At 27.9% G+C, this 49,705-nt stretch carries 59 protein-coding genes; 43 read left to right on the top strand and 16 right to left on the bottom strand.

What is annotated here, in order from left to right; translation table 11 throughout:
* Positions 1-935: 935 nt before the first annotated feature.
* Both HNQ06_RS04565 and HNQ06_RS04560 read left to right on the top strand, forming a co-directional pair.
* A complete protein-coding gene (locus HNQ06_RS04565; RefSeq protein WP_184107765.1) occupies positions 936-1,439 on the top strand; it encodes a P13 family porin in 504 nt (167 codons plus the stop codon).
* Positions 1,440-1,751: 312 nt separating this feature from the next.
* Positions 1,752-2,270: a BBA03 family outer surface lipoprotein gene (locus HNQ06_RS04560; RefSeq protein ID WP_184107764.1), complete on the top strand. Its 519-nt coding sequence runs from the start codon at positions 1,752-1,754 to the stop codon at positions 2,268-2,270.
* Positions 2,271-2,344: 74 nt separating this feature from the next.
* On the opposite strand, the gene HNQ06_RS04555 is transcribed toward HNQ06_RS04560, so the two are convergent.
* The 3 genes from HNQ06_RS04555 to HNQ06_RS04545 all read right to left on the bottom strand — a co-directional run bounded on the left by HNQ06_RS04555 (position 2,345) and on the right by HNQ06_RS04545 (position 5,430).
* Positions 2,345-3,193: a S2/P23 family protein gene (locus HNQ06_RS04555; protein WP_184107763.1), complete on the bottom strand. Its 849-nt coding sequence runs from the start codon at positions 3,191-3,193 to the stop codon at positions 2,345-2,347.
* A 115-nt stretch (positions 3,194-3,308) separates the two neighbouring features.
* On the bottom strand, positions 3,309-4,559 hold the full coding sequence (locus tag HNQ06_RS04550) for a hypothetical protein (RefSeq protein ID WP_184107762.1): 1,251 nt from the start codon (positions 4,557-4,559) through the stop codon (positions 3,309-3,311).
* Between the two features lie 403 nt (positions 4,560-4,962).
* On the bottom strand, positions 4,963-5,430 hold the full coding sequence (locus HNQ06_RS04545; RefSeq protein ID WP_184107761.1) for a BBA07 family lipoprotein: 468 nt from the start codon (positions 5,428-5,430) through the stop codon (positions 4,963-4,965).
* 170 nt (positions 5,431-5,600) lie between these two features.
* Here HNQ06_RS04545 and HNQ06_RS04540 point away from each other — a divergent pair, with 170 nt between their 5' ends.
* The 15 genes from HNQ06_RS04540 (at position 5,601) to HNQ06_RS04470 (ending at position 16,091) form a co-directional block, all read left to right on the top strand.
* The gene (locus HNQ06_RS04540) at positions 5,601-5,936 is read left to right on the top strand and encodes a contractile injection system sheath initiator (protein WP_184107760.1); all 336 of its coding nucleotides are present in this window, start codon (positions 5,601-5,603) and stop codon (positions 5,934-5,936) included.
* Entirely contained in the window at positions 5,933-6,805 is an 873-nt protein-coding gene (locus HNQ06_RS04535; RefSeq protein ID WP_184107759.1) for a DUF276 domain-containing protein, read from the top strand. The genes HNQ06_RS04540 and HNQ06_RS04535 overlap by 4 nt, the downstream gene beginning before the upstream one ends.
* Before the next feature lie 2 nt (positions 6,806-6,807).
* A complete protein-coding gene (locus tag HNQ06_RS04530) occupies positions 6,808-7,434 on the top strand; it encodes a DUF735 family protein (protein ID WP_184107758.1) in 627 nt (208 codons plus the stop codon).
* Between the two features lie 62 nt (positions 7,435-7,496).
* Positions 7,497-8,531: a DUF685 domain-containing protein gene (locus tag HNQ06_RS04525; RefSeq protein ID WP_184107757.1), complete on the top strand. Its 1,035-nt coding sequence runs from the start codon at positions 7,497-7,499 to the stop codon at positions 8,529-8,531.
* 23 nt (positions 8,532-8,554) lie between these two features.
* A complete protein-coding gene (locus tag HNQ06_RS04520; RefSeq protein ID WP_184107756.1) occupies positions 8,555-8,734 on the top strand; it encodes a BlyA family holin in 180 nt (59 codons plus the stop codon).
* On the top strand, positions 8,731-9,156 hold the full coding sequence (locus HNQ06_RS04515; protein ID WP_184107755.1) for a BlyB family putative holin accessory protein: 426 nt from the start codon (positions 8,731-8,733) through the stop codon (positions 9,154-9,156). The genes HNQ06_RS04520 and HNQ06_RS04515 overlap by 4 nt, the downstream gene beginning before the upstream one ends.
* Positions 9,146-9,511 carry a BBA14 family lipoprotein gene (locus HNQ06_RS04510; protein WP_184107754.1) on the top strand — a complete coding sequence of 122 codons (366 nt, stop codon included), beginning with the start codon at positions 9,146-9,148 and terminating at the stop codon, positions 9,509-9,511. The genes HNQ06_RS04515 and HNQ06_RS04510 overlap by 11 nt, the downstream gene beginning before the upstream one ends.
* 237 nt (positions 9,512-9,748) lie before the next feature.
* A complete protein-coding gene (ospA, locus tag HNQ06_RS04505) occupies positions 9,749-10,570 on the top strand; it encodes an outer surface lipoprotein OspA (RefSeq protein ID WP_184107753.1) in 822 nt (273 codons plus the stop codon).
* Positions 10,571-10,579: 9 nt separating this feature from the next.
* Entirely contained in the window at positions 10,580-11,473 is an 894-nt protein-coding gene (ospB, locus tag HNQ06_RS04500) for an outer surface lipoprotein OspB (protein WP_184107752.1), read from the top strand.
* 562 nt (positions 11,474-12,035) lie between these two features.
* Positions 12,036-13,232 carry a plasmid maintenance protein gene (locus HNQ06_RS04495; protein WP_184107751.1) on the top strand — a complete coding sequence of 399 codons (1,197 nt, stop codon included), beginning with the start codon at positions 12,036-12,038 and terminating at the stop codon, positions 13,230-13,232.
* 47 nt (positions 13,233-13,279) lie between these two features.
* On the top strand, positions 13,280-13,864 hold the full coding sequence (locus HNQ06_RS04490) for a DUF226 domain-containing protein (protein ID WP_184107750.1): 585 nt from the start codon (positions 13,280-13,282) through the stop codon (positions 13,862-13,864).
* Positions 13,840-14,592: a ParA family protein gene (locus tag HNQ06_RS04485; RefSeq protein ID WP_184107749.1), complete on the top strand. Its 753-nt coding sequence runs from the start codon at positions 13,840-13,842 to the stop codon at positions 14,590-14,592. The genes HNQ06_RS04490 and HNQ06_RS04485 overlap by 25 nt, the downstream gene beginning before the upstream one ends.
* A 30-nt stretch (positions 14,593-14,622) precedes the next feature.
* On the top strand, positions 14,623-15,168 hold the full coding sequence (locus HNQ06_RS04480; protein WP_184107748.1) for a chromosome replication/partitioning protein: 546 nt from the start codon (positions 14,623-14,625) through the stop codon (positions 15,166-15,168).
* Between the two features lie 266 nt (positions 15,169-15,434).
* The gene (locus HNQ06_RS04475) at positions 15,435-15,596 is read left to right on the top strand and encodes a hypothetical protein (protein WP_184107747.1); all 162 of its coding nucleotides are present in this window, start codon (positions 15,435-15,437) and stop codon (positions 15,594-15,596) included.
* A gap of 63 nt (positions 15,597-15,659) precedes the next feature.
* Positions 15,660-16,091 (top strand): DUF261 domain-containing protein, encoded by a 432-nt coding sequence (locus HNQ06_RS04470; RefSeq protein ID WP_184107746.1) that lies wholly within the window; start codon positions 15,660-15,662, stop codon positions 16,089-16,091.
* A gap of 228 nt (positions 16,092-16,319) precedes the next feature.
* Here HNQ06_RS04470 and dbpA read toward each other — a convergent pair whose 3' ends face one another.
* Both dbpA and dbpB read right to left on the bottom strand, forming a co-directional pair.
* Positions 16,320-16,877, bottom strand: a complete 558-nt coding sequence (gene dbpA / locus HNQ06_RS04465) for a decorin-binding protein DbpA (RefSeq protein WP_184107745.1) — start codon at positions 16,875-16,877, stop codon at positions 16,320-16,322.
* Between the two features lie 121 nt (positions 16,878-16,998).
* Complete coding sequence (gene dbpB, locus HNQ06_RS04460) at positions 16,999-17,562, bottom strand: decorin-binding protein DbpB (RefSeq protein ID WP_184107744.1); 564 nt, start codon at positions 17,560-17,562, stop codon at positions 16,999-17,001.
* 879 nt (positions 17,563-18,441) lie between these two features.
* Here dbpB and HNQ06_RS04455 point away from each other — a divergent pair.
* The 4 genes from HNQ06_RS04455 to HNQ06_RS04440 all read left to right on the top strand — a co-directional run bounded on the left by HNQ06_RS04455 (position 18,442) and on the right by HNQ06_RS04440 (position 21,877).
* Positions 18,442-19,035: a helix-turn-helix domain-containing protein gene (locus tag HNQ06_RS04455; protein WP_184107743.1), complete on the top strand. Its 594-nt coding sequence runs from the start codon at positions 18,442-18,444 to the stop codon at positions 19,033-19,035.
* A gap of 3 nt (positions 19,036-19,038) precedes the next feature.
* Entirely contained in the window at positions 19,039-20,391 is a 1,353-nt protein-coding gene (locus HNQ06_RS04450; protein WP_184107742.1) for a PBSX family phage terminase large subunit, read from the top strand.
* Positions 20,392-20,971: 580 nt separating this feature from the next.
* Positions 20,972-21,163, top strand: a complete 192-nt coding sequence (locus tag HNQ06_RS04445; RefSeq protein ID WP_184107741.1) for a hypothetical protein — start codon at positions 20,972-20,974, stop codon at positions 21,161-21,163.
* A gap of 246 nt (positions 21,164-21,409) precedes the next feature.
* Entirely contained in the window at positions 21,410-21,877 is a 468-nt protein-coding gene (locus HNQ06_RS04440) for a hypothetical protein (protein WP_184107740.1), read from the top strand.
* A gap of 51 nt (positions 21,878-21,928) precedes the next feature.
* On the opposite strand, the gene HNQ06_RS04435 is transcribed toward HNQ06_RS04440, so the two are convergent.
* Positions 21,929-23,515 carry a peptide ABC transporter substrate-binding protein gene (locus HNQ06_RS04435; protein WP_184107739.1) on the bottom strand — a complete coding sequence of 529 codons (1,587 nt, stop codon included), beginning with the start codon at positions 23,513-23,515 and terminating at the stop codon, positions 21,929-21,931.
* A gap of 496 nt (positions 23,516-24,011) precedes the next feature.
* Between HNQ06_RS04435 and HNQ06_RS04430 the strand changes: the two genes are divergently transcribed.
* The 21 genes from HNQ06_RS04430 to HNQ06_RS04330 all read left to right on the top strand — a co-directional run bounded on the left by HNQ06_RS04430 (position 24,012) and on the right by HNQ06_RS04330 (position 38,383).
* Positions 24,012-24,653 carry a hypothetical protein gene (locus tag HNQ06_RS04430; RefSeq protein ID WP_184107738.1) on the top strand — a complete coding sequence of 214 codons (642 nt, stop codon included), beginning with the start codon at positions 24,012-24,014 and terminating at the stop codon, positions 24,651-24,653.
* A gap of 112 nt (positions 24,654-24,765) precedes the next feature.
* On the top strand, positions 24,766-25,380 hold the full coding sequence (locus HNQ06_RS04425) for a hypothetical protein (RefSeq protein WP_184107737.1): 615 nt from the start codon (positions 24,766-24,768) through the stop codon (positions 25,378-25,380).
* 349 nt (positions 25,381-25,729) lie between these two features.
* A complete protein-coding gene (locus HNQ06_RS04420) occupies positions 25,730-26,956 on the top strand; it encodes an anti-CBASS protein Acb1 family protein (RefSeq protein ID WP_184107768.1) in 1,227 nt (408 codons plus the stop codon).
* Positions 26,957-26,967: 11 nt separating this feature from the next.
* Positions 26,968-27,564 carry a DUF1357 family protein gene (locus tag HNQ06_RS04415; protein ID WP_184107736.1) on the top strand — a complete coding sequence of 199 codons (597 nt, stop codon included), beginning with the start codon at positions 26,968-26,970 and terminating at the stop codon, positions 27,562-27,564.
* Between the two features lie 77 nt (positions 27,565-27,641).
* Positions 27,642-28,253 (top strand): DUF228 domain-containing protein, encoded by a 612-nt coding sequence (locus HNQ06_RS04410; protein ID WP_184107735.1) that lies wholly within the window; start codon positions 27,642-27,644, stop codon positions 28,251-28,253.
* A 16-nt stretch (positions 28,254-28,269) separates the two neighbouring features.
* On the top strand, positions 28,270-29,187 hold the full coding sequence (locus tag HNQ06_RS04405) for a hypothetical protein (RefSeq protein ID WP_184107767.1): 918 nt from the start codon (positions 28,270-28,272) through the stop codon (positions 29,185-29,187).
* 3 nt (positions 29,188-29,190) lie between these two features.
* Positions 29,191-29,643 (top strand): DUF3890 domain-containing protein, encoded by a 453-nt coding sequence (locus tag HNQ06_RS04400; protein ID WP_184107734.1) that lies wholly within the window; start codon positions 29,191-29,193, stop codon positions 29,641-29,643.
* Positions 29,640-30,014: a DUF1506 family protein gene (locus HNQ06_RS04395; protein ID WP_184107733.1), complete on the top strand. Its 375-nt coding sequence runs from the start codon at positions 29,640-29,642 to the stop codon at positions 30,012-30,014. Before HNQ06_RS04400 ends, HNQ06_RS04395 begins: the two co-directional genes overlap by 4 nt.
* Positions 30,011-30,400: a hypothetical protein gene (locus tag HNQ06_RS04390; RefSeq protein ID WP_184107732.1), complete on the top strand. Its 390-nt coding sequence runs from the start codon at positions 30,011-30,013 to the stop codon at positions 30,398-30,400. The genes HNQ06_RS04395 and HNQ06_RS04390 overlap by 4 nt, the downstream gene beginning before the upstream one ends.
* Entirely contained in the window at positions 30,381-30,920 is a 540-nt protein-coding gene (locus tag HNQ06_RS04385) for a DUF764 family protein (protein ID WP_184107731.1), read from the top strand. Before HNQ06_RS04390 ends, HNQ06_RS04385 begins: the two co-directional genes overlap by 20 nt.
* A gap of 53 nt (positions 30,921-30,973) precedes the next feature.
* Positions 30,974-32,044, top strand: a complete 1,071-nt coding sequence (locus HNQ06_RS04380) for a DUF787 family protein (protein ID WP_184107730.1) — start codon at positions 30,974-30,976, stop codon at positions 32,042-32,044.
* A complete protein-coding gene (locus tag HNQ06_RS04375; protein ID WP_184107729.1) occupies positions 32,044-32,466 on the top strand; it encodes a DUF1463 family protein in 423 nt (140 codons plus the stop codon). Before HNQ06_RS04380 ends, HNQ06_RS04375 begins: the two co-directional genes overlap by 1 nt.
* 64 nt (positions 32,467-32,530) lie before the next feature.
* Positions 32,531-33,019, top strand: coding sequence for a DUF1473 family protein (locus HNQ06_RS04370; protein ID WP_184107728.1), 489 nt, complete (start codon positions 32,531-32,533; stop codon positions 33,017-33,019).
* Complete coding sequence (locus HNQ06_RS04365) at positions 33,012-33,230, top strand: DUF1322 family protein (protein ID WP_184107727.1); 219 nt, start codon at positions 33,012-33,014, stop codon at positions 33,228-33,230. The genes HNQ06_RS04370 and HNQ06_RS04365 overlap by 8 nt, the downstream gene beginning before the upstream one ends.
* A gap of 8 nt (positions 33,231-33,238) precedes the next feature.
* A complete protein-coding gene (locus HNQ06_RS04360) occupies positions 33,239-34,630 on the top strand; it encodes a hypothetical protein (protein ID WP_184107726.1) in 1,392 nt (463 codons plus the stop codon).
* Between the two features lie 18 nt (positions 34,631-34,648).
* Entirely contained in the window at positions 34,649-35,212 is a 564-nt protein-coding gene (locus tag HNQ06_RS04355; RefSeq protein WP_184107725.1) for a DUF792 family protein, read from the top strand.
* A gap of 39 nt (positions 35,213-35,251) precedes the next feature.
* A complete protein-coding gene (locus HNQ06_RS04350) occupies positions 35,252-36,112 on the top strand; it encodes a hypothetical protein (RefSeq protein WP_184107724.1) in 861 nt (286 codons plus the stop codon).
* Positions 36,113-36,203: 91 nt separating this feature from the next.
* On the top strand, positions 36,204-36,479 hold the full coding sequence (locus HNQ06_RS04345) for a hypothetical protein (RefSeq protein ID WP_184107723.1): 276 nt from the start codon (positions 36,204-36,206) through the stop codon (positions 36,477-36,479).
* 34 nt (positions 36,480-36,513) lie between these two features.
* A complete protein-coding gene (locus HNQ06_RS04340) occupies positions 36,514-36,801 on the top strand; it encodes a hypothetical protein (protein ID WP_184107722.1) in 288 nt (95 codons plus the stop codon).
* A gap of 87 nt (positions 36,802-36,888) precedes the next feature.
* The gene (locus tag HNQ06_RS04335) at positions 36,889-37,824 is read left to right on the top strand and encodes a DUF693 family protein (RefSeq protein WP_184107721.1); all 936 of its coding nucleotides are present in this window, start codon (positions 36,889-36,891) and stop codon (positions 37,822-37,824) included.
* Positions 37,814-38,383: a DUF777 family protein gene (locus HNQ06_RS04330; RefSeq protein WP_184107720.1), complete on the top strand. Its 570-nt coding sequence runs from the start codon at positions 37,814-37,816 to the stop codon at positions 38,381-38,383. Before HNQ06_RS04335 ends, HNQ06_RS04330 begins: the two co-directional genes overlap by 11 nt.
* 48 nt (positions 38,384-38,431) lie before the next feature.
* Here HNQ06_RS04330 and HNQ06_RS04325 read toward each other — a convergent pair whose 3' ends face one another.
* The 4 genes from HNQ06_RS04325 to HNQ06_RS04310 form a co-directional block, all read right to left on the bottom strand.
* A complete protein-coding gene (locus tag HNQ06_RS04325) occupies positions 38,432-39,676 on the bottom strand; it encodes a hypothetical protein (protein ID WP_184107766.1) in 1,245 nt (414 codons plus the stop codon).
* Between the two features lie 482 nt (positions 39,677-40,158).
* Complete coding sequence (locus HNQ06_RS04320) at positions 40,159-40,392, bottom strand: hypothetical protein (protein ID WP_184107719.1); 234 nt, start codon at positions 40,390-40,392, stop codon at positions 40,159-40,161.
* Between the two features lie 99 nt (positions 40,393-40,491).
* Entirely contained in the window at positions 40,492-41,286 is a 795-nt protein-coding gene (locus HNQ06_RS04315; RefSeq protein ID WP_184107718.1) for a hypothetical protein, read from the bottom strand.
* 355 nt (positions 41,287-41,641) lie between these two features.
* Entirely contained in the window at positions 41,642-42,265 is a 624-nt protein-coding gene (locus tag HNQ06_RS04310) for a hypothetical protein (RefSeq protein WP_184107717.1), read from the bottom strand.
* Positions 42,266-42,511: 246 nt separating this feature from the next.
* On the opposite strand from HNQ06_RS04310, the gene HNQ06_RS04305 reads away from it, so the two are divergent.
* Positions 42,512-42,682, top strand: a complete 171-nt coding sequence (locus tag HNQ06_RS04305) for an Lp6.6 family lipoprotein (protein WP_184107716.1) — start codon at positions 42,512-42,514, stop codon at positions 42,680-42,682.
* A 190-nt stretch (positions 42,683-42,872) separates the two neighbouring features.
* Here the strand turns inward: HNQ06_RS04305 and HNQ06_RS04300 are convergent, their stop codons facing one another.
* The 6 genes from HNQ06_RS04300 to HNQ06_RS04275 all read right to left on the bottom strand — a co-directional run bounded on the left by HNQ06_RS04300 (position 42,873) and on the right by HNQ06_RS04275 (position 49,412).
* A complete protein-coding gene (locus HNQ06_RS04300) occupies positions 42,873-43,913 on the bottom strand; it encodes a complement regulator-acquiring protein (protein ID WP_184107715.1) in 1,041 nt (346 codons plus the stop codon).
* A 163-nt stretch (positions 43,914-44,076) separates the two neighbouring features.
* Positions 44,077-44,931 (bottom strand): complement regulator-acquiring protein, encoded by an 855-nt coding sequence (locus HNQ06_RS04295; RefSeq protein ID WP_184107714.1) that lies wholly within the window; start codon positions 44,929-44,931, stop codon positions 44,077-44,079.
* Between the two features lie 169 nt (positions 44,932-45,100).
* A complete protein-coding gene (locus HNQ06_RS04290; RefSeq protein WP_184107713.1) occupies positions 45,101-46,315 on the bottom strand; it encodes a complement regulator-acquiring protein in 1,215 nt (404 codons plus the stop codon).
* A gap of 189 nt (positions 46,316-46,504) precedes the next feature.
* Positions 46,505-47,257 carry a complement regulator-acquiring protein gene (locus tag HNQ06_RS04285; protein WP_184107712.1) on the bottom strand — a complete coding sequence of 251 codons (753 nt, stop codon included), beginning with the start codon at positions 47,255-47,257 and terminating at the stop codon, positions 46,505-46,507.
* Positions 47,258-47,507: 250 nt separating this feature from the next.
* Positions 47,508-48,290, bottom strand: a complete 783-nt coding sequence (locus tag HNQ06_RS04280; RefSeq protein ID WP_184107711.1) for a complement regulator-acquiring protein — start codon at positions 48,288-48,290, stop codon at positions 47,508-47,510.
* A gap of 198 nt (positions 48,291-48,488) precedes the next feature.
* Positions 48,489-49,412, bottom strand: coding sequence for a complement regulator-acquiring protein (locus HNQ06_RS04275; protein ID WP_184107710.1), 924 nt, complete (start codon positions 49,410-49,412; stop codon positions 48,489-48,491).
* Between the last annotated feature and the right edge of the window lie 293 nt (positions 49,413-49,705).

Here is a 49,705-nt window from a genome sequence, read left to right as displayed (position 1 = left end):
TTAAATTCTAGAAGATAATTTATTAGTATACTAATAAATTATCTTTATAAAGATAATTTATTAGTATACTAATAAATTATCTTCTAGAATTTAAAGAATTTTATTTCAATACACATACTATTAATATATGAATTTAAAGTTTTAACCAGAACTTCTTAATAAGATCTCGGGCTTCTTTTTATTAATAAAAAAGAAATGGTAATATTGTTTTGTAATCTTGATATATAAAATGCGGCACTCCGGGCCAATCATAATACAATTTTGCTTTTTAATACGAATATGTCTATCAAAAACTTTTTTAAAAAAAATTTAATTGTAAACATAAAAACAAATTATAAAGTTAAAGTATAAAAAAATATTATAAAAACTTACTTAATGCCATTAATAAGTGGTATTAAAAGATTTTGAGAAGAAATAATTGAAGCTTAATCTAAGCTCAAAAAAAATAAATATAATAAAAATTCAAAGTTTTAAGACAATAAGAACCCCATTAAACCTAAAATCATGCGACCTTTCTATAATAATTTAACATTCTGCACCATCCCCACTTGTTAATGCATCATTATACATGATAAGCTTTTCAGCTTTATTAAAATAGAAAGATTTGCTCTTTTATGCTTCACCTTATTAATCAAAAGAATCTCAAATAAAGTGGATAACTATCAGATAGTATTATTCTCACAAAAGAGTTTTGAATTAATATGTGGACCACTTTAAAAACTTGCTTTTCAAGCTTAGATTAAACTTTTCAAAAGTCTTATTTTACTTTTAATTTATCTTCCTTAATCTTAGAGATTTTTTAAAAAAAACTATTACTACAGAAGTAAACAAAATCAACCCAAACTTTATTTGCTTACAATAAATTGATTTCAATTTATTGTAAATTGCGCTAATATTTTACTTGTCAAAACTTACTATTAGGAGATAATAAAAACATGAAAAAAATTTTGACATTAATATTAATTTTTGGGCTGACAATGCAAATCTTTGCCACAAAAGAAAAACAAGACGGAATTAAAAAACAAGATAGAATTGAAAAAGGTATTGAAAGTTTCAATAAATATGATAAAGAGAAAAAAAATCCAATAGGGCCATTCCTTTTAAATTTATTTTTGCCCTTTGGAATAGGATCCTTTGTCCAAGGAGATTATATTGGTGGAGGCTCAGTACTTGGATTTAATTTATTAGGAGCAATCCTTTGTGTAAATGGAATTATTCTTAACCTTGGTGAAAAACAATTAACCGGATACATACTAATAGGAGTAGGAGCAAGCATGGTTTTAACATCCTACACGGTCTCACTTATTATTCCGTTTACATTTGCAAATCGGCACAATGAAAATCTTAAAAAAAGACTCAGCGCTGAGCTTGCAGGTTTTGAGCCCAATTTTGATCTTGGAATAAACGGATTCCAATTATCGTTTAAAAAAAATTATTAAACAAATATTAGATAATAAAATTATTTTATTATCTAATATTTGAATTAAAAATCAATTTGCTAACAAAGAAGGCATTCACACTAATGCTCTTCTTGACTTATAAATTGTACTTAAAATATCCTTAATCTTTGAATACTCTTGCAATCTTACCATACCCTCAACCTAATTTAAAAAATTATTCTTAATAATAAATTGGTACAATATTTTTAACAATTAATAATAATAATTATTAATTAAAATATTCTAAACATATTATTAAAATGCTATAATTACTAATTATTAATAATTAAAATACTTTTTAAGGAGACTATTTTGAAAAAAACGATTATTGTATTTATAATATTAGCATTAATGCTTAATTGCAAAAACAAAAGTAATGATACCGAGCCAAACAACGATCTAGATGAAAAATCCCAAGAATCTCAAGCTAAATCAAATCTAGTTGATGAAGATAGAATTGAATTTAGCAAGGCAACAACTTTAGAAAAATTAGTAGGCAAATTAAACTTAAACAACACTGAAAAAGAAACATTAACATTTTTAACAAACTTATTAAAAGAAAAATTAGTAGACCCAAATATTGGCTTGCATTTTAAAAATACTGGTGGAGATGAAAGCAAAATAGAAGAGTCTGTACAAAAATTTCTATCAGATCTAAAAGAAGATGAAATAAAAGAGCTGCTTGCGAAAATTAAAGAAAATAAAGATAAAAAAGAAAAAGATCCAGAAGAGTTAAACACTTATAAAAGCATACTTGCTAGCGGATTTGATGGAATTTTTAATCAAGCAGATTCCAAATCTATACTTAATACCCTGAAAGACACTATATAGCAAACCCAAATTCAAAATTCATAATTAATTAAAAAAGCTAGTGGTTTTAAACTGCTAGCTTTTAAAATAACTTTTTAGTTAATCAACGAATTAAATGCAAAACTTGCACTTTTTATCTTAGGATATTTTTCAATTATTTTTTTCATAGCAACATTAAAAAGCTGAGAATCAAGCGAAATTCTGCAAACTTTTTCATTTTTTGGATGCTGCTTGGACTTAATTGTAATCTCGGCAATCATATCACTCCAAGTCCCATTATTATAAAGAGAAACAAAAGCCTCAATCACTTTTTTAGCATCACTAGAACCAAAAGGATATGCGGTTACAAGCCCAGGTTCAACTGATTTTTCAGACATTGGAAGTCCTCCAAAAAATCCACCCTTATTTTCATTAAAATTTATATCACTTCCCTTGCTTATCAATTTAAATCCAGAAATAGAATAAAGCGGATCACTCTCATTAGTAGTTTCAAAAATTATTAAAGGCATAGCATAAGAAATGTAGACACCATCAACAGGAGAAACAAGATAAGAATACTTAATACCCTTAAGCTCTTTAATAAAATCTCCGCACTCGCCAAACAAATCTCTGGCTTTAATTTTTATCCAGCGAACAGAAACCGGCCATAAAAGCATATTTATTGATTTTGTTCCTTCTAAAAACTCTATTTGGCTGTAATCAATAAATGTATTTTTATTCTCAAGCGCTTTTAAAGTCTCATAATTCTGAAAATCAGATGCTAAACCAGAATCTCCAGAAAAAAGCCCAAAATTCATCGCTCCCAAAGTTCTTTTTTCTTGATCCAACCTATTTGATCTACTTTCTTCTTTAACAAGCTTACTGGCCTCTCTCTCCATTTTTGAATTATCATCTAAATTACACCCTAGAATTAAAACCACAAAGGATACAATGACTCTTCTCAAAATGCTCCCCCTTTTAAACTTTTAAACTTTTAAACTTTTATCTAATATTTAAAATTTTTAAATTAGATTATTAGAAGCAAATGTAGATCAATTAACAAAAAAATCAAAATAAAACTTACCGCCTACTAATCTCTTTTATCAAGCTGTTTAACATGTGATTTATATAATCATAAAGTTTTTTATTCTTGCCAATATTGTTGTAATAAAGTTTAAAAATTTCTAAAAGAGAATTTCTAGCCTTAAAAATCAAGACTCTTTTGTTTTTATTCCTAATAGAGCCTAATGCTTGTTTAAAAGATTTACGTGATTTCTCCATTTCTTTTAAAAACCTATTAATATCGTAATTTAATGTTATTTCCTCTAGCTTTCTTAATATCAACCTAGAATATTCCTTTCCAAGCCTTTTAAACAAATCGTCAAGATTTTCAAAATCTAACTCTCCGTCTAACAAAACCCTACAACATTGCAAAGTCTCTTCTTCTTCGTCTGTTAAATTGCGCTTCCAATTTAAATGCCAATCAAGCTCTGACTTTGTAGTAAGAGAAAAATTTTTTAATTCAAGAAGTTCTTTGCTAACACTGCCAATTTGTTGATCGATTGTTTTTTCAAGAGCAACAAGAATATCTGCGCTTGAACCACCAGCATTAATCTTGGTTAGATAAAATTGTTGACACAAATTCATATCTAGAAGAGAAATTTCATCTTCTCTATCACTTTTATCGGAATAATTTCCAATCAATCGCACTAAAGTGCTCATTTTAGAAGACAAATCTCCCCACCGCTTTTTTCCTATATCAATCAAAAACTGATTAACATCTTTTTCGCTGTATTTATATTTCGCCAACACTTCATCATTGTTTAAAAGCCATCCACCAAGAGCATATCTATTCTCATCATTTTGCAAAGATTTCTTGAAAAACTCAAAATTTTTATCTTCTTCCAAGTTTAAATGGGGAATCCAAATCTCATCATGAGCATTTTTCAGCAAAGCTTTACTGTATCTTGACTTGCCAATATTGTGCTTTGAAGAAGTTTCTTGCAAAGACTCAGAATTATCTAAATTGTCAAAATCACTACTCAACTGATCCAGGTCTTTAGGCATTAAATTTTCAGAATTTCTTAAAGTTTGCAAATCCTTTTTAAAGCCTTTAGATTTTCTTAATGCTTGGCTATTTTTTTTGCTTTCAAAATTACTTAAATTAGAGTCTTTAAGTCTATTATTCTTAAAGTCTAAAGATTTTTTTTCATTGCTTAAATTTTGCTTATTGTTAGAAGTGGCACTTTTAAAATCTTCTTCCAAAGATTTGCCCTTACAATTAACAAACAATAGAAAGCTAATAATAAATGCAATTCCTATTTTATTCATAAATTAATTTTCCCCTATTTAATTATTGGTTTAAATAAAAATATAGCTCACTTTACATACACTAAATGCATACATCGCATTATTTCTTACTATAAAAGGAATTAGGCTTACAACTGTTTTAATAATTCGTTTTTTAAAATAAAAAACCCATTTAAAATAATTAAAATAAGGTCTTAAGCCTAAATTAATCCAATATGGCCTTTTAAAGCAAAAAGTATTAATAATCCATGTTATTTAACAGCCTAAAAATTACATAGATAAACTAAAATTATTAACATCAGCCCAAATCACAGAAATTTAAATTCTCAAATTTAGACATTTTTGCAACAAAATAAACAAACATAAATAGAAAGATTAACTCTTATGTTAAGAGTTAATCTAAGGATTAATTAAAATAAAAAAGTTAAAACGAAGCAGATGCATCATAGTTTTTCACAAGATTACAAGCCTCTTCAATGCTTTTGGTAGTCACAAAAGATTGTCGCAAATTCTCTATGTAAGTTTTTTCAACCTGTAACAACTGCTGCTTAGCATTGGCAACATTTGGATCATTTGAGCTCTCAAGATCCATTTTAGCCTTTCTTTTAGCCTGTAAACACTTAACAACAGTAGCAAGCATTTCTTTTATTTTCACTTCATTTAAATTAAAAATTTGATTAAACTTATCAGGATTACTATCAAGAACTACCTGCTCAAGAAAAAACAAAGCTTCTTTTTGATCATCATTTAAAGAGTCTATAAAAGCCATTTTAGGTTCTTTATTTCTATTAGAAGAATTTAAAAGCTTTGAAGGCCTTCTTCTAATGTCAGAATAATTGAATTCTTTACAAGAAAAGAATAATAAAATAACAAATAACAAAATATTTTTCATACCGTCTCCCGCAATGCGATTACGCAAAATATTTAAATTTAAAAATTAAATAAACTTTTTTAAAAAAAATATAAATTATAATATATCTCAACATTTAAAATAATAAACATTTTGTAAAACTTTATAGCAATATCTAACAAAATATGTTAGAATGACTTTGGTAGTTAAAAATGGAAATTAAAATTGATGAAAAATTTAATATTGTATTTAACAACGATCTTAAATTAATAGAAAACATTGAAGAACAAAAACAGCGTTTATTTTTTTACCTTAAGACACCAAAAGGTAGCTTAAAAGAAAATCCAAGTTATGGATTTGACTACAGCTTTTACTTTAAACTTTGCAAAGCCAATAAACTAGAATCTATTAAAAATTTTTTTTTAAACCTTTCAAAAGAACTTAAAATAGACCTTATTAATGTCAAGCCAACCATTAAAAACAAAACAATAACAATAAATTTTTTCTTTTTAGGAAAAGACAATTTAAAAATGGATTTTAAAATATGAGTATAATTTTTGACAAAAACTTAGGAATATTGGAAAAAACAATAGAAGAAATTCAAAATGAAAAAAAACATATTTTGAGAACAAAATACGGCATAAATATTAAAGACAATTCAATTTACGACATAATAAACTTTCCAAGCTCAAGCATTGATAAACAAATATCAGAGGTCTTAAAAGAGCTTTTTTCAAAAATAAAAGAAAATGGAAGCTACTTTAATGCACTCAAAGAAGATTTAAGCACACCCAAAAGCTCAACTTATGAAGCAATAAGAAAAGCCCTGCTAAATGTTGAAGGGGTTAAACACATAAACATTTTAAGTGGGCCTGGAACAATCAACCTATACTTAATACTGCAAGAAGATTGCTTTAAAGAGAAAGAAAAAAATCAAATCAAAATTGAAACTAAACAAAATATTTGGCAAGCAATCTACTATACAGCACCAAGCGGAACAGTTTTTAAAGGTGATATTGAGATTGAGTTTTTAAACAAACACAATCAAAAAAAAACATACAAATTCAGCTTAGGCAAGAAAAAATATGCATATCTTAAAGCAGTCTACAAAACAGAAGCAAAAGACGCAATCTACAAAGAAATAGATGCTCAAATTAGAGATATTTATAACAAAATATTAACCGAAAAATACATTGAAATGGGATCATCTCTTAGATATCAAGACTTTCTTGCACCAGTTAGCATTATCAGGGGAATAAAAGAGATGAGAATCGGAGTTTGTATTAAAAGTGATGACACAAAAAAAATCACACAACTTAGCGACAGTGATTTTACATTTAATAAAGACGAAAACACCAGCGAGAATGAAATCATTATTTTTGATACAAACAAAAGACTGCTTATTAACAGAGAATAAAAATGAATAAAGAAATACCAAAATTTTTAGAAAATACCCAAATTGAAAAGTTTATTTACAATGAGCTTAATTACAAAAAAGAAATATTAAGAGAACTAAAAGAACTGCTTGAAAACTTTAACACAATTAATGTTAAAAAGAGCATTAACTCTAAATACATTGCATTGCTGATGCTTTCAATATTTAACGCATTTCACTTTAAAAAAGAGCTAGATAAAAATCTTGTTAACTCTTTAGATGCCATTATTTTTGCAATCAAATCCATTGGCACTGACGAGAGCTTCATTGTGCTCTTTAAAGCCTTTTTACACGCAAATGTAGAAGTCAGCTCAAATGAAGACGCTCCGGGTGAAATAATAATAAAATTGCTTGGAAACATTAAATCCCCTATTGAATTTAATATTGCAGCAAAAAATCAAAACAAACTAAAAAAAATAACCGTAAAGCACTCTGGATTTAAAAAGGCTCTAACTTCTAACTATATGCCCAAAGATTACAAAAACTCAGTATATGAATTTATTAAAATATTAATTCCTATAGGAAGAATAGTTAAAATCATAGACAAAAAACAAATAGAAATAAAAGGCACAAGAACAAAAAAATTTAGCACAGCAGAGCATTTTTTTTGATTTACCGCCTACTAGCGTGTAAATAACAATTAAAACTAAAAGAAATTTAAAAAGGAGAATTTATGAATACCAACGAACCACAAGAAAGTGTACAAATAAAAGACTTAAACAGAAAAACAAAAGTTAATCAAAGCGACCTTATTCCTATTGATGACATAATAGAAGATACTTGTGCAATCACATATAAACATCTCCTAGAACAAATACAAAACGATACATTTTACAACGGTGAATTTGGATGCTTTAAAAAAGCAATAAAAAACGTAATTAGCAAGGAACTTTTAGAAAACAAAGAATATATAAAAAACATTTACATTAAAGTAATCTCTAAGCTTTTAGGACTAAGTGAACCACTTGAAAACATAGATTTTGACACTGTTTTTAAAAAAATTAAATCTACGTTTATTGAGGGCTTAAAACATACAAACACAAAACCATCTTCAAACAAAATTTCAATCTACAACTCAGACACAAAAGATATTGAACTTATTCAATTTGAAATTTTGATTGAAAGTTTAAAAGAGGTTCTTGCAGAAAAATCTGAAATAAATCAACTCAAAAATGATTTAATCGGCTATTTAAAAATAAACGATTTTACAAATAAATTCCGAAACTCTTTCAAATCAATCCCCAAACAAACTTTTGATATAAAAAATGAACAGCTTGTAAGCTGCTACCAAAACGGAATCCCACAAGTTGTAGACGTTCCTATTTGGTGGCAAGGAAAACCACACGGCTTTGGAGGACTACACACAATAGTTGATGATGCTAGAATAATAGAATTCCAATACAAGAATAAAGCTACAACCGTTGTACTTAAAAACAGAAGTAGTACATCAATTGTAATAAACGAATCGCATAAAGACAATTACATTTACTTACAAATAGATGCAGAAATTAGGTATTCAAGCTCAACAGAAGATCACAATAAGCAATTTTACCTTCAATTTGAAAAAAGCTCTGCAAAAATTCTAATAGCTTCATTTTCTTCTCAAAACATGCCCACACTTAAAACACCAATTTACAATGGCTGGTACTACGTTGGATCAGGCAAACTAAGCATGGGAGAAGAAATGCCAATACTAAACAAAGCATAAAAAATAAATAAAAGGAGATATTTATGGATACAATACTTATTTTTTTGTCAACAATTGACAATACAAAACTAATTATACTAGGAGGATTTATTGTGCTGGCAATAATGCCAATGATTTTGGCAATAAAACCACAGTTTAGAGAAAATTTAAATTTTCTTATCAAGAAACTTTTAAAAAATACAAATAAAAAGGATACAAAATGAACAGTAAAATGAATATCAACTCTGGCATTGAGGCTTTAAATAATTTATATGATTTTCTAAAAAGCAGCGATTCTCCAACAGAAGTCAAAGTGGAAAAAGGAATATATTTAGGGCTTAATCTTTACAACCTAATAATGAGCATCTACAAAGACAAAATCACAACCCTTGAGAAGGAAGAATCAATAAAAATATTAAATGAAATTGAAAATGTTAATAATAAAATTACTCAACTTATATTAAGCATTAATGATGAGAGAGATGCAAGTATTATTGAACATTTAAGAGAAGAGAGAAATGAACTAATGGCAATCAAAACTCAAGCACTCCAAGAACAAATAAAAGAGTTCTCAGAAAATCCAAGCAATACTGATAACAAAACCCAAAACCTAAAAGAAAATAAAGGAGATAAAATTGAAAATTAAAAATTTCCCTTTTTTATTTTTATTAAATACTCTTATAATCTTTTCATGCTCTACAATAGCAAGCCTTCCAGAAGAGCCATCATCCCCAAAAGAATCAACATTAAAGGCTTTAAGCTTATATGAAGCACATCTTTCAAGCTATATTATGTACTTACAAACATTTCTTGTGAAGACCAAACAAAAAGTAAATAACAAAAATTATCCAGAGTTTAAGCTTTTTGACGCCAGCAAATTAGAAAAAGATCAGACTCTAAAAGCAATCAAAACAAATATTGCTGCTTTAAAAAATCACATTGACAAAATAAAGCCAATTGCAATGCAGATTTACAAAAAATACTCAAAAAATATACCTTAATGCCTTAAAAGACATTTAACTTTTCTTTTTCCTGAAAGTCCCGGTTGTGTGTGGGGCTTTTTTTAATAAAAAGTCTAAATTATATCTAAACTCAATTGAAGTTAAACTTAATTAGAACCAAACTCAATTGAAGCTGTTATCATTTTATTTTTTTTCAATTTTCTATTTGTTATTTGTTAATCTTATACTATAATTATACTTGTATTAAGTTATATTAATATAAAAGGAGAATATATTATGAAAAAATATTTATTGGGAATAGGTCTAATATTAGCTTTAATAGCATGTAAGCAAAATGTTAGCGGCCTTGACGAGAAAAACAGCGTTTCAGTAGATTTACCTGGTGAAATGAAAGTTCTTGTAAGCAAAGAAAAAGACAAAGACGGCAAGTACAGTCTAATGGCAACAGTAGACAAGCTTGAGCTTAAAGGAACTTCCGATAAAAACAATGGATCTGGGGTACTTGAAGGTGTAAAAGCTGACAAAAGTAAAGTAAAATTAACAGTTTCTGACGATCTAAGTCAAACCACACTTGAAGTTTTAAAAGAAGATGGTAAAACATTAGTGTCAAGAAAAGTAACTTCTAAAGACAAGTCAAAAACAGAAGAAAAATTCAATGAAAAAGGTGAATTATCTGAAAAAATAATGACAAGAGCAAACGGAACAAGACTTGAATACACAGAAATTAAAAGCGATGGATCCGGAAAAGCTAAAGAAGTTTTAAAAGACTATACTCTTGAAGGAACTCTAGCTGCTGAAAAAACAACATTGGTGGTTAAAGAAGGAACTGTTACTTTAAGTAAAAACATTTCAAAATCTGGAGAAGTAACAGTTGAGCTTAACGATACTGACAGTACTCCTGCTACTAAAAAAACTGGAGCTTGGAATTCAGGTACTTCAACTTTAACAATTACTGTAAACAGCAAAAAAACTAAAGATCTTGTGTTTACAAAAGAAAACACAATTACAGTACAAAAATACGACGGAGCTGGCACTAAATTGGAAGGATCAGCAGTTGAAATTAAAACACTTAATGAACTTAAAAACGCTTTAAAATAAGGAGAATTTATGAGACTATATTTAATAGGATTTGCTTTAGTGTTAGCTTTAATAGGATGTGCACAAAAAGGTACTGAACCAAAAAATACTTCTGGAAAAAACAGTGATAAAGAACTTATAGACTCCAGCAAAGCAGAAAAAGACGCTAAACAAACCCTTCCTGCAGCGACAGAAGACTCAGTGTCTTTGTTTAATGGGAATGAAGTTTTCGTAAGCAAAGAAAAAAATGGCTCCGGTAAATATGATTTAAGAGCAATAGTTGATCAAGTTGAGCTTAAAGGAACTTCCGATAAAAATAATGGTTCTGGAAGCCTTGAAGGTGCAAAGCCTGACAAGAGTAAAGTAAAGTTAATAGTTTCTGAAGATCTAAATACAGTAACTGTAGAAACATATGATACCAGCGACAAAAAAGTTTCAAGCAAAGTTACTGTAAAACATGGGTCAATAACAGAGGAAACTCTCAAAGCTAATAAATTAGACTCAAAAAAATTAACAAGATCAAACGGAACTACACTTGAATACTCACAAATGACAGATGCCGAAAATGCTACAAAAGCAGTAGAAACTCTAAAAAATGGCATTAAGTTTGAAGGAAATCTTGTAGGTGGAAAAACAACAGTGGAAATTAAAGAAGGCACTGTTACTCTAAAAAGAGAAATTGAAAAAGATGGAAAACTAAAAGTCTTTTTGGATGACACTGCACACAGTGCTAAAAAAACAGGTAAATGGCAAGATAGTAACAACACCTTAACAATTAGTGCTGACAGCAAAAAAACTAAAGACTTGGTGTTCTTAACAGACGGTACAATTACAGTACAAAAATATGACACAGCGGGCACTTCCCTTGAAGGATCACCAAAAGAAATTACAGATCTTTCAGAACTTAAAAGTGCTTTAAAATAATATATAAGTAAACCCCCCTACAACGCATCAGCTGGTGTAGGAAGGGTTTATTACAACCTAAAAATTGAATTTATATATTTTTCAATTTGTTACTTCTAGAAAAAGTCTCCTAAGAGACTTTTTCTCTTTTTAAAAAGAGAAAACATAACAATATACAAGCCAAACTATTTAGGTCTTTAAGTCTTAAAAATCAAAATAAAAAGCTCTAATAAAATGAATGCCCAAAATTTAAGAAAATTAATGGGGCTAATTCCTTCACCCAAGTCTAACTCTTGAATGAAGGATAAATAAAATAATCTAAATTCTTAATAAAATTAAACCCATTGCTAATAAGCTCACTATTTTAAATAAAAATTAAAACGTAAAAATAATTTACTCCTAATATAAGTTTATTATTTATTACATTTTATTACAAAAACTTACTTTTGTAAAGTATATTTAACAAATATGTATTAAATATACTTTTTTTATATTTTTTATATAAAAATACTTTACTTTTTTAAGAAACTGTACTATTAATTAAGTTATAATTAAAGAAACTACTTATATTAGGAGTATAAAATTGAAAACATTAAACCAAAAATCACCAAACACTACAAAAAGAGTAAAAAAAACTACAATGAACTTCCAACATAATTTGATTGTATTAATCTCTACTCTTAACTTTGTCAACTTAAACTTTAAAAAATACACACAAAAAAACATACTTTATTTCCTAAATAAAAACCTTGAAAGAAATAAACAAAAACCCATAAAACTCAAAACACTACAAAACTATTTATACATACTAGAGAAAAAATTTAAAGTCACACTAAACTACTGTAAACATTTGGGAAAAAATTCTGGAAGTGAAACTTATTATAAACTTAAATACGAAAAAGAAAAATGCTATTTGATAATTAACACATACTTTAAAGAAAAAATAATAAATAAAATTAACGAATTTACGCAAAGAATAAAAAAATTTAACCAAATAAATAGTAGTGTTAAATGGGAGTGTATTAATAATAATAATAATATATATAAATATAAAGAATATAGAAATATACACAAAAATTCCAAAAAAACAAAAAATAATGAAATAATAAAAAAATATCTAAGCAAATGCAACTTTAAAACAGAAATTCCAGCCCTAATAATGAATCTAGAAGCAACAAAGAGCATAAAAATCTATCATTTAAGAAACCTAAAACACATTGAAAACGACCTTAAAGAAATAGATCCTAAAAGCATTGAAAAGCACATATCAAGAGCAATAAAAGAAAATGTAAACAATCCGGGATATCTATGCAAATTTTTCAAAAATAGCGGCTACAGAAGAATAATAAATAAAATAAAAAAAACAGAAAAAAAATGTAAAAATAAAAAAGAAATTCTAAAAAAAATACTTGAAGCAAAAATAAAAGAATTAGAAAATGAACAATATAAAAAAGAAGATCTTGAAAAATTTTTCAGCAAAACATACGAAATTTACAAAATAAAACCACATTTCATAATAGAGCACAAAAAGTACCCGGATTTAGAGAACCTAATAAAAAAAGCAAAAACAGAATTACCCAAAATCCAAGATAAAATGATAAAGTTAAAAAGTATAAAAAACAACATTTTTAGTATATTATTAGAACAGTTAAGGCATAAAGTAGATAATGATAAGCTAGTTCCTACTTTAAAAAAATTCATTGAGAATGAGCCTGACCTTAAATATAGTAAGGTATTTGACAATTCCTACTATAACAATTTGATTAAAATAGTGAGCTAAAGAAAAGATGTACAGTTTAGCTTTACTATTAAGGAAAAAGGAAAAGAATGACGGCTTTACTTGAACGATTAAAGCAAAAACAAAAAGAGTTAAAGTTAAACTCAGACAACAAACCAAAGTCTAAAAAAGAAAAAAAAGCTAACGTTTTTTCTAAGATTGAGGAGGTTAAAGGTAGAAAGATATATCATACTAAAATATTTAATGACTTTTATACATTTGGAATAAGCAAAAATGAGCCTACGAAATTTTTCATTTCTTTAAGGGGAATCTTTAACATAGAAGACATAAGCATGTTTCATTTATTTTCTTTAAGAGAAGATGATGAATTTATGGGAATTTATTATGGAATAAGAAAGCTTGATAAAGCGTTTATTGTAAAAAATTTCAACAAGAAGGAAACCTATACTCTTAGAAAATGTGAATACATTGAATTTAAGTTCAAAAAAGGTTCTGTTTTTTGCTATTTAAACGGTCTTCATATTTTACTTAAAAAAGATAGGGTAAATAGCCCCTATTACAACACGCTTTTAAATATTATTTTAGAATTAGAAACCGAACTTTACACTTTTTATAGCAAAAAATTGTCACAAGGGGGGATTATTCCTGAATGGATAAAAAAGAGACAAAAGTAATAACAGTTGCAAGTATAAAAGGTGGTGTTGGCAAGAGCACAACAAGTTTAATTTTTGCCACATTGCTTTCAATCAAATGCAAGGTTCTTTTAATAGATATTGACACGCAAGCCTCAACAACAAGCTATTTTTTTAGTAAAATTAAGGACAATAATGTAGATTTAATAAATAGAAATATATATGAGGTGTTAATATCAAATTTACATATAGATAATGCATTAATAACAATTAACGAAAATTTGGACTTAATTCCAAGCTATTTAACATTACATAAATTCAATTCAGAATCTATTCCATATAAAGAATTTAAATTAAAAGAACAGCTAAAGCTACTCAGCAATCATTACGATTATATAATACTTGATACAAATCCCAGCTTAGATTTTACCCTAACAAATGCTCTTGTGTGCAGCAATTACATAATAATACCAATAACAGCAGAGAAATGGGCTGTTGAAAGTTTAGATTTGTTTACTTTTTTTATGAATAAGCTATTATTAACTTTGCCAATGTATTTAATCAATACTAAATTTAAAAAAAACAACACACATAGGGAGCTTTTAAAGGTTTTAGAGAAAAATAGTAATTTTTTAGGCACAATATCTGAGAGAGAAGATTTAAATAAAAGAATAGCAAAAAATGATAGATTTGATTTGACGAAGGATTACATAATAGAGTACCAAAACACGCTTACTGCGTTTTTAGATAAATCAAATTACGTACACTAAGTGTACTCAGGTTGTAAAGGAGGAGTATAAGTGGACATAAAGATAAATAAAAGAAATTTATCTGAGAGTGTTAGAGAAGAAGAGCAAGCGCTTGTTCATTATAATAAACTTAAAGAAAAATTAAACATTAATTTTCAAAAAGAAATTTATTGCAAGATAGAAGCAATGAAGGTTTTAAAAGAAATTAAAGACAAAGAATATTATAAGCTTGACAATTATTCTAGTTTTGATGATTTTGCAAAAGACTATAGACTTGCTAGAACTCAAACGTATAAGTATCTTAAAATTGCAACAGCAATAGAAGAAGGGCTTATTGAAGAAAAGTATGTAGTTAAAAACGGAATCAATGATACAATTTGTCTTCTTAAAACAAAAGAAAGTCCAAGTTTAAAAAAATCTAACCAAAACCCAATAAAACCACTAAGATTTCAGCTTAAAAAGGAAGAATCTTATTCTTTTTATAAAAAAAACTCCAAGCTTACGAGCTTTCTTTTGGAAAAAATTTTTTTTGAGGAAAAAGATTTTTTATTAAAAATAATTAAAGAATTTGAAACTTCAAGAAATAAACGAAAATAAAATATTTATTTGCAAAACTTGAAAAGTTAGTGTATACTTTATAGGTACAGACTGACACGCAATGTGTCGCTCTTAATATAAGGACCTGTTACCTTAAAGGGTTTATTGGGGAGTCTTTTAAAAGAAATTCCAATAAACCCTTTAACTTTTAATTTAAATTTTTTATTTTTTTTAATAGTAATTTTGGAAAAATTTAGAAAAGTATTTACAAAACATAAATTTTTTTATACTATAATATTAGTAAAAAACTTATATTAGGGGTTGAGATGAAAAGGCTTAATAAGATCAAAAGGAAAGAATACTACAAACTTTTAATTGAAACTTTTGCCATTAAAACAATGGGTTTGATTGGTTTGGTTTTATCAATATTAAAGATTGTTCTTAAACCCGAATGTTTTCTTATTAGGCTTTTAGATTCTGAAGTTTAAATAAAAATTGGTCAGAAATGGTTGATTATTTAAAAATAATATTTAAAAATTGTTTATTTAAAAATGTTTATTGAGAAACTATTACAAAGAAATGCAGAACTTTTTAAAGACGTTCAAAAGTCCGGATGTTATTTTTTATCTTTGCACTATTGGATATTTGTTTTAACAGGGATTGATTTTACGGCAAAAGACGTTAATTTAAATTATCAGCGGTTTTTGGAATTGGGTTACATTAGAAATGACTGTTATATTTTAAATCCATGTAAAATTCTTAGTTGTTATAAAATATTTTCTAAAGTTAGATATGAGAACCCGTTTTATTTGCCTAAAGCCGGCAGAGAGTTTGAAATAACAGAGGTTAAGCTAAAAGATCAAGCTTTTATTCATTTTCTTGTAATGGATAACAATAAGGTGCTTTACGACAGCCTTGATTTAAAGTCTAAAGGAAAGAAATTTCAAATAATATCAAAAAGAATATTTAATTATTTTATTTGAAAATATTAATGTCATTTTATAACTTTTAATGTTTTCATAGTATTTTTAAATACTAAATCTTTTAGGTTAATTTTTTAACTTTTGCTTCTTTTATTTCTTGGCTGTCGTTGAAGAGCTTACTATTTATTAATATGCATTGCAAAACTAACATTTAAATTATAAGACCGAACAACCTAAACTAGCTAGGTTATTCGGTCTATTGTTTTAAGTTAAGTATAAAAATGGTGTTTATTTGGGTTTAGCAGGAGATTTACTGTTACTTTCTTGTTTTGTTTTAACCTTTTGCAATTTTTTTCTCATTGCTGCTGCAATTTCAAGTACTCCTTGAGCTGTAGTTGGAGGATTGGTTTCAGCTGCTATTGAGATTGTTCCTTTCATGTCTTGTATTCCAATTCTTTCTAATGGTTCTGAGACCTCGAACATTAAGTCATACATTGCTGAGAATTCACCACTACGTCCAGTCTCTTTAAGTTTAGTAGCTTCCTCTTCTATTGCTGTTACGAATTTTTCTGCTACTGCAATAGCTCGTAGTTTTGCTTCTTTTATGAAATCTCCTGATCCTGATCCTGCTACTATGCTACCTGTTGCACTGCTTGTGAAAGCATTAAAATTTACACCTTGTGCGGCAGCCTCTTTTTTAATTTTATCTATTTCATCTACAATGTCTTTTGCTGATGTTTCTAGTCTAATTTTTGTTTCTCCTGATAAGCCACATGATATAAGTAGGCTAACAAGTAAAGTTAGTTTAATTAAATAATTTTTAAAAGTTCTGTTATGTTTATTCATGATATTATCCTTTTTGAGTTTTAATAAAAGCAATAAATTAATATTATTAAATTGCAAATAATTAGGACGAGCTAAAAATTTTACTTTTAGTCCATTCTAATGACAATATTTTTAATATTTTTTATTTCTTTTTTTTGCCTTTATTATTTTTTTTCTCTCCATTTTTTTTAATATTTTGTTTTACTTTAACCGCTTCAAGTTGATTTTCTATTTTAACTTTAACCTCAAGCAATCTTTCGGCTGTGTTTATAGGATTACTTTCAGCTTCCTCTAAAATACGAGGCTTTATGTCTGTTATTCCAATCTCTTCTAGTGATTCTACAGCTTCAAGCATTAAGTCAAACATAGCCAAGAATTGACTACTGTTTCCAGTTTCTTTAAGCTTTAAGGCTTCTTTCTCTATTATCTTAAGGAACTTTCTTGTTTCGCCAATGACTTGTACTTTTGCTTCTCTTAAGGTAGGTCCTCCACTTGTCACTTTAGAACCAGCTTTACTGTTCGTAAAAGCTGCAAAGAGCACCCCTTTTTTAGCGGCTTCTTCTTTTATTTTTAAAATTTTATTTTTTAAATCTCTAGACGATGATTCAAGAGCCATTTTTGCTTTTTCTATTAATCCAATATTACACGCGACTAATAGATTAAAAAACAAGGCCATAACCATTGAATTCAATTTTTCAATTTTCATTATTACCTCCTTATATATTAGATTTATTTAAATTTAAATCTAAATTTTAGACCATTTTATTGAAAATAAAATAAAATAAATTAGTCATAAGGTTGACATAAAAAGTTAATATAATTTTTAGATTTGTACTGAATTTCAAAACTTTTATTTTAAAACCCCCATCAGTTTAAATTTTATTTTTTTTATTTTTATTAGGGGAGTATAAATTTGTTTTATGCAAATATAGTAGTAACATTGTTTGGAATTATAAGCATGGTTCATGCAATCTAGCTTGTAATTTTAAGACTTATTTCCAGTTTGCCAAAATGTTACAAATTGGTCATTTTGTAAATTAAATCAAAGATCTAAAAGAATTTAGGTCTTAAAAATAAAAGAGAGGCCATGCTCCCGCAATTTGATGGCTTCTCTTTTGAGTATTTTGACTATTTTGACACTGTTTTAATTAAGGAGCAGGAACGGGATTGGCATGCTTAGAAGGCATAACAACGTCTTTTAAGCCTTTAAAGAATTGTCCCATTTTGTTTGCTCCAGAGACTATTTTATTTTTTTCTTTTATTATTATATGTCTAGTAAACTTTCATTAGATGTATTGTTTTCAGCAGCTTCTATTAAGCGTTTTAATCTTGCATCTTGCTCGTTAACAACGATTTCTCTGATTTTTGTTTCTTACTCTCGAGCAAATATCCTGTCGTTCATATGCACAATAATATTACCGCTTGCAACGAAATATATTTTATTTTAAATGTTCCTTTTCCCTTTTACCAGTTATTTTTATTAATTTTATTCTATTTAAAAAATATATCTCGTTAATTAAAATATTCACAATAAAAAACATTAATTTTTCTTGAGTTTTTAAAAGAACTTAATTAAAATGAAATAATGATATTTAAAAATAGAAAAGAAGAATATATTTTTTTATTTAAAAAAGGTTTAAAAGATTTAGACATTGCTCAAATTTTAGGTGTTAGTGAATCTTTTGTAGCAAAAGCCCGAAACAAATATTTTAAATCTGGTGATTCTGTTTACAAAAAGGACTCTTTTTCTATCGACTCAGTAGGAGAAAATATTGCTAAAGTGTCTTTTAATGAGGACAATTTTAACAATTTAGTACTGCTTGCTACAAAAAAGGCCTGTGAGCTTGAAAATGCTAAAAATGAAACTGAAAGGTTGTTTTACGAGATAGTTTGTTCTTTTATTGATTCTTATCACAGATATAAAAATCTCAGTTTAGCGTCAATAAAAAAGGAAGCATTAATCTTGGATTTAAAGATTAGCAAGCTTCAAAGCGAGATTAGCACCAATAAAAAAAGGGGTCTTAAGGGCCAAGAAAGCCTTGAGAGAGAGCTTGCTGATAAGATTAAAGAAAGAGAAGAAATTGAAAAAAAGCTTATTACTATTTGTATGAGAGAGGATTTTGATGCTCTTGTTAAGCTTAAATCTGTTTTAAGTAGTAAGAATTTAAAATTGGAGTAAAATTTGAAATTTTTGGGATCCTTAACATTTCTCAATCTTCAGAAAAAGTTTAAAAATAAGTTTAATATTAACATTTTGGATTATATTAAACCAAAACCAACCAACATTTGTTTTAAAGATTTTGAAAACAAATATTTAACTGCTAAGCAAAAAGAAGTGCTTTTTGACATAGAAAGTCACAATTATTCAAAAGTAATATTTAGCGGCGGGATTGCAAGTGGTAAGACGTTTTTAGCCTCATATCTGCTTATTAAAAAACTTATTGAAAACAAATCTTTTTATGAGCAAGATACTAATAATTTTATTATAGGCAATTCTATTGGTTTGTTAATGACAAATACCATAAAGCAAATAGAGAAAATTTGCGGTTTGTTAGGAATTGATTATCAGAAAAAGAAAAGTGGTCAGTCTTTTTGTAAAATAGCAGGTCTTAAGCTTAATATTTATGGGGGTAAAAACAGAGATTCTTTTTCTAAGATTCGTGGGGGCAATAGTGCAATAATTTATGTAAATGAAGCAACAGTAATTCACAGAGAAACTTTGCTTGAGGTAATAAAAAGGCTTAGAAAGGGTAAAGAGATTATTATTTTTGATACAAATCCGGAAAGCCCAGCGCACTATTTTAAAACAGACTATATTGAAAATACAGATGTTTTTAAAACATATAATTTTACAACGTACGACAACCCTTTAAATTCAGCAGATTTTATTCAAACTCAAGAGAAACTTTACAAACATTTTCCTGCTTATAAGGCTCGTGTGCTTTACGGAGAGTGGATTTTAAATGAATCTACATTATTTAATGAAATGATTTTCAATCAAGATTATGAATTTAAAAGTCCAATAATGTATATTGATCCTGCATTCTCAGTAGGTGGGGACAATACAGCTGTTTGTGTTTTAGAGCGCACTTTTGAGAAATTTTATGCATATATTTATCAAGATCAAAAACCAGTAAGTGATAGTTTAATGCTTGCCTCTATTCAAGTTTTAATAGAAAATTTTAATGTAAATACTGTTTACATTGAGGAGAGAGATAGCATCAAAGGGGATGGAATTTTAACCAAAACAATTCTTTTCTTAAGAAGCAAAAGCATTAACTATTTTAAAGTTGCACCAATAAAACCCTTGAGCAATAAATTTAAAAGAATATGCGCTCTTATTCCTTTGTTTGAAAGCCGCAAAATAGAATTTTTAAAAATAATAAGTAAAAATGTAGTATCTGATATTTACAGCTACAAAGGAGACGGCAAAACAAAAGATGATGCACTTGATTCTCTTGCAAATGCTTATCTTCTTTTGACGCTAAATTATAAAGAAAAATTATTTCATTTCGGCAACTTTAAATATTTATAATTTGATCTAAACTTTATTTTATCAATTTGAGTTTATTGTGATTAATAATTATTTAAAAAGTTTTTGTCTTTTGTGCTGATTTTGCTAAAAATTTCTTTTTGCCTTAAATCTAAGCTAAAGCAATATTAAATAAATTTTTAAAACAATTAAAATATTTTTTTAAAAATGAGATAATTTGTAAAATATATAAAGTCAATATTCAATCTCTTAAAAGTTTTGAAAAATTATTTTTAAAGTTTAATTTTTTGGGAAATATTATTGATGTGATTTATAATTTTAATTTTATTATTTTTTATTTTAAAGGATTACCATGAAAAGTAGAATTTTTTTGCTCTCAAGTCTTAGTTTTTTTAATTGTAATACTTTTATAAGCATAATGGTGACTTAAAAAAATAGCTAAGCTTGAAATATTTAAGCAAATTGTTTTTCAAAAAGAGAGTTTATTTTGCATCAATTTTGATTAGATTAGCTAAAAAGTAGCATTAGAAGAATTTGCTAAGTTTGCCGAATTTGTCTAGTGCAATCATTTTTAAGATTTATTTATTCAATCTATTCAAATGTATTTCAAGGAGAGAGAAATATGAGAATGGCCTTTTTTCTTTTTTTTTTAATGTTTCTTTTGGGTTGTAGTTCTTTTAAGGTGGACAATAAAAATTTATTAGCCAAAAATAAGCAGAAAGCCTCAGATTATAACAGAGAGTATTATCAGAAAAACAGAGAAAAACTTAAATTAAGAGCCAGAGAGCGATATCGTAGAAACAGAAAAACTTAAAATTAACTAGAAAGAATTAAACTTATTAAAAATTTTAAAGCACTTTTTAATATTAAGCAATATATTTAAATTGAATGGTGGATTTATGTAAAAGATGTATGTTTTTAGTTATTTGAAATAATTTTGCACTTTTGAAATAAATTAAATTTTAATTAGGAGAATATACATGAAGAGATATATTTATGTATATATCATTTCATCATTTCAGTAGTGGTAATTTCTTGTTATTTAAATGATTTTTCTAATATGAAAAAAAGCAACTTTAATAAATATGATTTAAATTTTTCTAAGCTTTCTTTATCTGAAAGAGAAAATGCTATTTTAAAAATTCAAAGAAAATTTAAAAGCTTAACTGATAAAATAAGCTCTAGAATATCTAATTATAGTGAGATTAAAGTTAGCAATTTTTTTAGCGAATCTAGTGAACAAAAAATTAATCTTTTAAATAAAATTTTGGAGATTTTAAAAGTACAGCACGGGTTAATAGAAAAAAGTAGCAATAGCTTAAGTAAGCTTAGTATGTTAAGTGGAGGCAATTCTGCTGTTCTTGATCCACAGCCAGAATTGAAACTTTTAAATCAAAAATATTCAGATATAGATGAAAAATTAAGAGAAATATGTAATTACATTCTTAGCAACAGTGTTGACTTTAATAAGGTTTTAAAAGATTTGGTTTATTTAAAAGAAAGCTCTTTAACACTAATGCAAAAATAATTTTTTTATAAATAGAGTCAAAAAGTAATGACTCTATTTATGAAAAAGCATTTATTCTTCTAAAGGTTTTATTTCTGATAGGGCAAATCTTTCTGAATTATTTGTGTTCCACCCTGTCCATTTATCATTTTTAAAAAGATAGTTTCCCGCAACACTGTATATTGGAATTATTGGATAATCATTTTCAATAATTATTTCTTCTATCTTTTTTAATGTTTCTAATCTAAGTTTTTCATCTCCTTCAATGTCAGATTTTATTATAAGCTCATCAAGTTCAGGATTTGAGTATCCGTAAGATACAAAATGTGAGCTTTTAGTTTCAAATATATTAAAGAATGCCATGGGATCTAAATAATTTCCTTGCCAGGACCTTACTGAGATCTCATATTGACCTTTTAAAATATTTGATATGTGGTTGGTCCATGTTTCAGGCTCAATTTCTACATCAATATTTAAAACTTTTTTCCATTGGCTTTGAATAAAATTGGCAACTTCTTTTTCAAGATCATTTTTATTGTATTTTATTGTAATCGTTGGAAACTTTTTTCCATCCGGATATCCAGCTTCGGCTAAAAGTTTTTCTGCTTTTCGTGGGTTGTATGGCTTTAGCTTTTTCCCGTAATTGTAGTTGTTAATGTTAGGACTTATTTTTCTTGTTGCTTTAAAGTTGTTATCAAGCACTCTGTAGACTAGAGTTTCTCTGTCAACCGCAAGAGCCAATGCTTCTCTTACTTTTACGTTGTCAAGAGGTTTAACATTTGTATTTAATGAAAGAAAACCAATTTGATTAATGTCAGCTGAATAAAAATCTTCTCTTAAGATAAGCTCATTAATAAGGTTTAGGGGGATGTTGTTAAAAATAGCATCAATTTCATTGTGCTCATACATGCTGTAAATTCTTCGGGTATCGTTTATAGTAACAAATATAAGCTCATTAACAGCAACGTTTTTAGCATCATAAAATTTTTTATTCTTTTCAAGAGATATTTCTTCGTTTAAGGCTCTTCTTTTTAGCTTAAAAGGCCCGCTTGTAACCATGTTTTCCGAGCTTGTCCATTTATTTCCAAACCTTTTAACAACGTGAGTAGGAATAGGGATAAATATTGGGTTTGTAAGCATATCAAGAAAATATGTTGTTGGACGAGAGAGAGTTATTTCTAAAGTTTGCTCATTAATCACTTTTATTCCAACTTCATCTACATTTAATTTTGTTTCGTGAAATTCTTTTGCATTTTTTATCTTTGATATTAATAGATTAATATTTGGCACATCAAGCTCATTTTCTAGGGCCATTATGTAAGAGTCTCTAATGGTACTTGCTGTTATTTTAACGCCATCACTCCAATAAATGTCGTCTCTTAAATAGAATGTATAGCAAGTGTTGTCATAGGAAATGTCCCAATTTTTTGCAAGTCCTGGCCTGTATCCACCTGTTTTAGGATCTCCCCTTAAAAGCCCGATAAATAGTTCGTTTATAATTAAATTTCCTAATCTATCGCTGCAAAATTGTGGATCAAGCGATGTTGGTTCGTTTCCAATTCCAACGCCAAAGACAATATCATCTTTTGGTTTAGAAATCGTGCACGAGATTACAGCAGCAATGCTTAGTGTTAAAAGCAGCCCCTTTTTTATTATCATTTCTTTATTACCTCCTTTGTTTTTGCAATAATTAATAGCAAATTATATTGCAATATTTTTTTAAAATGTTTTATGCTGTTGCTAAGTACTTCAAAAAGCTTATTGTTTTTATTTATTTGTTAAATTAATTTTTTTTAATTTAAAGGAAATTTAAAGGAAAAGACTAAAAAATAGATTGTTTATTTTAAAACTACAAATAAGGCCCTAAGACCCTATTTGTAGTTTTAAAGAAGTTTTCAATGAATTGTTGATTTATAACAATAGACAAATATATATCTCTCTTTCTTTTTTCCAAATAAAATTCGAACCTTTATTTGTATGTTAAGATCCGTAAAGGAAATAAAAATTTAAGTTTTAATTTCTTTTTTTTATTTTTAAAGGAAGAGTAAAAAGAATAATTTTAAAGAATAAAATAAAGAGTTCGATTGATTTTTTGTATGCCTTGGAAATGCTAGAAAATGAGCTATAATTACGACTTATTTTAGCGGAGGTTTTGATGCAAAAAATAAATATTTTATTAATGTTATTGGCGGTGTTTTCTTGTAAACAGTTTGGCGATGTTAAGGGGCTTACAGAAATTGATTCTGGAGATGGCATTCCTCTTGTTGTTAGCGATGTAGTTAAAGATCTAATTCCTAAAGAAATTTCTTTAACCCCCAAGGAAGCTGAAAAGTTAGAGACTTTAAAAGTCTTTTTAAAAGATGCAATGGATTCTAATGGTAAAACAGAAGCGAATTTAAGAGCTGAGTACGAGAAATCTTATAAAGAATTTTTTGATTGGCTTTCTAAGGATATTAACAGACAAAAAGAGTTTGTAAGCTTTTTTGACAATGTTTCTAGCATTTTATCTAAAGCAGTAGATGCAAGCAAAAAGCAAAGACCTACTGAGCAGCAATCTTTAGGCTTTAAAGAATATGTTTGTTACAAAATTAAAAATAGCACTGGTGGGGCTTTAAGTTTATTTTTCCAAAAGGTAGCTGATGCATTTGGCATTGATGAGTACAAAAATGGAAATGATGAGAGTGTTAAAAAGCCCGTAAAATGCAATGAAGAGATTTTTAAAGTAATTAAAAGAGTGTTTACTAAAAGTGATAGTAACAACGAATTGAAAAATTTAGAAAATTGTGCAAATGTTTAAATATTTGAGATATGCTTTTTATAAAGACAGACAGGTTCTAGTGAAGAACTTGTCTTTATATTTTTTCAAGAGACCTTTTAAGTATCTTTGTAGGGCTATATCTTTATAGGGTATGAGTGATAACAATAACTTAAAGAGCAATTTCCAAGATTTTGAATTTAGCAATGTTAATAATGTTAAATTTGCCAAAGAATTATCAACCCAGGTGATTAATTCTGCTTTAGAAGTAGAGACTAATTTAGATGAAATTTTAAATACGAAGAATTTACATGATGCTCACTTAAGGGTTCAAAAATCAAAATCAAGACTTATTTCTACGATCAGGCTAGCCAAAAAGCTAAACAATCATCTGCTTTTAGAATTTGATAAAATTCCTGATTTTGATATTCCTGTAACATTTAGGATTGTTGACAAGATTTTAAAAATATTTTATTGGACAATAGTCAATTTTGATTCTCATACAGTAAGTGAAATTGACTCAGTAGGGTTAAAAGAGATTGATTTTTTAAATGAAGATGAAGAAGGGATAAAATCAGCTGAAGAAGAGATTAGTAGCATTGAAAATTTGAAGACAAGAGAATTTCTCTGTGGGTTACTTTTGGTTATTAAATCCACATTTCAGGCAGATAAGGCCTTAATAAAAGCAATAAGAGCATCTCTTTTGGCAACAGCTTTTATTGCTAAACAGGGAATAGAAGGCAAGCAGACTTTATTTTTTTATGTTTAGTTAATTGGGTTTTCTGCATTTCAATATTAAAAGGTAGAGAAACAGCTCTCTACCTTTTTAATATTTATTGGGATTGGATAAAGTATTAATTTAATTTTCTTTTTAATATCATTTTACAATGTTTATCTTTTAAACAATGCGAGCAAAAAGTAAACAGAATATTTTGTTATATTCTTTAATTAATATTATCATAAATACTCTAAAACATATTAGTTTTTTTATAAAATTTTAAACGAATTTTGATATTTATGTTTTATGTACCAATATTATTTGATAATTAATATCAAATAATATTGATTTGCATAAAAAACCGTTTTTGATATAATAATATATAATGATATTTAAAAAAATGATTAACGAATTTAAAATGGAAATAAAAAACAATAAGTCTAAAATCAATCCTATTGATGTTTACAGATATTCAATTTTTTTCAGGAATTACATAGAAAGTACAGCAGAAGATGCACTTAAGAATGGAATTAATTTAAGTTTGCTTGAAACGTCTTGTTTAAAAGAAGGCAGCAAGTCTCTTATAAGTTTAAAGGTACAGCTAAAAGAAGCTCTTCTTGAAGCAATGATAAGCTATAGATTTAATGGTGCAGGCTATATTTTAGTAAAACCCAAAAGTGAAGATGAAGATTTAAGTAAAAAAGTTAACAGCGAATTGCCCACAGGTTTTAAATATTTAGATTTTCAAAAAATTATTAACAAAAGAGATTCTAATTACATAGAGTACCTTTCTAGTTTAAAAGATTTAGATGGTTTTGAGAAAGCAAGGGTTGTGAGAATAGATAAAAGCAGAGTAATAATTTATGAAAATTATGATTATGTTTTAGGCACGCACGAACCTGCTTATACGCAAAGTTTACTGCTTAACATTTGTCTTTTAGAGCAAATTTATTTAGAAATAGAAAAAAGAATAAGAAATTATAATTTTTTGTTTTACAAAGACGAACATTTAGTAGGACTTGTTGAATCATTAGAGATTGCAAAAGAAGAAATTAATGTTTTGGCAAACAGTAAGGGTAAAATATTTTCTACCTTTTTTAAAGCTCAAGAGCCAAACAAAAGTTTTCAAGCATTAAGCAGCGTTTCTGATCAGCTTAGCAGAGAGCTTGGCAAGATTAAAAGCACTCTAAACAATGATGGAATTTTTTATACAGCATCAGAGAATGCGCGCCTTGAAGTAATAAAATATGATTTAGAGTTTTTAAAAGACGCATTTGAACTTGTTAAAGCAAAAATTGGTGCTGATACTAAAGAGCCTTTAACTAGAAGTTTTAATGAGCAAGTCAAAGGACTTGGTAGCAGTGGCAAGGGAGACAAAAGTAATTATTATGATTATTTAAAAGGTGTACAAGAATCAGTTGCTAATGCGTGCAATCTCAAGCTTAACAAATATTACAGATTAAATTTGAAGTTTAATGAGCTTGAAGCTTTAAGCTATGAGCAAAGACTTGAGAAAGACAATTTGCTTCTTGATGTTTATTTTAAATATTTAAAGCTAATCAAAAATGAAAATCTAAGCGACAAGGCAAAAGAAAATCTAAAAGAACAATTAAGTTTAGTTATTTAAAAGGAGTAATTATGGAAAAAATGGCTTCAAGCGCAGACAAAGACAACCAAGAAGATTTAAAAGAGCCTAGAAGCAAAAACAATGAAATTTTAAGCGACGATTTGATTCATGAGTTTTTAGAATATAAAAATCTCAAAAGCGCAAGTAATAACTTAGCTGGGAATTTTTCTCACAATGACTTAAGAGAATCTGTTGAGATAAATAAACTTGCAAATGATAATTTAAGTTTTGAATATAATACAGAAAATCTTTTAGCAAAAGGGTATTCTTTTAAAGAGGTTGTAAAAGGACAAGCTGAAGAGCTTATTAGAAAGTATGTAAAATCAGCTCAAATATTAGCAATAGCTGGAACTGACAACTTTGATAAGATTGACTTACGTTCCCGTGCAATACTAATAAGGGTTGCAAAGACTAACATTGATCAGAACAAGAATTCAGAAAATTCATACAAAGTAATAAATTCCCAAGGAATAAAAATAGATCAAAAAAATAATTTAAGAGCTGAAAATGCTTTTTTTAACACGTATCATGATTTAAGAAAAGCAATGCTTAATGAATGGGAAGAGCTTAAGAATGAATTTTATTGCAATAAAAAAGCATTAGCTTAGATTTTATAATTTAAGTTTTTAAAGGAGAATTTAAATAAAAATTAAATAAAAAATTAATTTAAAAAAGGAGATTATTAATGAGTGATTCAATTGATTTTCAAAAAGAGATAGAAAAACTAAAAGCATCAAAAGTAGAACTTGAGAGTCAGCTTGAAAGTTTAAAGAAAAATCAATCTCAAAAAATTGTTTTAGACAAGCTTCAAAGCGTTAATGCTAGCAGTTACCCCGTGTTTGAGAGCAGTCATAAATTTCAAGATGAGGGGTTTTATTTTGCTCAAAAAGGCGGACTTAAAAGCTCTCCTGCTGATAAGTTTGAAAATTACCAAGCTCAAGATTTTTGCTACAAATGTGGGGTTAAGCTTATTGTTAATGGCTCACATTTGCAAATAGCAAGAGGCGGTGGCAAGGATCTTTATGGGGTTTGTGTGGACTTTGACGATTTTTCAAGAACCGGTACGGTTGTTCCAATCACTTGTAGTTTTGAATGTGTTTTGATTACTAAAGACAAAACTATCAAAGCATCAGACGAATTAATAATAAATAGCGAAGGGGTTTTAGAAAAATCTAGCAAGAATGCAGCAGTTATTCACGCTTTAGCATTAGGACCGGCTGAAGAATTCAAAGACAGAAGAGATGTTTATGGAGTTAGAGTTCTTTTTTTGGTCAAGCAAGTAAAAGATGCAATTTAAAATAGGAGAATTTAAAATGGATGAGAGTATATTAAATAACGACGAGTATGTAAACACAGTAAGGGATGTTTTGGTTAAAGAATGTCCAGTCCCAGAATATTATCATTTTTTAGATTCACAGCAAATACAAAGTAGCAATATTTCTCTTGGAAGTGATAGAATTATCAAGTGGTATTCTAATTTAACAGACATTCCTACCTTAAAGGTTAATGATTTTAACACAGTCTCAACAATAAAGTTCCAAAGACAAGTAGTAAAAATTAATTATTTGCCTTTTCAGTATGCATTTACTTACTATGCACCAGATGGAAAAGTTAGTGTAGAGGCAAACACAAATATTAACATGAGAGAAGGACTCTTGGGAGCAATAATTGAGATACAAAAGTTAATGAGTGCGCATTATTTAAGGGGTGGACTTACACTTTCAAAAGATAATAAAAGAACTCTTCTTGTTGATGAGTCTAACAATGAAACCATGTACGGACTTTTGAATCTCCCAAATCAAATAGACAAAACAGTTAAACATACAAACATATCAGATCAAATAAAATCAATAAATGATGATCTTTCAAAGATTAATTTAGAAGATGAGAGAAGGGTGCCTTTTAAAATACTTACAACTAGTAAAATCAAAGGTCGTTTGCTTGAAAGGCTTCCAAACAACAATTATTCATACAAAGACATGCTTTTTGATTTTATAAGTGCAATTAATAATGATGCAAATATTGAGCTTGAGACTACAAATTTATTAGACGATGAAATTTTAATATATCCAAGAAGTAGCAAACTACTACTTTTAAAAGACGGTCACCAACCGATATTAAATTCATACACAGAAGTTTCAAGTAGCAATTTTAGAACAAGTTTTCTTGACTTTTCTATTGGAACAATTTTGGCAACAAAAAATTCAATACTTAGAATAAAATTGAGCTAAAAAATGAATGACAGCAAAGTAGATACTAATCAGGCTTTAAGTGAAAATTTAAAAACTCTAGAAAGCGAGAATCTAGGATCACTACAAACAGTGTATGAGCAAATACTTAGTCTTTTAATGCTTGATGTTAAAGATCTAAGCATTAAAGAATTTTCTTTATATTTAAATTTACTTGAGAATATTTTAATTCTTAAGAGAATAAGAATTAAAAGTTTAAATGATTCTACAATGTTTGTTTTGATTTATTATTTTATTGGCTGCGAGCTAAAAAAAAGAAACAGATTAAAAGGTTTTAATAATCCGGTTAAGTCCGAAAAATTCAAGGAGATATCATTAGAATATTTCCCCACAACTTTTGGTAACAGTAGTAGTTGTGGGGGGGATTTTTGTAAATGTTTGGATAGTTTAATAGAAGATTTAAGAGCAAAAGGCTTTCTAATAGGAGTAATTAAATGAAATCTTTAGAGATGATTAATTCAAGTTTAAGTGATATTATAGATACATATTCACAAGAGCTTGTTTTCTGTAAATATAAAGCAATCAAAGATCCAATTAATGCATCTTATGAAACTAGATTTAAAAGTTCTGATGCTGTTGTTTTTAAAGGAATGTTTTTATTAATAAGTCCAGAAGAAGTAGTTGATATTGAAGGTGTAAATATTTTTGACAGAAATAGTTACGCCAAAGTGTATACTCTTGATAATTTGGAATTTGAGTATGGAGATTTGATTAAGGTTCTTGATGATTTTTATTCGATCTTGGGGGTTCAAAAGAGCTACAAAGAAGGTCTAAATTATAATACCCTGGTTTTAAGGAGCTCTTGTTGAGTGTAAAGATTAAACTTAAAGACATTTCTTTTAATACAGAAAATAGCATTAATATCAAATCGGAAGAACTTGAAAGAGAGATTAATTTCAAACTAGCAAAGGTTGCTTACAAAGAGTTTTATTCTAATATTTTTTCAAACAAAGGAATAAAAACAGCTTTTAGGAAATCTATTCAAAAAGGACTTTTTGAAATAAAAGATCAGTTTAGAGTTTTTTGTAACAATTATTCACTTAGCAGAGGCCTTAGGTCAAAAAGAGCTTTTAAAGCTAAAGAGGCTAAAGAAGCTAAAAAATCCAAAGAATTTAAAAGCTTTCTTAAAAGCATTGAAAACCCCAGGCTTTTAAAAGCAAAAGAAAAGGACAGTCATGATTGTAGGACTAAATGAATCTGTACAGTTTTTAATAAAAATACTTTCAAATTTTAAAAAATATTTGGATCTCAAAGAAATAGAATTAGAAATCTTAAATACCTATAACCACCCGTATTTGGAAAAGTTTGCTACAAATACTAGTAATTTGCTTGTATTAAAAAGTGAGTCTTTCGAAGGGCTTACTCCCAGGAATCTAAGGGGTAGAAATTCTTGTAAAGAGTCTAATGAGTTTAGATTAAGGTTTTCGCTTTATTTTTTAAGTTTTATTTTATTTAAAGCCTACAGAGATTCTTATGAGATCATTTGCAAAGTGTATGAACACTTTTTAGAATTTTTACATGAGAATAGATTTAGGTTTGAATTTACAAAAGAGCTTGATGGTGGTTCTTATTTGCTTTTAACTTATTATTTGTGCTCGGTTAGCAATTTAAATAATGATGGGCTACTTGGCGTTTCGAATATGCATGCTAATATGTGTTTTAGTTTTAATCAGATTTTTGTTGCAAATATACAGGTTTTAAAACAAGAGAGATAAATTAAAAAAATATAAAAAAATTAAAAATAAATAAATTTAAAAAAGGAGTATAAATGCCAAAAGATACAATAAGCATTAGTTTGGTGCAAAACAGACTAGCTTTCAACAAAATTAATTATTACAATCCGCTTTTAATCTATAAAAGCAATGTCTTAGCAAGTAAACACTTGGCATTAAGTGTTACAAATTTTGAGGATCTGCTTAAAAAACTTGAGATGCAAAAGGCCCAAGAGTCTGATTCTTCCAAGAAAAAAATAGCAGAAGATCAGTTAAGTGCTTTGCAAAAGTCGATGGGTGATTTTTTTGGGCAAGACGGGCTTAAGTCAGTTGATTTTTATGTTTACAACCAGATTAAAGAGATTAAAGATTTCTTAAAATCCAATTTACATCCGTTTGTAGTTTTTGTAAATCAAGCAGAAGATGCTATTAGTACTGATTTTGAAGAGATTAGAAAAGCTTACAATTTTATTGTAATTTCCACTAAAGATGGCAACTTGCCAAATTTTTTAAAAGGTAAAGACAAAAGTGAGCTTAAAAATGTAATTGCTGTTTACGGCGGCAGTCAAAATTTGCACCTTAAGTTTGCAGCACTGTATTTGCATCAAGCAAGCATTTTTCATGCTGTTAATCCCTATGGTATGATTTTAAATTCTGCTCCTATTTATGATGATTCTCTTATTGATTCTCTTAGAAAATCCAATATTAATTTTTATTCTCTTTTAAATGAAACCGGCAATGACGGCATTTTAGCCTTCAAAGAAGGAGTTAGTCTCTCAGGCGATCCGATTGATGAAGCTTTCACTCTTTTTTATATTAAAAATGAAGCAATCAAAGAGCTTATTAGGATTTGGAATAAAAACAATAGAGCTAACAGCAAGCTTGGTGCCTTAAATTTGGACAGCAATTTGCCAAACGAATATACAGCAGGGCTTGAATGTTTTTTTCATGAACTTAAACAAAGAGGCCTTATTGTTTCTTATAAAGAGATTAGACTTAAAATTAATTCTTCTGAGGGCTTAAGCTTAAGTTTAGAAGTTGCACTTAAGTACAATGACAGTTTCAATAGTGTTAATTTAATAATAACAACACAAGAGATAAACGAATATCTAAGGAGAGCATCATAATGAGAGAATATTATTCACTAGATTTAGTATTTTTTAGCTTTAATGACAATTTAATAGACACAGGTACTCTTGAGTACAGCACAGAGCCTAATGTAATGGCCAAGGCAAGCACAGAAGACAGAAATTTTCCAATTCCAAGCTTTAGAGATCCAAGAACCGTTGTTCATATTTTTGATTTAGAAGTAAGCAAAGGATCTCTTGATTACAAGCTCTTAACAAGGCTAAGCAATGAGCAATTTTACGAGAATGTACCAAAATCTAAAAAGTTAAAAAGACTGGTGTTTAACGATCAGATGGGACTTAAAATTATTTCAAATAGTGCATTTTTTGCAGAAATACCAACTAGAAAGTATTCAGCTGATAATGATACGGTTAAGTTTACAATTCATGCAATCAATTGTGATGTTGAGAAAGCAAGTTAGAAGCAATTTGATAGGACAATAAAAATGTTTTAAAAATGTTTTAATTAAAGGATAAGAATTTAAAATGAGATACAAGTTAAAAATATTAACCAGAGCCAAAACACATACATACATTTTAAAAGATATTCCCATGTACGATTGGGACAGTGTTTTAGGATTTGATGTTGAAAGAGATGAACTTATTGGCAAACTTAATGATCTGCGAACATTAAAAGAGATAACCAAATTAATGATCTCAAGAGGCTTTTTAGATGAATTTTACGAAATCTTAAACAAAGAGAGAAGATATTCTGAGCTTTACAAGTATGCTCTTCCCACAATTCTTTTTTCAGTTCAGTATTCACTTTTTGAAACAATAGAAGGCTTTAAAAAGCCCGGTTTGGTTTACATTGAAAGCTTTCAAGATAAAAACGGCGATTACATTAAGTATGACTACATTGACGAGCGCTGGAGTTATGATTTTTTAATTACGAGCAATTCTTCAGGCTTAAATCAAGAAGATTCTTTAGAAACCGGTTTTGAGTCTTTATTGCAAGAAGGTGGCAATGAATAAGCAAGAGATTGCAACTAGTTATTTTAAATACATAAACTATTTGACAAGAGAAGCTAATAAGTATTATTTTCCTGTTGTAATGGGCATTTGCACATACAAAGATGTTAAAAAAATGAGCTACAAAGAGCTTGTAGAGGTTAACCGAGTGGCTAATTTAAAACTTAACAAGGAAATATATGAGAGGTTTTTGTCCTTTAGTAGCATGTTTTAAAGGTTTTTATGTACGAAGAAAACAATAATCCTAAATTCACAATTACATTAGAAGGCGTTCTTGACAGAAATGCCACAAAGAGTAATTTAAAAAAAGAGTTTTTAAGTCTAAAAAGGGAAAATTTTTTCAATCAGATTGGTTTTGGTGGTTTGAGTGGGAAAAGTAGTAAAGATTTTTTATCTGCAAGTTTTGAAAGGCTTAAAGGACTTAAAACCCCCAAAAGTGACAATCTTCAAAAATCAGCAAGCTTTAAGTCTTTGAATGTTTTGGGTAAAAATAATTCTTTTAAGGATTTTTTAAGCTATGATTCTCAGAAAAACAATCCAAAGAGTTTTTTAAAAGATTTGGATTTAAATTTTGACTTGAAAGATAAAATCGGTTTGCCTGTTGGGCGCTTAAATGAGAAAAATAGCAATCTTAGTTCTTATTTAAAGCCAGAAGCAGATAAATTAGATCTTGTCTCTAGCCAGTATTCATATTTTAAAACTGAAAATATTAAAAATGCTTTTAAGCAAAATTTTATTAATAATTCTAATAAAGATCAAACTAATGCATCAGAAGACTTTAGATTAAATTCCAATTTTGCCAAGATTTTCCCTTTTAAAGATGATTTACAAGAGCCATTGGGCTTTAAAAACGAAAACAGTCAGATTGTTTGGGAAAATTTGATGACTTTTAGAAATCTTTTTAAAGATTCAAGCCCTGTTGATTTTTTTAATATAAAAAATGGTTTTAATGATTTAAATTCTTCTAAAGACGAATTTAAAAATTTAAAAGACAAAAAGACTGAGCTAAGTCTTGAAAATTTTGTTTTCAAAGATAGTCAAAAAGAGAGTGCAAATAAAATACTAAAAAGAAAAAGATCTTTTGAGACAGAGCTTGAGAGAAATGATTTTTTAAGAAAACTTTATATTCTTCAAAGTTCACAAAATTCAAATTCAAGTTCAAGTTCAAATGATTTTTCTTTTATGGTTGAGCTTGCACAGAAATTAAAAAACGACGGGCATGCAAAAAATGATTCAAAAGCTATTAGCCTTGTAAGAGATTTTCTAAAGGGTGAGAATAATTTAGAAAAAGTTTTAAGTTTTAAAATGCCAACAATTTCTTTAAAAGATTCAAAAGGTGAACCTGAGGTTTTAAACAGCAAAATAATAAGCAGTGCCTTTGAGCCTGAATTAGGCCCACTCTTAGAAAAAACTTTAGAACTTTTAGAGTGGGCTAAAAATTACGATTTTACTAGCAGTGTACTGGACCCATTAAGAAATACTTTTTCAAATCTTGGCAGCATTTTAGCACAAGCATTTGAAAGTTTACCTTTGGTTGAGTACATGACAAATGTGTTAAATAGTGGTGGTGAATTTAATTCAAGAGGAATTGATGATGATTCTAGAATGCCTTAAGTATGAAAGAGGTTTTAAGTGATTAAAGAGCAAGCTAGCAGGTTAATAAAAGAGATTGTAAATCAAATCTCAAGTTTAGCAAGCATTTCTAATTTTGTTTTACTTTTTCCAAGGCTTGATTTTAAAGGCCTTGGGTACATTCCCCAACTGTTTTTTATTTTTGTAAAGCACGATCTAATAGAAGAAAATCTCTCAAGTGTAAGCTCAGATCGTGCAGTAATTGATTTTACAAATACAAAAAGCGAATATGTGAACTTTAACATTACTCCAAGGCCTGAGATTGTAACAATTAATAAAGGAATTTTGTCATCTATTTATGACCAAACTTTGCTAAGAGTTTTAAAAGAAACTCCTTTTATGAACAGTGCTTTAGAATTTAATAGCAATTTTATAAAAATGCAGTTTAGGCAAAGGTTTAACCTAGGAGTTTATTACAGTATGTACAGCCCTTCAGTAGGATTTCACGAGGTAGTAAGCATTAGTTCGTTAAAGCTTAAAGACACAGTTTATCTAGAAGAGGTGGAAATTAGCTTGCAAGTAAAAATTTGCAAAACGTTTAATATTTTGACTTATAAAGGTTAAAATATTAATTAAAAACATCTAAATATTGGGAGAATATTAATGATAAAATTTAAATTTATTTTGATATTTTTTTTATTTATTGTTTTAACGACATATGCAAGTGTGGCAAGACCATTTGATTTTAAAAAATGGAATTTCAAAAAAGACATAGATTTGGCGTATGTATTAATGCACGACATTGACAATGGGATTTTAACCAAATCTCAAGATAAAGCCGGCAGCATTAAAAGGCAAGAGGTACTTGCTAAACTTAATGCATTGAGTGTTTATTCTAATAGTTTGCAGAAAATAATAAAAGCAAGGCTTGTTAGGAGTAGATTTCAAAAAGAAGTGGAATTGCCACTACTTAAGATTATTAGAAAATATAAATATTTAACAAGAAATTATAAAAATAAAGTCTTGATTGAAAATCCGGAATATACGAAACTTATTGCAGAGAGAATTATTAAAAAAGTTCTTTTTCTAGAAAACTATTTTCAATCTAGGCTTAAGAATGTAAAATCTCGTGAAAATATTAAAAAAAGAATAGCTGAAAATCAGAGCAACTTGAAGTCTTTAAAGGGTAAAACTAAAAGGTTTGTTGGTTCAAAGGTTTCAAGCTTTAAACCTTCCAAAGGACCACAAAGCGTAAAAAAATGTAACAAAAGTCGAATCTTAAACAAGTATGATCTTAACCACGCAGAAGATGAGTTTTTAGCTGATCCAGATCAAGACTCAGATGAACTAGAAAGCGAAGACCCAAACGATCGAGAAAGCGAAGACCCAAACGATCGAGAAAATGAGGGCTCAGATGAGCTAGAAAACGAAGATCTAGATGATTCAGGAAGCAAAGATGATGCGTTTAATGAAGATCAAAGTGAAGATGAGTTTTTTGATTCTCTTGAAGATCAGTTTAGCTAAATTTTTAAATTTGAATATTTTGTTAATTTACTTTTAAGTTTTTAATCTTTTAAGTTTTTAAGCCACAATAATTTTTGTTTGGAGAATATTAATGAAACAATTAATTTTAATTTCTTTTTTATTTTTAAGTTTTAATCTTTATTCTTATGATCTTCAAGATGATGAAGAGATTGCAGTCAAGTTCTTATACGAAGAAGTAAAAATTAGTGGCAATTTAACCGAAGATCATGCTGTTGCTTCTGTTGAAAGGTTAATACAGAATGTAATTAATAAAATAGGATCTGAGAATATTTTAAACATTGAGCATAATATAACTTTTAATGGTTTGTCTATAATGGTGATCTATAAAGTGAAAAAGCATAGTTAGTAAAGTATTTGCCTAAGATAAGTTGGTAGCATTTGTGAGAAAAGTTTTTACAATTTTTATTTTATTTTTTTGTTTATTTTTTAATTTGCATTCTTATTCTGTTGGGAATGATGCAGCTATTAAGATTAAAATTTTTAATTTTAAACTAAATCAGCAGAGATCTTTTGAAGAATTAGAGAGAAATTTAATACTTTTTATTCAAAAGGTAGGCTTGAAAAATGTGTTAGACATTAATCATAAGATTTTGTTTACCGGGGTAGAGGTTGCAGTGATTGTGATTTATAAATCAAATCAGAAGCAGGAATCAGGAGTAGAAAATTAAACTTTGCTTTAGGCTGATTTGTTAAGAATTGAATTCTTAATTCAATTAATAGCTTATTAATTTAAAAAGGAGTTTTATTTAAAAAAGATGTTAATATTTCAGTACGATTTTAAAATTGAATTTTACAATGCAGGTGATTCTAAGAATAGCATTGGCGGCGGGCTTGCAGGTCTGAGGCCCAGAGTTGTTATTGCCACTCAAAATGGCGCTCCAGATTTGAATATTTTTATTCAAAATACATATTCTGAGAATAATTTAATAATTAGTAAAAAGGTCAAACTTCAAATTTTTAATGTACCTTTAGATTTTTCTTATTTTAAGACTGCAGATATTGTAAAAATTTATTATAAGAAGTTTGCACATCAGCAAGATTATCAGTTTATTATGGCTGGGTATTTGGGAGCGCCTTTTGAGAGAATTGGTGGGTCTGAGAATTTTAGCTTTGAGTGCGAATTGTATCTTTTGTCCAGAGCTACCTTTTTGGAGAGAAAATTTGAGTATCAAAATTTCAAAGGCAGCACCATTGCTGATGCAATAGAATATGTGTTTAAGGACAAAGCAATCTTTTGTATGAATGAACTTGAAAAAACAAAAGTGATCAAAGAGAGCTTTGCTTGCAACTCGCCAAAAGGATTAATAGAATACTTAAGGCGACAAGGATACGTTGACTGTGTTATTGTTGAGATTGGAAATCTCGGGCAAGATGTTGATTCGAAATTTATTTTTATGAATTTTGAGCAAGTTGTTTCTGGTGATTGTAAAAGGCTTGAAGATTATGGACTTTTGTTTGTGCCCCAAAAGGATGCTTTAGGTTTTAAGTCCGGTTTAAGTTTGTATCAAGCGCAAGTGATGTTTACTCACAACATTAAAATTGCAGACAGTCTAAGCTTTAAAGACAGGCATGGAAATACCATTAACTGCAGGGTTAAAAACACCAGTGCCAGATTAAGTAGTACTAGAGAGTGTGTTTTAAATCTAGAGCTTTACTCAGATAATAAAAAAGGAATGTATTATGCAAAATAATGATTTTCGCGTAGGGCCAGGCGGCCTAAAAGCCCCTTCTACTGGTGTGTTAAAGCAGTTTCTTTTTGAAAATGTTTTTATTTGCAGAATAGGTGTTATTAAAAGCTTTGACTGTGAAACTCAAACGGGTGTTGTTACTATTAAAGAGTACGAAGGGCTAGAGATTAGCACTTGCAGTATATCTAACTTTAATCTTGATTTAGCAGAAGAAGATGAGGTGGTTTTGCTTCAAAGTAATTTTAATATTTTTCAAGAAAGTGATAATAATCATTTTGACAAAAATTATTATTATATTCTAAGTGCTCTTAATCCTAAAAAAATTGGCATTAAGCTTGATCAGTTTAAATTGAGCTTGCAAGAGTTTGATGCACAAAGCGAAAATATGAAATTTAAAGCCAAAAAATTGATTATTGATGTAGATAATATTGAAATTAAAGGCAATTTAAAGATTAATGGAACTAAGTTTGAAAATCATATGCACAGTTCTGGTACTCTAACTTATGTTAATAGTAGTGGTGCGCCAACAACCACAACCGGAAAAACAGGCCCGATTGCTTGAAGTAGTTTTTTTCTTTTCTTTATTTGTAGGCTTTTTGTTGTCAAAGTGCTATTGATGATTGTTTTCTACCAATAAGATTAAGTTTATTACTTGGTTTGTAAACTCTTTTGTTGCTTCAATTATTTTGCTGATGTTGTTAGTTGTTAATTTGGATTCAGCTTTTAGTTGTTCTTTTGTGTTTTTGTATTCATTTTTTACTTTAGTAAATTTTTCAGCTAAAACTTTATATTCTTGAGCTACTAATTTATTGTAAAGTTTTGGGTTTGGATGAAATTTTAAGCCCAAGTCCCAGTCTATTTGGTTGGAGTTTTCTTTTTCCTGCCATTTCTTAGCAGCATCTATGACCTCTTTTATTGTGCTTGCTCCTAGGGGATCTTTAGTGTCTTCAAAAATAAGCTCACTTTTGTTTAGCTCTTCGAGTAGTCTGTTTTTTGTTATTTCTATGTTCTCGGTGTTAACATTATTAATGTTGCCCTCAATTGAGTCTTTTGTATTGTTTAGAGAGTTTTTCTGATCCTTTGGTAAATTTTCAAGCTCTCTAAATTCTTTAGATGTTTCTAAATTTTTTATTGCATTTAGTGCTTTATCTAGAGAATCTCTAACTTGCTTTGCGTATTCTTTTGTTATGAAGTTTTCATTGCTTTTCAAGTGGGTGCTGTATGTTTGGAATTGATTTTTTAGATTTTGTGTGAAGGTTATTGTACTTTTGTTAAAAGTTTCATTTTCTAAGGTGTTATTTTCTTCTTTTGGGTCAAAAATTTTGTCTTTGTCATTATTAATTTCTTCTTCTTCAATTGGGATAAGTATTGCTTCTTTGGTGGTTGTTGAAATTTTAAATTCTATTGTAGTTGGATTTAAAGATTTTTGCGTATTTTCGTCTAATTCTTGATCTGTGATTTCATCAGAAGCTCCGATTAACAATAATTTTTCTTGTATTTTTGCAATTTCTTCTTCTGATTTTACCATATTTGCTTCTTCTAGTTCTTCTGGTGGCATTAAGCTTTCGCTATCAAATTCAGATTTTAAGGACATCTCTTGTTTTCCAGGTTCGATTTTTTCAATTTCTAAAATGGGAGGAGTACTTTGATTTATGTTTGATTCAGGTTCTTTTTTTAAGTTGGGGTCTGATTCAAGCCGCAAGCTGTTCTTAATGACTTCTGAAATATTTTTTAATTTATATTCGTTTAAGGCTTTGTTTTTATCATTTGTATCCATATTTGCATTACAGCTAATAGCTAGCAGCAATGTTGCAAATATTAAGATTTTTAAAGCTTTTCTAAGCTTGCCTTTCAAAGCCTTACGCTCCTTTAAAACAAGAATATTGAAAAACATTATACCACAGTTTTTGGATTTTGATTTTATTTTAAAATATAAAAATCCCCTTTTAAGGGGATTTAAGGGGGGGGTATCATAGATTTTGTATTATTTTTTTAAATTTTTGTTCTTACTGTTTTGCAGAAATTAAAATTTAATAATTTATAATTGTTACCTTTGGTTCACTTGTAATTTTGTGTTGAAGTGGTGGTGCTGTTTTTAAGTTTTCTAAATTTTTCGAAAATTCTCAGCACCATTCTTCTTTATTTTATCTTTATACAAAGGATTTGCTTTGTAGTAAGTGTATAGCATACTTGGAATTTTTCAGATTTAACAATAAAGGAGAACATCGGGTGAAAATCGATGTTCCTTTGAATATATTAATATATTTAAATGTAGGCTTAAAATTTTAACTATTAGCTAATAAAATGTTTCCAAAATATTAGAATGTTTTGATTACCCTACTCATTCTCTTCATTTTGATCTTCATCTTCTTCTTCAGGATCGTTGTCAGTATTTTCTTCTATTGCGGCTTTTGATTGTGAGTTTTTCTTTTTTTCATCTTCATCTTTTTTTTCTTGTTCCAATTCTTTGTGCATATTATTAAGAATAGAGTCTATTAAAATCCCACGACCAATTGCACTGCAAGACATAATAAATATCGAAAATGAAATAAATATTATTCTTTTAACCATTTAATCATTCCTTTAACCTAAGCAATTTAAATGTAATTATATACCATAAAATTATATTAATCAATTAAATGTATTTTATTTTCAAAGCTTGATTTAATTTTAGACATATTCTTTTTGAATTACTAATTTTAGATTATTTACGTCTGTTAGCACGTCTAAAATTCGAGTGAAATTTTTATTCATTTTAAAGATTTGATTGTGAGGTAGCAGGTCTAATTCTATTGTTTTTTCGCTAATAGATAATTTGTTGTAATCTATTGAATGGTAATCTTTTTTGGTTTTTATTTGAAATCGATAGATAGGATTTAAGTATTTTTCACTTACATCTTGTTTAATCATGTTTTTAAGGTCCAGTAAAACATAATTTTTAGGGTTTTGATTGTCGTTTGGGGGATTGAGCATAATATTAATGATATTGTTATCATTTTGATTTTTAAGGTTTAAAACAAATAATAAATCTTGGTCTTGGAATAAATTTTCAATATTTTCAATCTCTTTGAAATTTTTTAAAGTTGATTTTTTTTGGGTTTTTAAGTCTAACAATTTTTTATTTATTAAGATGCTCAAAGATTCTACTTTTCCTTTTGCAAGCAAGATCTTATCTTCTGCTTGTTGAAATTCTTTTTCTCTGCTAATGCTAAAATCAAGAGTGAATGTTTGAATCGGGTAAGCTTGCTTGTAGTACTCCTCAATGCTTGTTGGAATTTGATTTGATTGTCTTATTTCTACCGTTTGAATGGATACTGTAGGGGTTATTTTTGCTGCAGGCTTTTTATTTTTTTCAATATTTTGTTTTTCAGGAGTTTGCTCTGGATATTTTTGTTCTTTATTTATATATAAATCACAAGACAAGATTAAAATTTCTAGCAATATTAAAATTACTCTTTTACTCATTTATTTTTCCTTATCCTTTTTATTTTTTCATTATATAATTAATATTAATTATTAATAAGTTGTTTTAAAGCTTGTTTGATTAAAAGTTTCAAAAAATAGTAGAAATTAATTTTTTACAAAAAGAAGTTCTCTAATGCAATAAAAGAACTTCTTTGGAGGTAGTTAAAAAGTAGTGTTATTTCTTGACCAACAGTCTACTGGCTTTGATGAAGTATGTAGCCATTCTTAAATTATAGCTCACATTTTAAAATATGAATTTTACTTATTTTTGAAATTTATACAAAGAGGACCCGCATTGAGAGCCTCTTTGAAACGTGTGTGGGAAGTGTTTAATATTTAATTTTAATAAATAAAATTATTTAATGAATTCTTTTAGCTTTGAAGGATTGGTTAATATTTTTAGTGTATCGTAAATGTTTTGACTTATTTTAATATAATATTTTTTATTAGAATAAGGGGAATAGATAAGTTTAACTTTATTTAGGGTTTTTTGAAATTTGGCAAAGCTTATATATTTCCAGCTATAATTGGTTGATACGTAAAATGAGCTTCCAAATTGCAGATCGCCATCTTTTTCTTTTCCTAGAATTGCCTTGTTGATGCTTAATAAGCTGTGATAATGAAACAAGGGCATTAAATTTATTTCTTTTTTTTGTTTATCTTCGAAATTTAAACAACATCTTATGTAATTATTTTCATAAAAATTATAAAAATCTTTGTGATTTTTTAATTGAAGTAGGTTTTTTAAACCTTTTTTATCCATGTTGTTTTTTTGGGCTAATATGCTAATTGATTTTAGTTTGCCTTTTGTTAGTGTTATTTTATCGTATTGGTCTAAATATTGCGCTTCTGATTTTATTTCAATTGTTGCATTTGAATCTACGTTGTAAGTTCTAATATAAAATTGTGTATAAAGAATAGGGTTTAAAGGCTTTAAATGTTCACTTTTGTAAATTAGATTGTTTTTAACTGCACTCATATTTATCTCTTGTAATATTAAATTTATTTAAATTCTTTTTTAAAAGAATCAAAGTTGTGTGCATATAAATATTTAATTATTCCTCAGTCCAAATTTATTTATACATAATATCATTTTATACAGATTTTATCAATAGTTTGTGAATTATTTAATACGTTTTTTATTTGAAATAAAAAATCAATTTATATTGATTATTTTAAGATTATATTTTAATATAATCTTAGTTCTAAAGAAGGAGAATAAACAATGACAAAATTAATGTACGCTATATTTTTAAGCGCAATATTATTTGTTGCTTGCGAAACTACAAGAATTTCAGATGAGATGGAAAATACTAGCGGTGAAGATTCAAAAGTTACAACTCCAATGACAGACAAATCTATGCCAAATAAAAATATGAAGCCAATGAAAAAGTAATAAGATTTGCTTTTAGATTAATTTAATACAACATTAAAAATTATTTTAAAAAACTTTTTTAATAGATTTATTAAAAAAGTTTTTAATTTTTAATTTTTAATTTTTAATAATAGTAAACATTTTTAAAATAAAATATAAAAAAGGGGAGAGAGGTTTAAACCCCTTTCCCCTTTTGAATGTAAAACTAGTACTACTGAATTGGAGCAAGAATGCTTGTAGTTGTGTTTATTAAATTCAAAATTGTATCGTGAATGTCTGCAAATTGAGCTCTTGAATTTTTTAATCTTAAAGCGTCATTTAATTTTGAAACGTCAGTTTGCAGGCCAGGATTAGCGTTGTACTCATTAATAAAGTCATCTATGTCTTTTAGCCATTTTTCTTTAAGTGTTGTGAGTTTTTCAAAGTCGTAGTAGAGTGTTTTCAAATTAGATTTGTTTAGAAGTTGTAGCTTGTCTTTTACATTTAGTATTTTTGCGCTGATTTCTTCCATTGCTAATTGAATGCTAAAGCCTCTGTTTATAAGGGTTTCTTTAACTAAGTTTCTGTAGTTTGAGTCTTGGCTGAGTTTTGATAAAATTTTCCCAAGATCTACAATTTTTCCTTCGTTGAAGTTTAAAGATGTGTAAAGCATTCTTCTTTCACTTGTATATTCGTTTTCGTCAAAATGTACAGTTGAGTTTGCATTGAAAAATATTTTGCTAAATATTTCTGCTTTCATTCCAAATTGGTCATCAGGTTCGCCCTTGTAAGAGTCAGTCTCGCCTATTTGAATAATATTTTCAGATCTATCTAATATTTTTTGTATTAGCTCTGCAGCCTCAGGATCTAATATTTGTTTTGGAGCATTATTAGCACCAGCATTAGAATTGGCATTAGCATTAGGATTGGGATTGGCATTAGCATTGGGATTGGCATTAGCATTGGGATTGGCATTAGCATTATTTTGTTGCTGAAAAGCTGCTGAATTTGGTTTGTTTTTCTTGCCAGCTGCGGGTTTTGTTGGATTTTTTAAATTATTAATAGCAGCAAGCAAATTGTCTATTTTTGATTTACCGTGTTTAGACACCTTTTTCTTGCTTGATGAATCATTTTCGTTTTTTGTTATTTTTGTCTTTCCTTTTTTATGCTTTTCATTTTCATTACTATCTTTGACCTCCAGAGAGCAAGAAAGCAAAATTAGCACAGTTAATATATGCAATAAAAATATTGCAATTAATTTATTATTTTTCAAAATGTTATCCTTCAATAAAAATTTTAAGTAATTATTATTAATTAATAATTTTAATTACTCCATTAATAACTTTAATTCAAAATTGTTATTGTACAAGAAGAATTTGAAAAAAAAGAGAGCACGAGCTCTCTTTGGGTAAAAGGTTTTATTTTTTTGATAATTTTTAATTATTATTCAATTTAAATAATGTATCTAAGTGAAGTAATGTTTGCTCGGATTTCAAGCAAAGAGAAATCATCTTGTCTTTATATAGTTGCTCGATGTGGTCGTTTAGCTTTTCTGTATTGTATTGTAGCTCCAAGGTAGCATTTGAGCTTTTAATCAATGTTTCTATTGTGCTAAGCCATTCTTTTTTTATTAAGGTTAAATCAACAATTAAATTATAAATTTCTTCTAAAGTATTTTTGTTAAAATCGTTTTCTTTTAGATTGTCCATGTTAATTGCCAAATCTTCAAGCGCAACTTCAAATCCTTGTTGAATTCGTATGCCCCCGGATATTTTTTTTATTGTATCGTGGGCTTTTGGGTCTTTGTAAAGCTTGTTTACAATCTCTGCTAAATTGAAAATATCAGTGGTGTTGTAGCTTAGCGATGAATAAAATTGTCTTCTCATTTTTTGAGATTCTGCAAGGCTTGAGTTCATTTTTTCTTGAAGCCTTGTGCCATTTTTGGAGTCTGTTTTATAAACATTAAGTAGTTCAAACATGCTATTTTTTAGTCCAAATTGGCTAGGTATTTCTGTTTGAAGTTTTTCTTTTTTTATTATTGTCATTTCTCTTGCTAAGATTTCAAAGAGCTTGTCAATTAGATCTGCTTCGTTTTTATTTGAAACTTTTAATTCTTTTGTTGATATTTGATGTTCTTGCGTTTTTGTGTCTTTTTGGGGATTTAATTCATCGTATTTTGTTTCTGTAAAGCTTGCTACTTTGTTTTTGTTGTCTTTGTTGTTTAGATCGCAAGAGAAAAATGTCATTATTCCCAACAATGTTATAAATATTGATAATTTTGTTTTATTCAAAATTTAATCCTTTAATAAAAATTTTAAGTAATTTTAATTATTTAAAATTAATACTTAATGATTTAAATTTAGTGCAAATTTGGAATAGAACAATAAAAAAAAGAAGAGATCCGGTCTCTTCTTTTGATTAAATAGTTGCAAAATAGTTTATTTTCGTTTTTTAAATAAACTATTTGAGTTCTGTTATTCTAATGTATGTGTCAAGAACAGACTGGCGAGTATTTTGCATTTTATCTAAGTGCTTGTTTTGAATGTACTCTGCTAAAAATTTAGAATCTCTTAAGCTTGAATTAGAGTTTGCATTGGCAATAAGTGCATCAGCTTGTCTTGACCATTTTTCTCTTTCATCTAATATTTGATTTAGTGTTGATTTAAGCTCTTTTAGCTTAATGGTGAAATCAAAGCTGTTAATTTTAGCGTTTAAGTAATCCTGGTTAAAGATTTCAATTTTTTTATTTATTTCTTCTAGTGCAAGCTCTAAAGAAATTTGTATTCCAAGTCCTGATATTATTAATTCTCTTATTAATTCGTGATTTTGATTCTCATTGTAAAGAGTTTCCATTATTGATCCAAATTGTTCGATTTTGTTTTGATCAAAATTCATAATTGCATAGAATTTATTTCTTTCATTTTCTGCTTCTGGTGTGTTGGAGTTAAGCTGTGGTGCGTAACTTCTGTCATAAACTTGCGCATTTGAAATAACATCTAGTAGGTCAAATGCAGAATCTTTCATTTTAAATTGATCGTAAGTTTCTCTAAATCCAAAGTTGTTTTGTGTTTTATTTTTTTCTTCAGAAATTGTTCTAATAAGTTCATTTTTTAATGTTTGTAATTTGCTGATCTTGCCAGAAGATGTTGTTGTTTGTACAGCAAGGCTTGAATTTGTTGGCTGGCTTGTTGGTTGACTAAAGCTGTAATTTAAGTTAAATGTTGGCAGCCCGTTATTTTTGCTGTTAAAGGTTCTTGTTGCCTGGGGCACGGTTGTAACCGCTTGAATAGGCATTATTTGTTTTGGCAATGCAATTTTTGTTGCTGCTGCTGTTGGTTTATTTGGCAGATTTGATAGATCTGCGCTAAAACTTAAGGCTTGCAATTTTGGATTTTGTGCTACTGTTGCTGCTTGTGGTTGATTTTGCGGCTTTGCTGCTGCTGTTTTTGCTGCTTGTGATTGTTTTTTCAACTCCGCTGCTACTTTATCAGCGATCGGCATATTTTTTACAGCATTTGAGTTTGTACTAACATTTGTTGTTTCTTGATCGTCTGTTGTGCTATTGAGTATTCCTTTTACTTTGTTTTTATAATCTTCGTTTAGATTGGCATCAATTGTACAAGAAAATAAAAACAATCCCAGGAGCTTTAAGTGTATTAATGATTTAATTTTCAAAATACTATTCCTCGATTTCTTTTTAATGAATTTTAATAATCAAAATTAATTAAAATTTAAAATTAATTATTAATTAATAAAAACTTAGTTCAAATTAAGGAATAATCAATAAATATAAACAAAAAAGAGAAGAATTAACTTATCTTTTTAAAATATCAAGTGCAACATATTATTTTTTTCTTAAAATCATTAAGATATAGGTTGTAAAGTATCAGGGTCTTGGTAATATTTATTAAAGTGTTCTGCTAGTATTTTCTCATTGTTTTTAGTGTTTTGATTGTAAACGCTAAGAGTTTCGTTTAAGGTTTTTTTAAGTCTTTGCTTTACCTTTAAGTTGGATTTTATTCGCATTAGCAAAGATTTAGATTCTTCTTGGTTTAAGCTGTCTACTCCCTTTTGAATTAATGCTAAATCCTGCTCTATTTGGAATTGAATGCTCCATGATATGTGATAAAGCAATCTTCCAATTATATTATGGTGTTCGGGATTTTTTTTAAGTGTTTCAAGAATTTTTTTTAATGTCTCTATATTTTCTTTTTTGTAATCTAAAGATGAGTAAAGTATTCTTTTTACTTTAGTTTGGATATTTTCATCAATAATATCGTAAGGCCCGACTTTAAAAGTGCTTAGGGAATCAAATTGTTCCTTGGCAATTTTAGCTATTTGTATATTTTCTTCTTTTTTTTGATCTTCCAGGTCCTTGCCAATTGCTTTTAATTCTGAGATTGTAGTTTCTGAAAATTTTTGATCAGAAGGCCTAAAGTCAGCAGATTCATTTTCAGAATTTTGGGTGTTTTTTTCCGGATTGGTGTTTTTTTTCAGCTTAGTGTTTTCATTTACTTTGGGATCGATTTTGCTAAAAGGTGCACATGAAATGCAAATTAAAGTTAATATCATTGCAACAATATTAAGCTTGATTATATTTAGTTTGACTTTTGTCAAAATACTCTCCTTATAAATTAAAACTAATATTTATTAATTCTAATATAAAATAATATTGTAACTATATTGCAACAATTGTTAAATAACAACATTCTTATTTAATATTTGAAGATCAAATTTATTTTTAGTTTGGATTTATTTAGATTTAATTAGGTTTAATTAGATTTAGATTGTAAGTCTAAAAAAAAAGAGAAGAATTAACTTCTCTTTTTAAAATATCAAGTGCAACATATTATTTTTCTTAAGATTATTAAGATATGGGTTTTAAAGTATTAGGGTCTTGGTAATATTGATTAAAGTGTTCTGCTAATACTTTAATTTCTTGAATGTTGTTAGTATTTTTGCGGTAATCCTCAAGTGTTTTGTTTAAGTTCTTTTTAAACACTTCTTTTAGCTGTAAGGCAGATTTTGCGCGTGCTGGCAACCCTTTTAAATCTTCTTTGTTTAGAGTGTCCAGTTTTTCATTTATTGATTTTAAGTGATTTTCTAATTGTTTTTGAATGCCCAGTGCTGTGCGAAAAAGGAATTTTGCAGCAATTTTAGGGTCGTTTTTTGGATTAAATATAAGTGTTTCAAGAATTTTTTTTAATGTCTCTATATTTTCTTTTTTATAATCCAAGGATGAATAAAGCATTCTTTTTAAAAGCATTTTTTCATCTTCTTCGTTAACTAGTGCAGGATAAGCACCAATATAAGGATCTAAGAGACTAGATTCTTCCTTAGTCATTTTATTTATTTGTGTATTTTCTTCTTTTCTTTGATCTGCTAGCTTCTTACCAATTTCTTTTAATTCTGAGTCTTTAGTTCCCATAAATTTTTGATCAGAAGGGCTAAGGTCTCCAGATTCATCTTTAAAATTTTGGGTGTTTTCCCCTAAATCGGTGTTGTTTTTAAGCTTAGTGTTTTTTTTAAGCTTAGAGCTTTCAGCTACTTTGGGATCTATTTTGCTAAAAGGTGCGCATGAGATGCAAATTAAAGCTAATATCATTTTAATAATATTAAGCTTGATTATATTTAGTTTAGCTTTTGTCAAAATACTCTCCTTATAAATTAAAACTAGTATTAATTAATTATAATACAAAATAATATTATAACCATATTGTAATAATTGTCAAATAATAATATTTTTATTTTGTATTTATTTGGATTTGGATTGCAAGCCTAAAAAAAAGAGAAGAATTAACTTCTCTTTTTCAAAATATAAAGTTTAATATATTATTTTTTCTTTAGATTATATTACCTGTAATTCATTAAATTTGTTTTGTTTAGATTTGGTGTCGTAAGTAGCATAATCAAATATTTGATAATTTTGATATATGTGAGCTGTTACATAATATTTTTTTATAATATTTTCATTTTCTTCAAGTATTTTTATATCAAGACCCTCTTTACTTTTTTTTAAAGAGTAATCTTTTTCGATTTCTTTAATTTCTGGGTAAACTTCGTTAACAGTTTTTGCCAAAGTTTTTTTAAACTTTTCTTTTAGCATTAAGTCAAATTCTACGTTTATTAGTAGTTCTTTTAATTCTTTTTCGCTTAGAGTGTTTAAATTATCTTCTTGTATTGATTTTAAATGTTTATCTAGTTGTGCTTGAATGTTTAGTGCTTTGTGATAAAGGAATATTCTAATTATATCTTCGTACTCAGGACCACCTTTAAGTGTTTCAAGAATTTCTTTTAATTTATTTATTTCTTCTTTTTCGTAATTTAAAGATGATTGAATTATTCTTTCTATTTGTAGTTTTTCAGTTTTTTGAATTTCTGCGCTTACTACAGTAAATGTATTTTCTGTAGCTTTTTCAAGCTCTTCTGTGTCGGTTTTATCTTTTCCATAATACATGGGGTAAACTTTAAGAGTATCTGTCAAGTTATCCTTATTAGGGTTTTTAGCCATTCCGTTATCTTCTTCATTTTTTTGAGTTTTTAGTTTATTGCCAAATTCTTTTAATTTTGCGATTGCAGTTTCTTTTGGAGATTTTTGATTTGAAGACTTTGGGTTTCCAGATTCATTTTTAAAATTTTCGGAGCTTTCTTTTAAATCGGTGTAGCTGTTTATTTTTAAATCAAATGGATTAACAGCACATGAAATGCAAATTAAAATCAGTATTGCTGCAATGATGCTAAGCTTGATTGTGTTTCGTTTAGTTTTTGTCAAAATAATATCCTTATAAATTAAAACTAGTATTAATTAATTCTAATACAAAATAAATAACACAATTTTATTGCAATACGCTGAAATATCAATTTTATTATTTAATAATTAGAGATTAAATTTATTGTTGTTTTTAGTTTGGATTTATTTGGATTTGGATTGCAAGCCTAAAAAAAAGAGAAGAATTAACTTCTCTTTTTCAAAACTTCAAGTGCAATATATTATTTTTTTAGATTGGTTTGTTTTTAATTTGGTTGTAATTTTTTTGTTTAAATTGAGCACCTTTGACAGAATAA

The sequence above is a fragment of the Borreliella lanei genome, assembly GCF_014205895.1.
GTDB classification, from domain to species: Bacteria; Spirochaetota; Spirochaetia; order Borreliales; family Borreliaceae; genus Borreliella; species Borreliella lanei.
The sequence above is the reverse complement of the archived record's forward strand: the minus strand, read 5'-3'. Positions and strand labels throughout refer to the sequence as shown.

Coding starts and splice junctions, on each gene's coding strand:
- dbpA (WP_184107745.1), bottom strand. CDS start 16,877: ATGAATAAACATAACAGAACTTTTAAAAATTATTTAATTAAACTAACT.
- HNQ06_RS04385 (WP_184107731.1), top strand. CDS start 30,381: ATGATTGTAGGACTAAATGAATCTGTACAGTTTTTAATAAAAATACTT.
- HNQ06_RS04535 (WP_184107759.1), top strand. CDS start 5,933: ATGAGTATAATTTTTGACAAAAACTTAGGAATATTGGAAAAAACAATA.
- HNQ06_RS04400 (WP_184107734.1), top strand. CDS start 29,191: ATGAATGACAGCAAAGTAGATACTAATCAGGCTTTAAGTGAAAATTTA.
- HNQ06_RS04335 (WP_184107721.1), top strand. CDS start 36,889: ATGTTAATATTTCAGTACGATTTTAAAATTGAATTTTACAATGCAGGT.
- HNQ06_RS04530 (WP_184107758.1), top strand. CDS start 6,808: ATGAATAAAGAAATACCAAAATTTTTAGAAAATACCCAAATTGAAAAG.
- dbpB (WP_184107744.1), bottom strand. CDS start 17,562: ATGAAAATTGAAAAATTGAATTCAATGGTTATGGCCTTGTTTTTTAAT.
- HNQ06_RS04425 (WP_184107737.1), top strand. CDS start 24,766: ATGAGTGATAACAATAACTTAAAGAGCAATTTCCAAGATTTTGAATTT.
- HNQ06_RS04370 (WP_184107728.1), top strand. CDS start 32,531: ATGAGATACAAGTTAAAAATATTAACCAGAGCCAAAACACATACATAC.
- HNQ06_RS04380 (WP_184107730.1), top strand. CDS start 30,974: ATGCCAAAAGATACAATAAGCATTAGTTTGGTGCAAAACAGACTAGCT.
- HNQ06_RS04550 (WP_184107762.1), bottom strand. CDS start 4,559: ATGAATAAAATAGGAATTGCATTTATTATTAGCTTTCTATTGTTTGTT.
- HNQ06_RS04525 (WP_184107757.1), top strand. CDS start 7,497: ATGAATACCAACGAACCACAAGAAAGTGTACAAATAAAAGACTTAAAC.
- HNQ06_RS04365 (WP_184107727.1), top strand. CDS start 33,012: ATGAATAAGCAAGAGATTGCAACTAGTTATTTTAAATACATAAACTAT.
- ospA (WP_184107753.1), top strand. CDS start 9,749: ATGAAAAAATATTTATTGGGAATAGGTCTAATATTAGCTTTAATAGCA.
- HNQ06_RS04470 (WP_184107746.1), top strand. CDS start 15,660: ATGTTTATTGAGAAACTATTACAAAGAAATGCAGAACTTTTTAAAGAC.
- HNQ06_RS04360 (WP_184107726.1), top strand. CDS start 33,239: ATGTACGAAGAAAACAATAATCCTAAATTCACAATTACATTAGAAGGC.
- HNQ06_RS04315 (WP_184107718.1), bottom strand. CDS start 41,286: ATGAGTAAAAGAGTAATTTTAATATTGCTAGAAATTTTAATCTTGTCT.
- HNQ06_RS04310 (WP_184107717.1), bottom strand. CDS start 42,265: ATGAGTGCAGTTAAAAACAATCTAATTTACAAAAGTGAACATTTAAAG.
- HNQ06_RS04520 (WP_184107756.1), top strand. CDS start 8,555: ATGGATACAATACTTATTTTTTTGTCAACAATTGACAATACAAAACTA.
- HNQ06_RS04440 (WP_184107740.1), top strand. CDS start 21,410: ATGAAAAAAAGCAACTTTAATAAATATGATTTAAATTTTTCTAAGCTT.
- HNQ06_RS04410 (WP_184107735.1), top strand. CDS start 27,642: ATGAGTGATTCAATTGATTTTCAAAAAGAGATAGAAAAACTAAAAGCA.
- HNQ06_RS04485 (WP_184107749.1), top strand. CDS start 13,840: ATGGATAAAAAAGAGACAAAAGTAATAACAGTTGCAAGTATAAAAGGT.
- HNQ06_RS04330 (WP_184107720.1), top strand. CDS start 37,814: ATGCAAAATAATGATTTTCGCGTAGGGCCAGGCGGCCTAAAAGCCCCT.
- HNQ06_RS04545 (WP_184107761.1), bottom strand. CDS start 5,430: ATGAAAAATATTTTGTTATTTGTTATTTTATTATTCTTTTCTTGTAAA.
- HNQ06_RS04345 (WP_184107723.1), top strand. CDS start 36,204: ATGAAACAATTAATTTTAATTTCTTTTTTATTTTTAAGTTTTAATCTT.
- HNQ06_RS04445 (WP_184107741.1), top strand. CDS start 20,972: ATGAGAATGGCCTTTTTTCTTTTTTTTTTAATGTTTCTTTTGGGTTGT.
- HNQ06_RS04420 (WP_184107768.1), top strand. CDS start 25,730: ATGATTAACGAATTTAAAATGGAAATAAAAAACAATAAGTCTAAAATC.
- HNQ06_RS04395 (WP_184107733.1), top strand. CDS start 29,640: ATGAAATCTTTAGAGATGATTAATTCAAGTTTAAGTGATATTATAGAT.
- HNQ06_RS04405 (WP_184107767.1), top strand. CDS start 28,270: ATGGATGAGAGTATATTAAATAACGACGAGTATGTAAACACAGTAAGG.
- HNQ06_RS04350 (WP_184107724.1), top strand. CDS start 35,252: ATGATAAAATTTAAATTTATTTTGATATTTTTTTTATTTATTGTTTTA.
- HNQ06_RS04305 (WP_184107716.1), top strand. CDS start 42,512: ATGACAAAATTAATGTACGCTATATTTTTAAGCGCAATATTATTTGTT.
- HNQ06_RS04540 (WP_184107760.1), top strand. CDS start 5,601: ATGGAAATTAAAATTGATGAAAAATTTAATATTGTATTTAACAACGAT.
- HNQ06_RS04490 (WP_184107750.1), top strand. CDS start 13,280: ATGACGGCTTTACTTGAACGATTAAAGCAAAAACAAAAAGAGTTAAAG.
- HNQ06_RS04430 (WP_184107738.1), top strand. CDS start 24,012: ATGCAAAAAATAAATATTTTATTAATGTTATTGGCGGTGTTTTCTTGT.
- HNQ06_RS04415 (WP_184107736.1), top strand. CDS start 26,968: ATGGAAAAAATGGCTTCAAGCGCAGACAAAGACAACCAAGAAGATTTA.
- HNQ06_RS04375 (WP_184107729.1), top strand. CDS start 32,044: ATGAGAGAATATTATTCACTAGATTTAGTATTTTTTAGCTTTAATGAC.
- HNQ06_RS04455 (WP_184107743.1), top strand. CDS start 18,442: ATGATATTTAAAAATAGAAAAGAAGAATATATTTTTTTATTTAAAAAA.
- HNQ06_RS04565 (WP_184107765.1), top strand. CDS start 936: ATGAAAAAAATTTTGACATTAATATTAATTTTTGGGCTGACAATGCAA.
- HNQ06_RS04320 (WP_184107719.1), bottom strand. CDS start 40,392: ATGGTTAAAAGAATAATATTTATTTCATTTTCGATATTTATTATGTCT.
- HNQ06_RS04435 (WP_184107739.1), bottom strand. CDS start 23,515: ATGATAATAAAAAAGGGGCTGCTTTTAACACTAAGCATTGCTGCTGTA.
- HNQ06_RS04515 (WP_184107755.1), top strand. CDS start 8,731: ATGAACAGTAAAATGAATATCAACTCTGGCATTGAGGCTTTAAATAAT.
- HNQ06_RS04475 (WP_184107747.1), top strand. CDS start 15,435: ATGAAAAGGCTTAATAAGATCAAAAGGAAAGAATACTACAAACTTTTA.
- ospB (WP_184107752.1), top strand. CDS start 10,580: ATGAGACTATATTTAATAGGATTTGCTTTAGTGTTAGCTTTAATAGGA.